The sequence below is a fragment of the Paucimonas lemoignei genome (assembly GCF_004342585.1).
Taxonomy (GTDB): domain Bacteria; phylum Pseudomonadota; class Gammaproteobacteria; order Burkholderiales; family Burkholderiaceae_D; genus Paucimonas; species Paucimonas lemoignei.
In genome coordinates this window covers 57,672-114,912 of sequence record NZ_SLZQ01000009.1, presented here as the reverse complement: position 1 = coordinate 114,912, position 57,241 = coordinate 57,672, and the positions used below count along the sequence as shown (strand labels likewise).

General features: G+C 57.7%; 53 protein-coding genes (2 of these 53 only partly in view). 20 read left to right on the top strand and 33 right to left on the bottom strand.

Annotation, left to right across the window (positions count from 1 at the left end; all coding sequences use genetic code 11):
* From EDC30_RS14030 to EDC30_RS13955, 16 genes are all read right to left on the bottom strand, one after another.
* Positions 1-1,800, bottom strand: the 5' portion of a protein-coding gene (locus EDC30_RS14030) for a phage tail tape measure protein (protein ID WP_132259479.1). It extends 315 nt beyond the left edge of the window; 1,800 of the gene's 2,115 nt are visible here — the first part of the coding sequence; the start codon lies at positions 1,798-1,800; its stop codon lies beyond the left edge, outside the window.
* A 111-nt stretch (positions 1,801-1,911) separates the two neighbouring features.
* Positions 1,912-2,226: a phage tail assembly protein gene (locus tag EDC30_RS14025; protein ID WP_132259478.1), complete on the bottom strand. Its 315-nt coding sequence runs from the start codon at positions 2,224-2,226 to the stop codon at positions 1,912-1,914.
* A gap of 2 nt (positions 2,227-2,228) precedes the next feature.
* Positions 2,229-2,579 carry a phage tail tube protein gene (locus EDC30_RS14020; protein ID WP_132259477.1) on the bottom strand — a complete coding sequence of 117 codons (351 nt, stop codon included), beginning with the start codon at positions 2,577-2,579 and terminating at the stop codon, positions 2,229-2,231.
* A gap of 68 nt (positions 2,580-2,647) precedes the next feature.
* Positions 2,648-4,135 carry a phage tail sheath subtilisin-like domain-containing protein gene (locus EDC30_RS14015; protein ID WP_132259476.1) on the bottom strand — a complete coding sequence of 496 codons (1,488 nt, stop codon included), beginning with the start codon at positions 4,133-4,135 and terminating at the stop codon, positions 2,648-2,650.
* A gap of 44 nt (positions 4,136-4,179) precedes the next feature.
* Positions 4,180-4,425 carry a DUF2635 domain-containing protein gene (locus tag EDC30_RS14010; protein WP_132259475.1) on the bottom strand — a complete coding sequence of 82 codons (246 nt, stop codon included), beginning with the start codon at positions 4,423-4,425 and terminating at the stop codon, positions 4,180-4,182.
* 3 nt (positions 4,426-4,428) lie between these two features.
* A complete protein-coding gene (locus tag EDC30_RS14005; protein WP_132259474.1) occupies positions 4,429-5,016 on the bottom strand; it encodes a hypothetical protein in 588 nt (195 codons plus the stop codon).
* Positions 5,013-5,498 (bottom strand): hypothetical protein, encoded by a 486-nt coding sequence (locus EDC30_RS14000; RefSeq protein WP_132259473.1) that lies wholly within the window; start codon positions 5,496-5,498, stop codon positions 5,013-5,015. Before EDC30_RS14000 ends, EDC30_RS14005 begins: the two co-directional genes overlap by 4 nt.
* Positions 5,495-6,118, bottom strand: a complete 624-nt coding sequence (locus tag EDC30_RS13995) for a hypothetical protein (RefSeq protein ID WP_132259472.1) — start codon at positions 6,116-6,118, stop codon at positions 5,495-5,497. Before EDC30_RS13995 ends, EDC30_RS14000 begins: the two co-directional genes overlap by 4 nt.
* Positions 6,119-6,133: 15 nt before the next feature.
* Positions 6,134-6,640 (bottom strand): hypothetical protein, encoded by a 507-nt coding sequence (locus EDC30_RS13990; protein ID WP_132259471.1) that lies wholly within the window; start codon positions 6,638-6,640, stop codon positions 6,134-6,136.
* Between the two features lie 107 nt (positions 6,641-6,747).
* The gene (locus tag EDC30_RS13985) at positions 6,748-9,306 is read right to left on the bottom strand and encodes a phage protease (protein WP_132259470.1); all 2,559 of its coding nucleotides are present in this window, start codon (positions 9,304-9,306) and stop codon (positions 6,748-6,750) included.
* Between the two features lie 302 nt (positions 9,307-9,608).
* Positions 9,609-11,309, bottom strand: a complete 1,701-nt coding sequence (locus EDC30_RS13980) for a hypothetical protein (RefSeq protein WP_132259469.1) — start codon at positions 11,307-11,309, stop codon at positions 9,609-9,611.
* Positions 11,309-12,685, bottom strand: coding sequence for a hypothetical protein (locus tag EDC30_RS13975; RefSeq protein ID WP_132259468.1), 1,377 nt, complete (start codon positions 12,683-12,685; stop codon positions 11,309-11,311). Before EDC30_RS13975 ends, EDC30_RS13980 begins: the two co-directional genes overlap by 1 nt.
* Positions 12,672-12,929 (bottom strand): hypothetical protein, encoded by a 258-nt coding sequence (locus EDC30_RS13970; RefSeq protein WP_132259467.1) that lies wholly within the window; start codon positions 12,927-12,929, stop codon positions 12,672-12,674. The genes EDC30_RS13975 and EDC30_RS13970 overlap by 14 nt, the downstream gene beginning before the upstream one ends.
* Positions 12,929-14,554, bottom strand: a complete 1,626-nt coding sequence (locus tag EDC30_RS13965) for a phage terminase large subunit family protein (protein WP_132259466.1) — start codon at positions 14,552-14,554, stop codon at positions 12,929-12,931. Before EDC30_RS13965 ends, EDC30_RS13970 begins: the two co-directional genes overlap by 1 nt.
* On the bottom strand, positions 14,551-15,537 hold the full coding sequence (locus tag EDC30_RS13960; protein WP_132259465.1) for a hypothetical protein: 987 nt from the start codon (positions 15,535-15,537) through the stop codon (positions 14,551-14,553). Before EDC30_RS13960 ends, EDC30_RS13965 begins: the two co-directional genes overlap by 4 nt.
* A 72-nt stretch (positions 15,538-15,609) precedes the next feature.
* On the bottom strand, positions 15,610-15,834 hold the full coding sequence (locus EDC30_RS13955; RefSeq protein ID WP_132259464.1) for a hypothetical protein: 225 nt from the start codon (positions 15,832-15,834) through the stop codon (positions 15,610-15,612).
* A 317-nt stretch (positions 15,835-16,151) separates the two neighbouring features.
* On the opposite strand from EDC30_RS13955, the gene EDC30_RS13950 reads away from it, so the two are divergent.
* Together EDC30_RS13950 and EDC30_RS13945 are read left to right on the top strand one after the other, a co-directional pair.
* Positions 16,152-16,463 (top strand): hypothetical protein, encoded by a 312-nt coding sequence (locus EDC30_RS13950; protein ID WP_132259463.1) that lies wholly within the window; start codon positions 16,152-16,154, stop codon positions 16,461-16,463.
* Positions 16,464-17,017: 554 nt separating this feature from the next.
* A complete protein-coding gene (locus EDC30_RS13945; RefSeq protein WP_132259462.1) occupies positions 17,018-17,536 on the top strand; it encodes a DVUA0089 family protein in 519 nt (172 codons plus the stop codon).
* A gap of 33 nt (positions 17,537-17,569) precedes the next feature.
* Here the strand turns inward: EDC30_RS13945 and EDC30_RS13940 are convergent, their stop codons facing one another.
* From EDC30_RS13940 to EDC30_RS13920, 6 genes are all read right to left on the bottom strand, one after another.
* Complete coding sequence (locus tag EDC30_RS13940) at positions 17,570-17,836, bottom strand: hypothetical protein (protein ID WP_132259461.1); 267 nt, start codon at positions 17,834-17,836, stop codon at positions 17,570-17,572.
* 14 nt (positions 17,837-17,850) lie between these two features.
* Positions 17,851-19,050 carry an acetyl-CoA C-acyltransferase gene (locus EDC30_RS13935; protein WP_132259460.1) on the bottom strand — a complete coding sequence of 400 codons (1,200 nt, stop codon included), beginning with the start codon at positions 19,048-19,050 and terminating at the stop codon, positions 17,851-17,853.
* 82 nt (positions 19,051-19,132) lie between these two features.
* Positions 19,133-20,023, bottom strand: a complete 891-nt coding sequence (locus tag EDC30_RS13930; protein WP_132259459.1) for a beta-ketoacyl-ACP synthase III — start codon at positions 20,021-20,023, stop codon at positions 19,133-19,135.
* 55 nt (positions 20,024-20,078) lie between these two features.
* A complete protein-coding gene (locus EDC30_RS19505; RefSeq protein WP_165973827.1) occupies positions 20,079-20,234 on the bottom strand; it encodes a hypothetical protein in 156 nt (51 codons plus the stop codon).
* Positions 20,235-20,301: 67 nt separating this feature from the next.
* Complete coding sequence (locus tag EDC30_RS13925; protein WP_132259458.1) at positions 20,302-20,922, bottom strand: TetR/AcrR family transcriptional regulator; 621 nt, start codon at positions 20,920-20,922, stop codon at positions 20,302-20,304.
* A 462-nt stretch (positions 20,923-21,384) separates the two neighbouring features.
* The gene (locus EDC30_RS13920; protein WP_132259457.1) at positions 21,385-22,233 is read right to left on the bottom strand and encodes a 3-hydroxybutyryl-CoA dehydrogenase; all 849 of its coding nucleotides are present in this window, start codon (positions 22,231-22,233) and stop codon (positions 21,385-21,387) included.
* 189 nt (positions 22,234-22,422) lie between these two features.
* On the opposite strand from EDC30_RS13920, the gene EDC30_RS13915 reads away from it, so the two are divergent.
* Both EDC30_RS13915 and EDC30_RS13910 read left to right on the top strand, forming a co-directional pair.
* Positions 22,423-23,259: an SIR2 family NAD-dependent protein deacylase gene (locus EDC30_RS13915; RefSeq protein ID WP_132259456.1), complete on the top strand. Its 837-nt coding sequence runs from the start codon at positions 22,423-22,425 to the stop codon at positions 23,257-23,259.
* Positions 23,260-23,469: 210 nt separating this feature from the next.
* Entirely contained in the window at positions 23,470-24,339 is an 870-nt protein-coding gene (locus EDC30_RS13910; protein WP_132259455.1) for a Dyp-type peroxidase, read from the top strand.
* A gap of 583 nt (positions 24,340-24,922) precedes the next feature.
* On the opposite strand, the gene glf is transcribed toward EDC30_RS13910, so the two are convergent.
* From glf to EDC30_RS13890, 4 genes are all read right to left on the bottom strand, one after another.
* Positions 24,923-26,077 carry a UDP-galactopyranose mutase gene (gene glf / locus EDC30_RS13905; protein ID WP_132259454.1) on the bottom strand — a complete coding sequence of 385 codons (1,155 nt, stop codon included), beginning with the start codon at positions 26,075-26,077 and terminating at the stop codon, positions 24,923-24,925.
* A 12-nt stretch (positions 26,078-26,089) separates the two neighbouring features.
* Positions 26,090-28,339, bottom strand: a complete 2,250-nt coding sequence (locus EDC30_RS13900; protein WP_132259453.1) for a family 1 glycosylhydrolase — start codon at positions 28,337-28,339, stop codon at positions 26,090-26,092.
* Positions 28,340-28,348: 9 nt separating this feature from the next.
* Positions 28,349-29,335: a glycosyltransferase gene (locus EDC30_RS13895; RefSeq protein WP_243656791.1), complete on the bottom strand. Its 987-nt coding sequence runs from the start codon at positions 29,333-29,335 to the stop codon at positions 28,349-28,351.
* Between the two features lie 554 nt (positions 29,336-29,889).
* On the bottom strand, positions 29,890-30,036 hold the full coding sequence (locus EDC30_RS13890; RefSeq protein ID WP_165973826.1) for a hypothetical protein: 147 nt from the start codon (positions 30,034-30,036) through the stop codon (positions 29,890-29,892).
* A gap of 217 nt (positions 30,037-30,253) precedes the next feature.
* Between EDC30_RS13890 and EDC30_RS13885 the strand changes: the two genes are divergently transcribed.
* The 5 genes from EDC30_RS13885 (at position 30,254) to rpoD (ending at position 38,123) form a co-directional block, all read left to right on the top strand.
* Positions 30,254-31,459 carry a glycosyltransferase family 4 protein gene (locus EDC30_RS13885; RefSeq protein WP_132259450.1) on the top strand — a complete coding sequence of 402 codons (1,206 nt, stop codon included), beginning with the start codon at positions 30,254-30,256 and terminating at the stop codon, positions 31,457-31,459.
* 156 nt (positions 31,460-31,615) lie between these two features.
* Positions 31,616-31,993, top strand: coding sequence for a PilZ domain-containing protein (locus tag EDC30_RS13880; RefSeq protein ID WP_132259449.1), 378 nt, complete (start codon positions 31,616-31,618; stop codon positions 31,991-31,993).
* A gap of 96 nt (positions 31,994-32,089) precedes the next feature.
* Positions 32,090-33,319, top strand: coding sequence for a nucleoside recognition domain-containing protein (locus EDC30_RS13875; protein ID WP_132259448.1), 1,230 nt, complete (start codon positions 32,090-32,092; stop codon positions 33,317-33,319).
* A gap of 205 nt (positions 33,320-33,524) precedes the next feature.
* Entirely contained in the window at positions 33,525-35,171 is a 1,647-nt protein-coding gene (locus EDC30_RS13870; RefSeq protein ID WP_132259447.1) for a methyl-accepting chemotaxis protein, read from the top strand.
* Between the two features lie 354 nt (positions 35,172-35,525).
* A complete protein-coding gene (rpoD, locus tag EDC30_RS13860; RefSeq protein ID WP_132259445.1) occupies positions 35,526-38,123 on the top strand; it encodes an RNA polymerase sigma factor RpoD in 2,598 nt (865 codons plus the stop codon).
* Here the strand turns inward: rpoD and EDC30_RS13855 are convergent.
* The 4 genes from EDC30_RS13855 to EDC30_RS13840 all read right to left on the bottom strand — a co-directional run bounded on the left by EDC30_RS13855 (position 38,120) and on the right by EDC30_RS13840 (position 41,457).
* Positions 38,120-39,751: a bifunctional aminoglycoside phosphotransferase/ATP-binding protein gene (locus tag EDC30_RS13855; protein WP_132259444.1), complete on the bottom strand. Its 1,632-nt coding sequence runs from the start codon at positions 39,749-39,751 to the stop codon at positions 38,120-38,122. The genes rpoD and EDC30_RS13855 overlap by 4 nt on opposite strands.
* A complete protein-coding gene (locus EDC30_RS13850; protein ID WP_341539870.1) occupies positions 39,751-40,743 on the bottom strand; it encodes a ribose-phosphate diphosphokinase in 993 nt (330 codons plus the stop codon). Before EDC30_RS13850 ends, EDC30_RS13855 begins: the two co-directional genes overlap by 1 nt.
* 171 nt (positions 40,744-40,914) lie before the next feature.
* Positions 40,915-41,151: a hypothetical protein gene (locus EDC30_RS13845; protein ID WP_132259443.1), complete on the bottom strand. Its 237-nt coding sequence runs from the start codon at positions 41,149-41,151 to the stop codon at positions 40,915-40,917.
* A 99-nt stretch (positions 41,152-41,250) separates the two neighbouring features.
* Positions 41,251-41,457, bottom strand: a complete 207-nt coding sequence (locus EDC30_RS13840) for a DUF2116 family Zn-ribbon domain-containing protein (RefSeq protein WP_132259442.1) — start codon at positions 41,455-41,457, stop codon at positions 41,251-41,253.
* A 248-nt stretch (positions 41,458-41,705) separates the two neighbouring features.
* Here EDC30_RS13840 and EDC30_RS19920 point away from each other — a divergent pair, with 248 nt between their 5' ends.
* Complete coding sequence (locus EDC30_RS19920; protein WP_132259441.1) at positions 41,706-42,002, top strand: DUF378 domain-containing protein; 297 nt, start codon at positions 41,706-41,708, stop codon at positions 42,000-42,002.
* 750 nt (positions 42,003-42,752) lie between these two features.
* Positions 42,753-45,659, top strand: a complete 2,907-nt coding sequence (locus EDC30_RS13830; protein ID WP_132259440.1) for a sensor domain-containing protein — start codon at positions 42,753-42,755, stop codon at positions 45,657-45,659.
* 53 nt (positions 45,660-45,712) lie between these two features.
* Here the strand turns inward: EDC30_RS13830 and EDC30_RS13825 are convergent, their stop codons facing one another.
* A complete protein-coding gene (locus tag EDC30_RS13825) occupies positions 45,713-45,913 on the bottom strand; it encodes a hypothetical protein (RefSeq protein WP_132259439.1) in 201 nt (66 codons plus the stop codon).
* 193 nt (positions 45,914-46,106) lie between these two features.
* Here EDC30_RS13825 and EDC30_RS13820 point away from each other — a divergent pair, with 193 nt between their 5' ends.
* The 5 genes from EDC30_RS13820 to EDC30_RS19795 all read left to right on the top strand — a co-directional run bounded on the left by EDC30_RS13820 (position 46,107) and on the right by EDC30_RS19795 (position 52,106).
* The gene (locus tag EDC30_RS13820) at positions 46,107-46,955 is read left to right on the top strand and encodes a class I SAM-dependent methyltransferase (RefSeq protein ID WP_132259438.1); all 849 of its coding nucleotides are present in this window, start codon (positions 46,107-46,109) and stop codon (positions 46,953-46,955) included.
* A 206-nt stretch (positions 46,956-47,161) separates the two neighbouring features.
* Positions 47,162-49,180 carry an acyl CoA:acetate/3-ketoacid CoA transferase gene (locus EDC30_RS13815; protein ID WP_132259437.1) on the top strand — a complete coding sequence of 673 codons (2,019 nt, stop codon included), beginning with the start codon at positions 47,162-47,164 and terminating at the stop codon, positions 49,178-49,180.
* Positions 49,181-49,285: 105 nt separating this feature from the next.
* Positions 49,286-50,485 (top strand): EAL domain-containing response regulator, encoded by a 1,200-nt coding sequence (locus EDC30_RS13810; protein WP_132259436.1) that lies wholly within the window; start codon positions 49,286-49,288, stop codon positions 50,483-50,485.
* 257 nt (positions 50,486-50,742) lie between these two features.
* Positions 50,743-51,645, top strand: coding sequence for an NAD(P)/FAD-dependent oxidoreductase (locus EDC30_RS13805; RefSeq protein WP_132259435.1), 903 nt, complete (start codon positions 50,743-50,745; stop codon positions 51,643-51,645).
* Positions 51,646-51,665: 20 nt separating this feature from the next.
* Positions 51,666-52,106 (top strand): hypothetical protein, encoded by a 441-nt coding sequence (locus EDC30_RS19795; protein WP_243656790.1) that lies wholly within the window; start codon positions 51,666-51,668, stop codon positions 52,104-52,106.
* A 246-nt stretch (positions 52,107-52,352) separates the two neighbouring features.
* Here the strand turns inward: EDC30_RS19795 and EDC30_RS13795 are convergent, their stop codons facing one another.
* Positions 52,353-52,559 (bottom strand): hypothetical protein, encoded by a 207-nt coding sequence (locus EDC30_RS13795; protein ID WP_132259434.1) that lies wholly within the window; start codon positions 52,557-52,559, stop codon positions 52,353-52,355.
* A 233-nt stretch (positions 52,560-52,792) separates the two neighbouring features.
* Here EDC30_RS13795 and EDC30_RS13790 point away from each other — a divergent pair, with 233 nt between their 5' ends.
* The 4 genes from EDC30_RS13790 to EDC30_RS13775 all read left to right on the top strand — a co-directional run bounded on the left by EDC30_RS13790 (position 52,793) and on the right by EDC30_RS13775 (position 56,896).
* Entirely contained in the window at positions 52,793-54,520 is a 1,728-nt protein-coding gene (locus tag EDC30_RS13790) for an ExeA family protein (protein ID WP_132259542.1), read from the top strand.
* A 4-nt stretch (positions 54,521-54,524) separates the two neighbouring features.
* Positions 54,525-55,424, top strand: coding sequence for a general secretion pathway protein GspB (locus tag EDC30_RS13785; protein ID WP_165973825.1), 900 nt, complete (start codon positions 54,525-54,527; stop codon positions 55,422-55,424).
* Positions 55,425-55,762: 338 nt separating this feature from the next.
* Positions 55,763-56,242 carry a universal stress protein gene (locus tag EDC30_RS13780; protein WP_132259432.1) on the top strand — a complete coding sequence of 160 codons (480 nt, stop codon included), beginning with the start codon at positions 55,763-55,765 and terminating at the stop codon, positions 56,240-56,242.
* A 9-nt stretch (positions 56,243-56,251) separates the two neighbouring features.
* Positions 56,252-56,896, top strand: coding sequence for a response regulator (locus EDC30_RS13775; RefSeq protein WP_132259431.1), 645 nt, complete (start codon positions 56,252-56,254; stop codon positions 56,894-56,896).
* A 242-nt stretch (positions 56,897-57,138) separates the two neighbouring features.
* On the opposite strand, the gene EDC30_RS13770 is transcribed toward EDC30_RS13775, so the two are convergent.
* Positions 57,139-57,241 carry the final stretch of a hypothetical protein gene (locus tag EDC30_RS13770; protein WP_132259430.1) on the bottom strand. It continues 140 nt past the right edge of the window, so 103 of the gene's 243 nt are visible here — the last part of the coding sequence; its start codon lies beyond the right edge, outside the window; its stop codon occupies positions 57,139-57,141.

The window sequence follows — 57,241 nt, the reverse complement described above, 5'->3', positions numbered from 1 at the left end:
GCTTAAACCACGGGCGCGCGATTGCTGGCCAGCGTCAGATTGTTGCCATTGGTGGAAGCCTAATGCGGCGACGGCAGGCACGGCGACCGGCGCTAAGCTACCAGCAACAGTCCCGGCCGCGCCCATCCATCTACCGTATTTGGCAGCCCGGCCGATATTCTTACCCCCGATATCGGCAGCTCCGCCAGCGGCCGCCACACCGCCCAGGGCGGTCGATGCCGCAGCTGCATTCTTAGTCAGCAAGGTCATCACAATTGACGCGGCACCAGCGCCGGCGCCAAGGGTCGCAATCCCAACCTTGCCGCCTTCAATCGCCTGGCCAAGCACGGGGTATTCCCGGTTAAGCTTGGCCGTATGTTCCCAATAGGAGTTCAATGCCGGGACTAGCTTCTGCAACGCCTGATGCTGCGAATTCATCTGCTCGTTGATGGATTGCTGGCGATTGAACCCAGCCGTGGCTGACATCACGGCGAAGTTGCCTGCCGTGGTGCCGGAAGCGCCACCGTTCATCGTTGCCGCCACCTGAGTATTGAAATTCTTCTGCTGACTCATCACGCCGATGTAGGCCAGCCTTGCCTGCTGATCTTGCAGCACTTTCCCGATCGCGGTGCCCTGGGCCAGCTGCAGCTGCTGCTCGATGATTGACTGTTGATCTTCGCTGGAGGTGGCGCTTTGCCGGCGTTTTTCCAGGGCGACGTAGTTCTTGTCCTTACTCATCACCCGGTTGACCAGGCCGGCGAATGCCGTGATCGGATCGACCCCCTTGGCCGTAGCGGCCTGCAGGCTGCCGGTGAGATCGATGCCTAACTTCTTGAAGTCCTGCTGCGTGTCGCTCGAATTGATCTTGTTAAGCAGGTTCAAGACATTGTTGCCTGCCTCGCTCATGTTTCCTGCAGTTGTTGCGGACGCCTGATTCGCTGCCAGCAGCAGTGCCAGGCCTTTCTCGCCCTTCATGCCGAGGGTGGATGCCGCCGCCATCTGTGCCGGCAGCATCTTGGCCATGTCCTTGAGCTCGAAGCCGCCCATGTTGCCCGACTTGATCGCCATGTCGATCACGGTAGGCAGATCCTGGGCCTTGAAGCCGAAGTTCTGCATCGCCCGGATGCCGATGTCGCTTATTTCCTTGGGCAAGGCACCGGACGCCGTGGCGCCATGCATTACAGTCGGCAGCATAGCTTTGGCTTCCGCATCCTTGACGGTGCCAGAAGCAAGGATGTTTTGGTAAGCCGTTAGCGCCTCGTCTCGCGTGCCGCCGCCGAAGCGGGTGGCTCCCATGATGATCGAATTTAGCCCTGGAATGGCGGCGCGGCGCTCCTGTACGGACTTGTCGGCCATTGCCGTATTGGCCAGCTGTGCCAGGCGCTGGTCATAGTCCAGCATGCGCTCCATCGGCTGCTGGAACACCATTTTCCCAGCCTGGAAGCCGGCAAAGGCAGCACCCAGCGCCTTGCCGCCCTTAACCAGCTTATCCATGGTCTGGGATAGCCGGCTGGCTTCTTCGTTGGAGTCGCGCAGCCGGCGTTTCAGTCTGTCAGGGCCGTCAACACGGCCCAGCTGATCGATTCTCGTAGAAAGGGTATCGACCGAGGTAGACAGCTGCCGCACCAGCGGCGGAAGCTCGGACAGGTTGTTCTTGGTGCCGCCGAGCTGGTAGGTCAGCCGGACGACCGCGTCACCCGACTGCTTGACGGCTTTGGGCAGCTCGCCCATGGATTTGCCGGCGGCGCCGGTGAAAGCCTGCACAGCTTTCAAGGCGTCGCCGTAGTCGGCGCGGATCCGGACGGTGATATCGTTACTCATCCTCGGGCTCTTTCAGTAATTCATCGAGGTAAAAATTGAACCGCGAGCGCGGCAACCCCAGGATCTCGCGCTCGCTCCAGCCGGTCCGCACGCCGAGCAGCAGTACCGCCTTTAATCGGTCTCCACGCTCGGCGACGAGTCTTCCCCCAGCTTGGCCACCTCGTCCAGACCGACCATCGTTAGCTCATTGAAGTCGACTGGGTGCAGCTTGCGCACCATTCCTGTAGTAAAAGGCCCCTCGTAACTGCCAACGCGCACGAGCTGTCGGGCGGCGACCGCCGCCTTGTAGTTCATCGGCGTCGAGAGCGGGGCTTCCACCTCCGCTTCCAGCATGTCTTCGGTCGTCATTTCGCGCAGCTCGTAGTCCATGTGGACTTCCTTGCCGATCTTCATGCCCTTTTTAAATTTTCCGACGAAGTTCGGCATGCTTACATCTCCTCGACGTCGCCAAAGAAGGTGGCCGCAATCTTGCCGCCACTGATCACGCGCGCAGTGCCGCAGGTGGCCTTGCGCATGATGTAGCTGCTGCCGTTGTTGCCTTCGGCGATGATCGTGCCGTTGCGGATTTCTTGCACCTCGCGCAGCTTGAATCCTTCCGTGGCCAGCAGGTTGCAGCGAATCATGCCTGGCTGCAGGTTGCCCAGGCTATGGGTATTGCCAGTCGAGTCGACAACCGGCTCATTGTCTTCGCCGCCGATATCGATTTCGGTCGAGCGTTCTTCAGTGGCTAAAGTCTTACCGCTGAAAGTCAGCTTCAGCCTGGCTAAGAGAGTAGACATATTTTCTCCTGGAGTAGTCCGTAAGTTTTAGAAAAGCCAGCCCGACGATGCCGGGCCGGTCATCCGGATCAGTTAATAAACTTGATCGCTGCGGCAAAGACGTCGAACTGGTTGACCAGGTCGGGCGACGCCACTGAATTGACCTGGTTCGGGTTGGCCTGCGAGCGCAGCATGATCAACGTGTTCTTGAAGTCCGCAATGTTTTCGAGCAGGCCCGCATATTCCAGGTCCTTGGCCAAGGCGACGGTTTCCAGGCGCAGCGTCTTTGCCGTGACAATGGGCTGACCCGGCGCAAAGTCAGTGTCATCGTTGGCCAGCTTGAAATCCGGGTAGCGGGTGGCGATCAACACCTTCCAGGCATAACGGAAATAGTCCGCTGTCCACTTACTCTGGATCTTGAAGTATGCGCGGGTCGGCACGCCCATGCTGTTGGTCTTGTAGGTCGAGACGATCATCTCGATCATCACCGTGCCATCCGGTCCATAACGCAGGGTCGAGATACCGGCCTTCAACAGGTTATTGCGGGTCGGCTGGTCGAAGCGATCCTTCTCTGCCGGTGCCGGCAGGCCTGGCAGGGTCATGCCGAAGAACGGTCGCGCCGGATCCGCGCTGCCGCGCAGCGCACAGCGGCCTGCCACCGAAGCCGCAATGCGCCATGGCGACACCATGCTGCCTTCTCGCACGACGACAGTGGTATGGGGACTGTTGCGCAAGCCACCGTAAGTGTTCAGGGAGGCATAGGTGCCTGATACCGAGACGAAGCAATGCGACTCTTGCTGTTTCATTGGACCGAAGCGCTCGGCAAAATCTGCCTCAATCTTGGCCATGTTGGAAGCATCAGTCCAAGGGCAAATCAACACGATGCGATCATCACCTCGGATCGCAGCCAGGAGCGGGCCGATATCCGGGTTGCCGGTTCCGCCCGTCATCTTGGTCACGGTCAGGGTAACGCCGGAAGGCAGCGCTTCACCCATGTAGAAGTTGTAACGCACATCGATATCGTTGCCACATTCGCCCTTGTGGCGCGCGCTCAGATTGACCTTTGCCGCGTCAGAACCATCCACAGCCGCAGTCAACGGCAAGTCCGGATTGGCGTTGATTTTTGCCGCAATAGCCGCCGCGATCGTCGTTGCCGTATCGGCCTTGGTCACGCCCACCGATACCTTGGTGGCGTCGATGTAGAGCGCCAAGGTGCCGGACTCGGTTGCCGGACCGGCGACGGCGATCGCGCCAGTGGCTGCTGCGCCGTCGCCCAGGTCATCTGTGGCAATCAGCGTGAACTTTCCGTAAGGGTGCGCCTTGAAGGCCTCGATAGCCATCTGAGCCAGGAGAGAACCACGGCCACCCAGCTGTACGGCACGATCCGCGGTGGCGATCGCCTCTTCGGTCGGCGTCGCGGTAATGGCGGTGCCGCCAGGTAGTTTGTTGCCAATGATCACAATCTTGCGCGGGATCGGCGGCGTGCCGGTATCGGCGCGTGAGCCGTCTATTTCGATATATTGCCCGGGTACGAGAATATCGGCCGGGACTTCGCGGAAGCTGACATTGTCGGCCATGGCGGTTCCTTTCGGTTGATGGGTAAGAGCGGTTTAAGGCAGGATTACTTTTTGGATTTTTTCGGCTCGGCCGACGCTGTAGCAGCAGGCTGGCTAGGCTCACCAGGCGCAGCAGCTTCAGGCTGTTCAGGTTCGACCGGTACGTTCTCGACCGTCACATCGCCGTCATGCTTCAGGCCCCAGTAATACGAATTCATACCGACCACCATGCCTTCAGCCGGCAGGTTGCCATTGCCGTCATGGCGCGGGATCTGCAAGCCTTCCCGAGGTTTGACGAGTTTCTTGTCCATTGCTTACTCCTGGAGATTGACGCGCAGCTGCGCATCGGGTTGACTGGTTGAATAATCAGGCGTGTCCTGCGCCCATTTCTGATGCTCGGCTGCGCTTTCGTGCGGCGCGATATCGACGTCGGCACGAACAGTCAGGAAATCGGTCAGGTTGCCTAATACTTCGTCTGCCGTTAGTGGCTCTGTGGCGTCGTAGGGGCCGACCCGAATGTGCATCGAGATCCAGCCATAAGGCACTTCCAGCTGCGCCGACTGGTCGACCTTCGTGATTTTCATGTCCGGGCCAGTGAACTTGCGCTGAATCAGATTGGTAATCTCGCGCGCCATCTCCAGTTCGGCATTCTCAACTTCCTCGCCCTCCGCCTTTTCGCCCAGCTGGATCTGGCCGACCACGATGAAGTTCATGCTCTGGAAATAAACATCGCCTTCAGGCCGGCCATCAGCGATCACGGTATAGATGCCGGCTTTCAGCTCGGTATGATCACGCTCGGCGAAATCCTTCAGGCTGCGCGTGGCAATGCGTGACGGATAGGCGCCGGCGATCGCATCCTTGAAACTGGTAAGAATGACCTGTTCTGGACTCAATGGATTCATTTTCCGAATGCCTCCTGGGTTGCGGCGGCGACGCCGTCCCGGACCAGGCGCACCACCCTGCCCTGCATCTTGATCCGCGTACGATTAACAAAGGGATTGGCCTTGGTGCCATGCTTGGCAATGAATCGGCGCAAGCCGTAGGTCCGCGCACGCAGTTCCTTTTCGTCGGAGACGCGCTTGGTGTACTTCAGCCACAGGTAGAGCGGCAGCAAGGGGGCCAGGTGTGGCTTGCCACCCTTTTCCACCGCTTCCGCGTAACGCGCTGTCGGCACCACAGAGTAATCAGCTGTGCCGTTCTGCTGCACGGCGATGGACTGTGTCATCGCGGAGAATGCCTTCGGCGCCTGCAGTTTTTCTTCCCGGGCAAATTCATGGGCCCCGCGGCTGACAAATCGATCCAGCGTGCGGCCGAAAACAGCCTCAGCGCGATTTGTCTTGGCATGGAAGCCTCGCAGATCGAGATCGGCACGAAAAACGCTCATACACCCTGCCTTTGCATTTTTTCAGCCCATTCCGCCATCAAGCGTTCGTACCATGCAGCCGGCGTCATGTTTTTCGGCGCTGACTGCAGGCCGTCGCGCAGCTGCACGGGTTTCTTGATATTGCGGATCATCAGCTCGCGCATGGCTTCCGCCTGCGCCCGCAGGAGCAACAAGAAGCGATCGCCCGGGTGGATCGTGGTCTTGTCTGCTGTGTCGCCGATCACGTGATTGCCGAAATAATAGAAACGGAATTCACTGCCCAGTACGGCCACCTGGTGTGCGCTCGGCTCCGGTGTCAAGTGCAGTTCCTTGCCGGCAGCGCCGTCGATCATGCGCACGTCTGGCAAGCGTCCTGGCCATTGCTTTTCCCATGGTTTGGCGCGCACGGCCGGCGCAATGCCCCACAGCGACGACTTGAAGAGGTAGCAGTCATCCGGCGCCGGATAGGCCATGCGCCCCGCTTCCACGGTAAGTTTCCCCAGCAGCGTGCGCGGCCGGTACCCGTTGAAGTCGAGTGCCGAGACCTTCAGCAGCCGTTCCATGTCTCCGGCAGCGACAAAAACCTCCCCGGCATCGTGCAGGGAGGCTTTCAGATCGGCGACCAGGTCGCCCATGGACATGCTGCCAGCCATGATTTACTGTGCGCCCCCGTTTTTCTCTGCTGCGCGGCGCAGGGTTTCAGCGGCGATCGCTTCGACCAGGGACTTGCGGTTCTTGCCTTCGGTTTCCAGCGTGCTGATCTTCGCCAGGTCGTCGTCCGACAGTTCGGCAAGCTTCGCCGTCACAGCGGAGACGCTTTCCTTGAGCAATTCGGCGACCGGATCGAGCTGGACTGTTTCGGACTGCAGTTCGGCATCGGGCTGATAACCGGCAAGCAATGTCGGATCGACGTCGCGCGTCTCGCCGGGCGGCACCGTGACGGCACCGATGTGCTGAAAATTCTTGGTCTCGTTGGTATAAGGGACGCTCGACGCGGTCATGCCGACCAGACCCAAAGCGCTGCCAGAAGCAAGGGCCACCGGGTCGATATGGGATCCGGCCGCCAGTGACAGTCCATTAACAACGGCATGCGGATCCATGGCGAAGGCGGCGGTGGCGAGAACCGCCAAAACCGCCAGCGCTAAAAAATGAGTACGTTTCATGTCGAATTCCTGCTCAAGTTGATATGGTCTGCCGGGGATCGGGATGGCGCGTCATCCGTCATTTCCCCGGGGTTCGCCTACGGCTTCTCTCTCAGGAAGTATTCCTGTTAGCGGCCGCTGAAGCTGTATGCCAGGACCGAGGTCATGCGGTTTGCGACAGGCGTCGGCACCTTGATGGCGGAGTACTCCTCGCCGTATGCCTGCTGCTTACCGATTGCACGGCCTTGGCTGTCGACGGCTTCGAACGGCTGGCCGGTGACAAACGGCTTGCTGACGACATAACCCAACAGACCGCGCTGGCCGATCAGGATGCGCTCGTCGCCGAGGTCGACGCCCGGTGCATTGGTGCCGTAGGTCGGCAAGCCCTTCACGCGCTCCAGATCGCCGTCCGGCGTGGTGTCGGTGCCGTTGCGCTTGGCCTGCAGGGCGAATTGCTCGGCATTGGTGATGGTGTCGTTCAGCACCGGCGACATCAGCAGGAAGTCCGGATTGACGAAGCGCTGACCGGACAGCACGGCCTTACGCGCGCCAACAGCCTGCAGCACCTTGTTCAGCTGCTGCTCGTAGGTCAGGCCGGCAGCGACATCCAGGTCGACCTTGGCGACGTTGGTCGCTTTGCTGTAGCTGATGGTGTTGGTACCGGTGTCGGCTGGCGTGACCGGAGTGCCAGCCTGGTTGACCAGCTGGATGTAGCCCAGGTTGTAGCTGAGAACACGGTAATACGTGCCATTCGGCTGAGAACCGGTGCCGTCAAACGGGGTGATTTGTGTGCCGTTCAGGGTGATGGTGATCGGATTCACCGGGTTGCCGATCGCGTTGCCCTGCAGGTCGCGCTGCTGGTAAGGACGCACGATCGGGAAGGTGGCAGTCTTGATCAGGCTGTTCGTGCCGGTCACCTGGGAGTCGAAGGCCTCGTTAGCGACTGCCACGGCGCCATAACTGTCGGCTGCGCGCTGCAGTTCGTTGATGATCCGGCGGCAGATCAACTCGCGCATGATGCGGGCGTTGGACTCGATGTTGCGTGCCATGGCATCCCAGTTGATCGCGGCGGCCTGGGTGAAGTGCCTGACTTCGTTCGAAATCAGCATCGCCAGCTTCATCGGCAGGATGTAGGCCGTATCCATGAATTGGCCAATACCGGCACGATGGATCGGCTGGCCTTCATACACGATGCCGTCGTTCATCACCTGCGACATGTCGCGCAGCTCGTACGGGATTTGCGTGGTGACGGTGGCGGTGAAGTCGGTCAGGGTCTGGACCAGCTCCAGGACGCGCAGGTCGGACAAGGCTTCGCGGATCACTTCGCGACGGAAGCCGACCGGCAGATTGGTGTCCGAAATATTGACGGCACCGCCGGAAAGCATTTTGACTTCATTGGCGATCTGGCCGGCATGCAGGCGATCGAATTCGGCCAGCACCTTATTGACAAAAGCATTGTCCTTGGCGGACAGGTGCAGTTTCCCCTCGGCGAATACGCCGGTTTTCTTCATCTGCTCGCGATACATTTCGCCGAGCTTTTTCGGCTCTTCGAATGGCACGGTGATGCCCGGAATATGCACATTGCCCACTGCTGCGGGATAGCCCAGTGCGGCCAACTGGCGAGCCACAACCAGCTCATTGCCATTCTTGATCTGCACTTCGGCCAGCTTCTTGACCTGGTCAGCAGTCATGTCCGGGGTGATCAGGTCGGTGACGGCATCGGCCAAGGCCTTCTTGGTCGCGTCATCGATGCCGGTAGCGGCGCCGATGGTGTCGGACAACAGCTTGACGTTGGCGGTGCGGTTTTCGGCCAGTACCTTGGCGGCATCTGCCTGCTTTTTAGCTTCGTCAGCCATCAGTTGGCGAACCTGGTCAGCGGAGAGGCCGGCGCTGACTTGCGGCATGGTGATCGACAGAGTGACTTCGCGATCGCCAAACTGTTCGGACAGCTGCTTGCCGGTCGTGTCGAACTGATCGCAGATCAGCTTCGCGGCCGCTTCGTCGGACGCCAGTTGCACGGCCTCTTCGGCGTGCTTCATCAACGCGACAATGATGCCTTCAGCGAGTTTTTTGCCTTCCAGGCTGGAACGCAGTTTCTTCAAAAGTTCAGCAAATTTCATTTGCATCTCCTGTAAGAGGATGGATTGGAGTTCGGGGTGGATGAGGACGGGAATGCCGTCATCCGTGACTTCGGAAAGCTGAATGGGATCCAGGCGCTTGATGGCGGGACGCACGACCAAACCAGCTCCTAGCATCACAGGGCCATGATTGATGCCCTGTTCGTTGTCTTTCCACTGCTCGTGATACTCGATGGACAGGTAGCGGTAACCCTTATTTTTCACGGCATCCATGCCGAAAGGAGTCCACTCCAGCAGCGCCCGCAGCCGGTCACCTTCGACCGACAGCTTCAACACCTTGGCAGCTGCGCCATCGTTCGGGCGATGCGCCACATCGACGAAAACATCCTGGCCAAACACGCCCTTATTGAAGTTGTCGACCATCGCCAGCAGCATCGAGCGGGAAATCTCGAATTCGCCATAACGTGGGTCGGTAAATTTTCCGGTACGTGTGACCGTCACCCAGGATTGCTGCTTGCCTTCTTCCAGATTCACATGGAGGCCGGACAGGAATCGCACTGCGCCGGCATGGCTGGCATCGAGGAGGATGTGACGTGCTTTGCTTTGCATGGTCGCCCTGAATAAAAAGTCGTGATGCCCGTCCGCGTTGAAGGAGGAGACGAATCGGAGAACCCGGGCAGCACGAATAAACTTGTCGAGTCAGGACGTAGTTTCTGCTTGCCGTCAATACATTAGGAGGGGGGGAGGTGTTACAGGAAGGTAGAAAGAAAAAAGCCCGCTACGCGAGCGGGCTTGGCCAAGGTCGAAGAAAAATTAATTCTCTTCCGGATCCTCGATCTCATCAGATTGACCGGCCGCGTTGCGACGCGCCCAGTCTTCTGGCGTAAGCGGCTGCAGCGGCGGCGCTTCCGTCAGGTCAATCCGTTCCATTTGCTGAGGCTGATTTTTTTTGCCGTCAGTTGCTTGATCAGCTGCTGCCATGATCGGCTTCCTTCCGTTAAGTCGAAATTGCATTCAATACTATACCCCTCTTTTTTCCAGAAGGCGCGCCCGGCATCGGTTCCCATCAGGTCCAACAGATCCCGGGCGCCCTGCAGCCCGGGCGGCAGCTTCCGCAGTATCTTCTCAGGCAGATCGGCATTGGCGCCGTACTGCGGCCAGGCGTGATATCCGTTCATGTTCGAGCTTCTAGCGGCATAAATCTCGATGCGCTTGAATCCCAGCTCCTGCGCCGCCTGGGCCTGCGTGCCAAAGATTCGCAGACCAAACCCCTTGGGTGCCTTGTCGGACTTCAGCATCAGTAAGTCGTTCGATAAGCCGAGCCCGCCATCGTCGGTGCGGAAGAAAGATCGATGCGATGGCGCCTTATAGAAGGGGTGCTCGATTTCCAGTCCAGGACGGTCCCCATACCGGGAGAAATAAATCCTGGCGCCATCCGGTGCACCGGCAAGACGGGCCATCTGGTCTCGGGTGAGCGGCTTGCCGCCAATGGCGATATCGGGCACACCATCGGGGAAAGATACGCGCTGGTTGAAAAACTGCCGGGTAACTTGATCACGCAAGTCATGTCGCGGCCCGATCCGGGCCTGCACATCCTTCCAGCGCGACTTCACCATACCGGCGGACAGCTCGCCCGCCTCGAAAGCCTCATTCTTGTTCTTGCCGAGAATCCCTTGCCGCTGCTCGCGCGGCACCGTTTCCAGGAATTGCTCGACCGTCTGCTTACCGGCGACATCCTGCGGCGTCACCTCATCCTTGAACACAACGATGACAAAGCTCAGCGTGTTCGGATGCGCCGGCCAGGGATTCTTCCCATGCGGGTAGACACCCTCACCTAAGCCATGTAGGTTCGCCCGGGCGTGCATGTCGCAGATATCCACGCGGGGATGCCGCGGCGACAACATGAAGCGAGTGCCGACGGCATCGGGATGCGCCTCGGCGGACATTTGGTACGCGGTACCGTGTGCGCGGTTGATCTCGGTGCGAAACACCCGCATGGCGCTATTCAAGGGGCTTTCCGCGCCGGTCAGCAGGACATCTTCCACCTTGGCCGTGATTGCCTGGGCAGACCCGGCCTGCATGGCCAGCTGGGCATCGGCCGGCACCGGTAATTTGCGGTTCAGGAATTCGCGGGCAGCCTGGGCGGCACCATTTCCGCGGATGACGGCCCCCTGGACGGCCGCATTGACGGCCTCCTGCGCGCCGCGGTCGATGCGCCAGATCCGGTCGGACAGGCGCAAGCCGTCGGCGGCCTGGAACTCGCGCACGAAGCGGACTGCCTCGAAATTCATCCGCCCGACCAGCTCGGCACCCAGCGCCGGCTCAAATGGCGCCGTGCCGAGCTGGGCCGCGCGGTTCAAGTGCCGCATCAGGTTTTCCGATTGCGCAGTGGATAGCTCGGAAAGGTGAGCGTTAATTTCCTTCAGCAGGTCCGCCAGATCGCCAAAGTCGATGTGGCCATCACCGTCGCTGATCTTGGCGATAGCGTCGATGATGTTCCCGGTTGTCGTCTCGTACAGCGTTGCCAGCTCCTCGATCGCGTGCTGATCGAGTTCCTTCATTGCCTGCTGTGCGGCGCGAGACGCCCGCCGGATGGCTTCTTGACCGGACATCAGCGATTCGTGATGCTGGTGGCCGATTCACCCTTGCGCGCATTGCTGGGGGTAATCTTGACACGACTGCGTGCCGGATCCGGCATCTCCTCCGGATACGGGTCTTTCTTATTGATCGCAAACTTGCGCCGCTTGTCGACATAGACCGGGTCGTATCCAAGCTCCTCGTAGATCATGTCATCCGGCAGGCCAAGCGCTTGCAGCTTCAATGCACGATCCGCTGCCTGGTTCGGCGACTCGGTACGGCGCTCGGCATAGCTGACACAAAAATCATCCTCACCGGCGACAATCCCCTGCAGCAGCAGCTCGAAGCGGAACACCTGCTCATAGCCGAAGGAAAGCGTGTCCTGCAGCACGTCGATCTCGTCGAAGTAATCCTTTTTCAAATCTTCCAGGATGTCGCGGTTCAGACCCTCGGTATAGCCGGCCAAGCCTTTCGGCATCGGCCCGCCGGAGAAAAAGGCATCCAGCAGCAGCGCGATATCGGCCACCTGGTCCAGGTTCGCATCGCCCTGGATTGCCGATACGGCACCCTTCTTGTTCAAGAAATAGTCCGTCGTGATCTCATGCTGCCCGGAGGTGATCTTGGCTTCATAGGTCTGCAACTCGGCCTCTGTCGCCCCCTCCAGCACGTGGGCATGCCGCACTGGTGCGCGCACACGCCGGCGGATCACCAGATCTTCCTCAGTCATGCACAGCTTGCGCCAGGTAGTGCGGTTAGCGTCAAGGAAAGGACGGCCCATGGAGCCCATGTCGTCGAAATTGTCCGGATCAAAGCGCACCAGGAACAACTGCCACAGCGCAAACTCGGCCGACACCAGGCCGCTGACGATATCAAGCTGACGGTACGCCTTGGTCGGATCTTTGAAGCGGCCGGACTCGTCCACCTGCGGCACGATGGTCTCCGACGGCATGCGCACCAGGCTGCAGATGTTGCGGTTCTGATTGATCACGACTTGCAGCGGCAGGTTTCCTTCCATGATCAGGCCACGCGCATCACTCTTGAGCTTTTCGGGGCGGTTCAGACTCGTGCGCCGGCAGAAGTCAATCCACGCGGCCGTAATGCGCTCGTCCGGCTTGGATTGTTGCAACACCAGGCCGCTCTTGATGATGTCGCGCGCGACCCGGCTATGTATCATTTTGACGCGGCCGTCCAGGCGATCGGCTTCCCTGATGTCAAGAATCGCCTGACGCACGTCCGGGTCGACCCAGAACTCCCGGAACATGTGACGGAATCGATCTTCCGGCCGCACGCGCAGGCCTGCTTCGGTGGTACGGCTGCCGGCAGTATTGCCGCTGGCGGCTTGCGGAATTTGTCCCGGCACCAGACCGCCAAGCATGGATCCCAGTCGAATAAACGGTTTAAGCAGGTTCATCGTCGAGCCTCTTGAAAGTAACGCTTCGCCAGCCATCGATCAGGCCGGCCGCGTGGAAATCTTTGACCATGTCGACCATCTCCGGAAGGTGCTCCTTCACATCGGCAATGGTTTGTTTGATGCGCGCATGCGCTTCAGCTGTTAAAGGGGGAAGATCCTCGCTGGTTTTTGGCTTCACCTCCGCTGTCGCCGGCGCCACAGTAGCCCGCCCCTTCAACTTCGCGTAATCGCTGTTGTTCTCCATCACCGCATCCCCAGAAGCTGTTCGCGTGTCTGCGTCCGGCTGCTGACAATCGTCGGCACATGCTCTGCGCCGCGGGTGGTCAACGCCCAGACGGCCGCACAGGCCGCATCGAAAAAGTCATCACCCAGTTTGATATTCACCATCTTGTAGCTGGGATAACTGCCGGAACTGTTCGGCACCTGCTTGATGTTCCCCAGCTGCCGCACGAAGGTTCGCCACTCCTGTGCATCGCCGGCTTCGGCACGCAGTTCCTGTTTCCAGTTCGGATTCGGCTGGACTTGCGCCCCAAGGATGTCGCCATCATCGTCATATGGCGGAATCGCCGCCTGCCGGTTATGGAACACCGCCCTCAAGCTGGATGCCATGCTGTGCTTGGTCATGCCCTCGAAGCGGATAGGAGCAAAGGCCCATTGCTGCCAGGTCGAGGCATTGCTGTCGCCATCGCCGATCGTGCGCCGGTCGATATGCGTCAAGCCTTCCCGAAACAGGTCATCGTTCACCGAGGTCAGCATGCCAACACCGTAGGCGTCGCCAATCGCATACTCGGGCATGAAGTAGCGCCACAGGCCGACCAGGTCACGGCGGATGACGTTGTCGTCAGTCCCGGCCGGCCATGATTTGACGAACGGGAAAGTGACGAAATTGCCCATCTGCTCAGCCACCACCAGGGCGGACTTGGAAGCGGACAGGCTTTCACCGTGGCCGGTATGGTCATAGCCGAACGACACCAGGCCGCGTTTCTTGTAACGCTTGTCCGGCAACGGACCGGCCGCTTCCAGCTTGGCCTGGATCCCGACCGACTTGGCCAGGGCAATGTACTTTTCCCAGATGTGGTTCTGGGCCCGCACGTTCTTGCCCAGGAACTGGCGGATGTATTCACCCTCTGGCAGCTGCGCCCGCATCTCCAGCATGAAAGCTTCGTTCAGGATCCCCAGCTCAATGCCAAGATAGACATTCACGATCGGCAGCAGGTGGTACTGCTTGGAATCGATCAGGCTCTGCAGCAGGTCGGCGCCCTTGAACACACCGGTGATGCGCACCTGCGGCTTGAAGCTGGCCTCACGGGGTGCGCCCAGGCGCCGCGCCGAGCCCAGCATCGGCATGAAGCGCGACAGCAAGCGGTCCGCCGGCATGTCATCCACCTCCTCGATCGACGCGAAGCTGATTGCGTCACCGTCAATCTGGGACATGATCCCGTACGCCGAGGCCTTGCTGCCATTGAAAAACTGGTATTTCGTGTCCGACAGCTGCTCGCGGCCTGACTTGTGGGCGATATAGCCCCGCAGAATGGGCGAGCGCCGGATCGCGTCGACGTGGTAGGTCAGATTGGTTTGCGACTGCTGCTGACGCGGCGCCACGATACCGACTTCTTGGTAGGGATTGCAGGCATTGTGCTTCAACGCATACATTTCCTTCACCGCGGTTTTGCCCGTACGCCGGCAGGACACATCGATCGTGTTGTGATGGTTATCCATCTCGATGCACTTCAGGATCTGCATCGGGTCCAGGTCGACGCCGTGCACATGCTTGTGCCACATCGCATGATCATCCTTATAGCGCAGGACCTCCGCTTCAGCGCGATGACTGACGCGGATCCGGTCGGCGCTGGATACCCGGGCGTTCATCGCTCTTTTGCCTCGACATCGATGACGTCGGCTTCACTGCCCCCGTTTTCCCGATTGAAGTCGACCAGGATCGGATCCTGATTGGTGAGCTGGTTAGAACGCTGGACCTTGCCCGCCAAGTCTTGGAGCGCCTGCAGCTGGAGGCGCTTGTATTCGTCGTCTGAAATCGCCGGCGCCGCACTGGTGGCAATCTGCCCGGGCAGCATATCTTCGGCCTCGATGACCTTGTTTGTCATGCCCATGTCAGCCAGGGACATGCTGTTCTTCGAGAGGAAGTCCGTCAGCGGTTTCAGCAGCGGATGTGCCGACACATCCATCAGCATGCGCTTGTCGCCGGTTTCCTTGTCGGTGTATTCGCCCAGGTGCAGGCAACCGTTTTCATCGAAGTGGAACACTGGCCGCTCGATCTTCACGCCATCGGCAATGATGGTCATGATGATCTGCTGCAGGATAGAGAAGATCGCCGCCTGCATCTCGGCATGCATCTCGCTGAGCAAGCCGGGCTTCTTTTGTTCGAAGGCAGCGTGGTGAATCATGAAATTCTGCGTCTGCTTGACGCAGCATGGCTGGCTGGCACACCAGAAGCGGTCGACCTCGCAGCTTTCACATAAAGCATACTTTCCCGGCTTGGCTGGGAAATATTTGGCCACCTTGGCCGACGCGCCGTGCTTCATAGCGTTGAAGCGCGTACGCAGGCTTTCTTCCTTGGTCGGGTGCCCTTCTAGGTTGGCGGCAGAGGCTGCCTTGCCCTCCTCGGTTTTGGGGCCCGTCGCATTCTTCCAGGCTTTCATCAGGGCGCGCTCCCAGGACGCCTGGGCACACTCGCGCGAGCAGTACGGACAATTGCCGTAATAGCGCCAGGGATGATGCTCGTCTTCCGGCGCATCGACGATGCGGTCAGGGTCAGCCTTGAACGGTCCGCAGTCGGAGCAGCGGAAATTGACCTGAGTCAGCCGGGAATGGTGGTCCTTGTTAGGTGGCACGGGAAACGGGCGCAATGATGAAGACTTGCGCAGTTTCCTCGTATCGTCAATACAACGGGAGGGGGAGCTTTGTTAGCCGCCGGACGGTGGCAGATCGGCAAGCGTTGTCCCAGTGCTGGCCATGAACATTACGTCATACAACGCATCAGCCGCACGATCGCGGCGTACCTGCGTCATATGGCTAAGTCTAGGCGAAGCCATTAAGGCCTTGTCATAGGCAAGCCAAGCTTCAAGCAGATTATCGACTTCAGGACGGGGGAGAATGGCTATAGCCGGAAGAAGAATAGGGTTCGACATGGTTTTACTCCTCGTTGAGATTAACCCGTTTTCAAGCGGGTGGGCAGGATGTTGAAAACCGCAACGAGACGGCCGACGCTTTTCCCCTTTCGGGTCTTGTATGGGCGCCGCAACCCGCCCATAGGAGTAAAACCAATGGACGAAAAAAATGCCACGGACTATCGGGGTGACATGCCGCTCGTTGAGGTGTTTTCAAGCACCTGGAGCGGACTATAAGGCTCTGTTCTTAGGGTGTCAAGTTTCGCTTTTCAGTTTTTCGTGTTTCGCTTTTCTGTTACCCTTGCCGGAAAATTTCCAATAAAAACTGGGTAGTGACCATGTCAAAGCCAAGCTTTATCGATCTGCAGATAGCTGTCACTGTAATTGTAGTGGCCGGCATGCTCTGGTTCTTCCTTGGTGGCGGCATGGAACAAAAAGCAGTTGATAGTCTCCAGGAAGTGAATAACAAGGTTGCCAGTGACGCGGTCACTAGGTACCAAATGGTAAAGCGAAACGGCTCATTATCAGAAATCTGTGTCGAGGCCGGATTTGTCGCGTCATCCTACCTGCAGGCCAAGGATGAGCCAAGTTATAAGCAGTGGAAGCAAACGGAGCGGGATGACTGCGCGCGAGCCGGTATTTCAAATTAATCAACAATCAGTGAAGCGTATAGTTCACAGCCTGCTTGGCCAAGTGCGGCGGAAGAACAGCCGAGACGGTAAAAACTCGTTTTGCGATTTGTTCAGGGAGCCAGATTCAAGAAAAGCCCATTCCGCAAGGTTTGGGCTTTTTGCTTTCTGCATAAATATCCGCTGCATCAGACCAACACAAGGTCATTCTGCGCTCTTGTCGATGCAATCAATAGCATTGCTGGCTAAAAGCCATATAAAAATCCTGCCAACAAGTCCCAACGCTCATTTGTCAGGACAAGGCTCGCTTTAACTGTGTCCGCAATCGGCAGCCCCCTCTTTCTCCACTTCTCCTTCCCCATTCAAATTCTGTCGAATTTTTTTACACGACCTAAAACCCTCGTGCTCAAGCGATATATAACATATTGATAATACTAGGAATTATTAACTCAAATAAATTTGGCACATATCCTGCTTTGCTACCTGTCAGACACAGACTTGCCGTTGCATGCTTTCATTTACGCAACAAAACTGAATTGTTATTAACCGGTATTCATGGTTTAGAAAGATCATAAATGACGTCATTCCGCCCATATAAATTCATCCAGACTCTTGCTGCATCGATCTTCTTAAGTTTCTGTGCTCTTTCTGCTCAAGCAACAGTCATCTCGACAAGTGGAACTCTTCCGGACACACCGCTTGGTGCCGCCAATACGTTCACTTTCCAAGTCACGTCAGCTGGCCTTACTTCGCTTTTTCTCGAAGGCAATTCAGACCCATACCTGATTTTGTTTTCCGGCAACAACACTTTTGATGCTGCCACCTACATTGATCAAAACGATGATTCGAATGGTACGTTGAACAGCTTTTTAAATGTATTACTCGATATTGGTGAGTACACAGCCTATATCACCACTCACGGCACGACCTGGTCAGGCAATGCATTTAGTGTGAGCCATGATCACACTCCCATGAGCTACACCCTCACGATTAACGGAGCCGTAGCTTCGGCCGTACCGGAGCCTGCCACGCTTGCGCTTTTGGGCCTCGGACTGCTGGGAGTTGGCGCTGCTCGTCGCAAGGTAAGAAAATAAAAGATTTCGTGAAATACAAATGAGCCGTTGCCGCTATTTAGCCGCAACGGCTTTTTCTTGACTACTATTCATGGCAGCTGGAATAGCTGCGGTCATAGCGGTGCGCTGTCGAATAAAATAACCGGCGTGGATTTGCTCAGGCACGTAATCTGTGTGGGCGTACATGGAGGCAATCCCGGAATGACTCTGCCTGCAGCAGGGACGTTGCCAGCTTATTCTTAAGGCCTTATCCGAGCCAGGATTCAGCACCGATCCAGTTAGGTCAATCACCGCGCCATAGCCAACCATACCTGCCAGCATGGCGCGATGTCCTTTTACACAAGCTCCACTGCGATCGCCGTGGCTTCACCGCCGCCAATACACAATGACGCGACGCCGCGCGTGCCGCCTGTCTGCCTCAATCCACCGAGCAGCGAAACAATAATGCGAGCTCCCGAAGCGCCGATCGGATGACCGATGGCACACGCGCCGCCATGGATATTCACCTTGTCGCGCGGGATGCCATGCTCTTTCATCGCCGCCATCGTGACTGAAGCAAAGGCTTCATTAATCTCGAACAGATCGACTTCGCTGGTTCGCCAGCCTGCCTTGCTGTAAAGCTTGGCGATCGCGCCTACCGGGGCCGTAGTGAACCATTCCGGCTCCTGTGAATGCCGCGCATGCGCGATGATGCGGGCAATCGGCTTGCAACCGAGTTTTTTCGCCGTCGATTCGCGCATCAGCACCAGCGCTGCCGCGCCGTCGGCATTGGCTGAAGAGGATGCTGCCGTCACCGTGCCATTGGCGCTGAAGGCCGGCTTGAGCGACGGGATCTTTTCCGGCTTGATTTTTTGCGGGCGCTCGTCGCGATCGATGATGGCCTCGCCGACGCGGGAGGAAATCGTGACCGGCGCGATTTCCCACGTCAATGCGCCATTGCCGGCCGCTGCTTGCGCGCGCGTTACCGTTTCCATTGCAAAGGCATCCTGCTCTTCGCGCGTAAAGCCATATTTGGCTGCGCACTGCTCGCCAAACAATCCCATGGCGCGTCCTTCGCCGATGACGTTTTCCGGATCATAGGAATCCTCCAGACCATCGAGCATCATGTGGTCAAGGATCTTGCCATGTCCGGCGCGGTAACCGCCGCGCGCCTTGGTCAGTAAATATGGAGCGTTGGTCATGGATTCCATGCCGCCAGCGATAACCACCTGGCTTGTGCCGGCAAGGATGGCGTCGTGCGCGTACATCACGGCTTGCATGCCCGAGCCGCAGACCTTGTTGAGCGTGACGGCACCGGCCGAAAGCGGAATGCCCGCCTTGATTGCAGCCTGGCGCGCAGGCGCCTGTCCCTGCCCTGCCATCAGGACATTGCCCATGATGACTTCTTCAACAAGCGCCGCCTGCAAGCCGGCGCGCTCTACTGCGGCACAGATGGCGACGGCGCCCAGGTCATTGGCGGACAACGAAGAAAATTCGCCCTGGAATGCAGCAAGTGGGGTGCGGGCCGCACCGACGATTACGACGGGGTCATGCATGATGATTCTCCTGGTTGGGCAGCTTGCGCTGCGTGGATGGACCGCCTTACAAATCAAAAAACGCCTGAGTGAATTACCCCTTTCACATGCCCAGTAATGTCGCGCCCCATGTCAGGCCGCCGCCAACGGCAGCCAGCATCACCTTGTGGCCAGGCTTAATTTTTCCTTCACGGATGCCGGCATCCAGCGCCAGCGGGATCGACGCAGCCGAGGTATTGGCATGCCTATCGACCGTGGTAATGAGCTTGTCGATGGGAAGGGAAATCTGCTTCGCGACCGCATGCAGGATGCGGATATTGGCCTGATGCAGGACCAGCCAGTCGATCTCGTCGGCGGACATTCGGTTTTGCTCCAGCACCGAAAGAATCGCATCGGCCAGGATATTCGCCAAGCCGCCGTCGGCATGCAGGCAAGACCCATGCATACCTGGCTTGTCGCTAACGCCGAGCACCACTGCTCCCGCGCCATCGCCAAACAGCACACAGGTAGCGCGATCGTCAAAATCAATAATCCGCGAATACACTTCGGCGCCTACTACCAGCGCATTACGGTAGCCGCATGTTTTCATCAGCGCATCCGCAACGGTCAGCGCGTAGACAAAGCCGCTACAGACCGCCTGCACATCGAATGCCGCGCAAGTGTTCGCCATTTCCAGCTTATGCTGCAGCACCGCTGCCGTACTGGGAAAGCCGCCCACATGATCCGGAGTTGAAGTCGCAAGGACGATCAGATCAATCTCATCCTTGCTTACGCCGCTTACCCGGATGGCACGCTGGCAGGCAATGAGAGCAAGGTCGCTGGCATGCTGATGCGCCTCGGCGTAATGACGATAACGGATGCCCGTCCTCGTCGTGATCCATTCATCCGAGGTTTCAATGCCTTTTCGGGCCATCTCATCTGCCAGTTCCTGGTTGGATACCCGGCGCTCAGGCAAGGCACTGCCAGTGCCGATTATCTTGGTGTGGCGCGTCATGTAGCCTCCCTTATTGTTGGTGTTAATCCGGCTGTGAATTCATTCCCACATGCGGCTAATGCGCGGATACCGAGTGGCGACGTTCGATAAACGCGGTCGCCGACATGGCATCGAAATCTTCATTCCGGTCCGGAATTTCCCGCATCCATTGAGTGACGCGATATCCCATCAGCGCCAGGGCGACTCCACTTGCAATCAGCAGCATAATCATGACAACCCCTTTTTCGCACACCCATGCTAAAAATGATCAAAAAAATTTCAGTCGGCCCGCCTGCCACCTACCAGTTCCCCTGGAAGCTGCGATAGGTGGAGATCAGCCTTGCGCAGGCATTGCGCATCCGCGCTTCAGTCTGCGCATCCCGCAAAAAGCGAGCGTCATGCATGGCGCCGACAATAATGCTGTAGATCTCGAAGATCAATTGCTCCGGATCCGTATCCGATCGCAAGTGCCCTTCCTCCATGGCTTGCAGGATCGTGCGCCGTAACGCCGTGCGCATGCGCAAAACGCCATCCTGCAGGCGCTCCCTTAACGGACTGGCGGCAACGTCATCGAATTCGAAAGAGCCAGCCACATACAGGCACGAGCTCAGCGAATTGGCATTGCAGACGCGTTTGATCCAACCTTCGACGATGGCATTTAAACGCGGCAGACCACGCGGCAGGCTTAGCGCCGGCATGAACACGTCAGCACTGAAGCGCCGGTCGAATTCATCCAGCACCGCGTTCTGCAAGGCCTCGAGCGAACCAACCCGGGAAAACACCCCGCTTTTGCTCATATTGAGCCGCTTTGCCACCTCGCCGAGCGACAATTTGCCGATGCCTTGCGTCGCCGCCATTTCCAGGGCGGTTTCCACAATGGCGGCAAAGGTATGCTCGCTTTTGCTGGTGACGGTATCCATGCAAATCATTTTAGCACATGTGTGCGAATTAACAATGCCTTCGCAACTGGCACGGTTCCTTGTTCAGATTTTGGCTGTAAAGCTTTGAAAGGCTTCCTTTGCGCGTTCAACCTTGGCGGCATCACCCATCACGGTCACGCCCATGAACATCAGGGCGCCGCTGCTGGCTATGGAAAATGGCGCGTCTGGCCGGCGCACATCAATATGGGATATCGAGGTACTTGTTCAAGGCTTGAATGGAGGGAGCGAAAGTGCGACGAAAGAAAGGAGTGAACCACGAAACTCCGGGTGCCTGCGGATTATTATCAGATATGAATGCCGAAGTTATATGAAGTACGCATATCTAGTATTGCCAATATAAAGCAGACCTTAGCCCGTCCTTTGGATAAGATTGCATCCGTCTCCTCCAATCTTCTTGAATTGGATTCAGCCCGCAAGCCGACAAGGCCTGCGGGCTTTTTTTTAATACGTGTAGAAGCCCTTGCCGGTCTTACGGCCAAGCATGCCGCCATCGACCATTTCCTTCAGCAGCGGGGCCGGACGATACTTCGAATCGTTGAAGTCGCGGTAGAACACTTCCATCACGGCGAGACACACATCGAGGCCGATCAGATCCGCCAGTGCCAGCGGGCCGATCGGATGATTTGCCCCCAGCTTCATGCCGGCGTCGATCTCTTCGGGCGAAGCCACGCCTTCCTGCAACACGAAAATGGCTTCGTTGATCATCGGGATGAGCAAGCGGTTAACCACGAAGCCCGGTGCATTCTTGACGGAGATCGGCGTCTTACCGACGCGCTCGGCGAGGGCGCGGGTGACTGCGACGACATTGTCGCTGGTGCGCAAACCGCTAATGATCTCTACCAGCGACATCACCGGCACCGGATTAAAGAAATGCATGCCGACGAAGCGTTCGGGGTTGGCCAGCGTGGCGCCCAGCTTGGTGATCGACACGGAAGAGGTGTTGGTGGCGATGATGCAGTCCGGCTTGGCGATGCCTTCCAGCTCTTTCAGGATTTGCTGTTTCAAGCCGAGGTTTTCGGTCGCGGCCTCGATAATGAAATCAGCCGGAGCCAAATCTGCCAATGCGGTCGTGCCCTGGATGCGGGATAGCGTCTGCTCCTTTTGTTCGGCTGTCAGCTTGCCGCTCTTGATGCCGCGGTCCAGGCTGGAAGAAATCGCCCCCATGCCCTTGGCGATTGCTGCGTCATTGATATCGCGCATGATAACTTTCAGACCGGCTGCTGCGCAAACCTGGGCAATGCCGCTGCCCATTTGTCCCGAACCAATGATGCCGACAACTTCAATACTCATCTTGCTCTCCATGTTGAGTGGTCTCCGCCCTGGCGGCGAAATACCGTTCGATATATTTCATGCAAGCGCGATTGTACCTATTTATTTACCCAAAACGTCCTGGGCGATGCGTCAACTTTTGCGTTCGTCCGCCGCAGCACGTACCATGTAGCTTCCACCCAGCCTGACCATATCCCGCATTTTTCCACGATGAATACCACCCCTATCCAAGCCGCATGCCATGAGGCAGCCGCGCTGCTCGCTGATGCCGATGCCGTGCTCATCACGGCCGGCGCAGGCATCGGCATCGATTCGGGATTGCCGGACTTTCGCGGCGAGCAAGGCTTCTGGCGCGCCTATCCGGCGCTGGGGACGCTTGGCATGCGTTTTCATGAGATCGCCAGTCCTGCGGCATTCCACTCCATGCCGGAAGTCGCGTGGGGATTCTATGGACACCGCCTGCAGCTCTACCGCCGGACGCAGCCGCATGCGGGATTTGCCAGACTGCTGGATTTATCACGGCAACTGCCAAAGGGAATCGGGGTTTTCACCAGTAACGTCGATGGCCAGTTTCAAAAGGCAGGGATTACTCCGGGGCGTATCGTGGAATGCCACGGCACGATTCATCACCTGCAATGCCTGAACGGATGCGGACAGTCTCCATGGCCGGCGGATGAGTTTGAGCCGGTCATCGATGCCGGCCAATGCAAGCTAATGTCCGCGTTGCCGACCTGCCCTGCGTGTGGCGGATTGGCGCGGCCAAATATCCTGATGTTCAGCGACTGGGATTGGGACGACAGCGCGACAGAACGACAACTGGCACGCCTGGATGCCTGGCTGGCGCGCACGGAAAAGCTCGTCGTCATGGAGATTGGCGCCGGCACCGCCATTCCTACCGTGCGGCACTATGGCGAATCGCTGGGAAGTCCGCTCATACGCATCAATCCGACTGAAGCTGCGGTTGGCGACAAGCGATGTATCAGTATCGAACTTGGCGCCTTGGAAGGAATTACGCAGATCATGGATGCGCTCGCCAACTTGCAGTAGGCTTGCTGGCATACCTAAGCATATTTATATATCCGGAAAATGGTATAAGAAATTCATATATCACCTATTCCTAATATAAAGCAGACAGGGGGCATGCCAATCGTTAAGATTTCACCTGTCTCCTCCAAGTCTTCTTGAATTGGATTTACCCGCAAGCCGCAAGGCCTGCGGGTTTTTTTTTATAAAATCATGCTTTTCGAGGAGAAATACATGAAGCCTTACCAGCCCGCCATTCTGGATGCCCCGATTCCGGCACAGGCACGCCACCTATTCTTTAAGCTGGAATCGCCGGCTAAGCTCCCCGCAGCGCTCGATAATCTGGCTCGCATTGCCGATGGCGAACATACCGTTGTCGGATTGGGCGAGCCGCTGGTGCAGGCATTAGGCCGACAGATCGAAGGATTGCGCGCTTTTCCGGCCATGCGCAATGCGGACATCGATATTCCCTCGACCCAGCATGCGCTGTGGTGCTGGCTGCGTGGCGACGACCGTGGCGAACTGCTGCATCGCACCCGTGAAGTCGAAGCTGCCTTGGCGCCGGCGCTGCGACTAGTACAAATGACCGAAGCCTTTCGTTACAAGACCGGCCATGACCTGACCGGTTACGAGGATGGCACGGAAAATCCCCAGGCAGAAGACGCATTTCAGGCCGCAATCTCCAGCAATATCCCGGGCAGCAGCTTCGCCGCCGTGCAGCACTGGGCGCACGACCTGGATCATTTCGCGCGCCTGCCGCAAGATGAGCAGGACAATATCATGGGGCGCCGCAAGAGCGACAACGAAGAACTGGATGACGCGCCCGAGTCGGCACACGTCAAGCGCACTGCCCAGGAAAGCTTCAGCCCCGAGGCATTTGTCGTGCGCCGTTCGATGCCCTGGGCGGAAGGCGGTAAGGCTGGGCTGTTGTTCCTAGCCTTTGGCCGCTCGCTCGATGCCTTCGAAGCGCAGCTGCGCCGCATGGCCGGGCTGGAAGACGGCATTACGGATGCGCTGTTCCGCTTCAGCCAGCCTGTCAGTGGCGGGTATTACTGGTGTCCGCCGATCTCGGAAGGCAGACTCGATTTGCGGGCGGTGCGGTAAACACTTCAGCCTCTCTCCTCTCATGAAGGCTCGTCCGGCTTTGCACTTGCATAGGCAACAGCGGCGGGCCTTTCTCCGCTCTTCCTCCTGATTTTTCGGAACATTAATTCCAGCTTCCTGGTTATTGTTAAGTCAAGGATGCGTTCTGAGCAAATTATCCACTGGCAAAGGTTATCCCCGATAAACGTGGAAAAGTCTGTGGATAAGCCACCCTGCAGTTTCCTAAGTTCATGATTATTAGGAAATTTTTTCCGTTGATAAAAATCAAGGCAATAATGCTGACAGGCATCGGAATTTTCCTATGCTGCGCTGAAAGTTTCTTTTTGGCATCGCCAGCTCGATCTGCAGGTTATGGGACGACGCAGCTTGCAAAATGGCAATATATGGGCAATGAGGGCATAGTGGATTGCCGTCTAGCCTCTGCAAAACTACTAGATGGAAGAAAAACGGCTGGATAACCTGTCGCGGAAAAACCAGGAATTCAGGCTGCACAACACGGGGCAAAGAACGCGGAATGAAAAATTGCGGCCTTGTTACCAAGGCCGCATTCTGTCAAAGACTTACTAAATTACCGATTCAGGACCTAACCAAGCGGATCCACGGTAAACGCCGGCATGCGATCTCCCTTTGCCTCGCAAGCGAGGAAGCGTTCCGCCACATCCAGCGCTTCGGCAATCGTCACGTGCATATCGAGATAGCGGTAAGTGCCGAGGCGTCCCACGAAGGTGATGTTCTTTTCACCGCTCGCCTGCTCGATATATTGCTTCAATTGCGACTTTTCCTTCGCCAGGCGGATGGGATAGTAAGGCGTATCGTTTTCTTCGCAAAAACGGCTGTACTCCTTGAAGATCACCGTATCCTCGTGGGATTCCCACGGCGAGAAATGCTTGTGCTCGGAGATGCGCGTCCAGGGCACGTCTTCGTCGCAGTAATTGATCACCGCGTTGCCCTGGTAATCGCCGCGATGCCATTCCGCCTTGAAATCAAGCGTGCGATAGCCGAGCCGGCCAAAGTTATGATTGAACCAGGCATCGATCGGGCCGCTGTAGAACACGTGATCATATTCGCCTGCCATCGAGCGGTCGAACTTCGTGTTCAGGCGCACTGTCACGTTATGCTGGTCCAGCATTTTTTCCACGATGGCGGTGTAACCGTTCTTGGGCATGCCCTGGAACGTGCTGGCGTAATAGTTATCGTCGTAATTGAAGCGCACCGGCAAGCGCTTCAGGATACTCGCCGGCAGCTCCGATGGAGGCATGCCCCATTGCTTGATCGTGTATCCCTTGAAGAAGGCTTCATACAATTCCTTGCCGACGAAACGCAGCGCCTGCTCTTCAAAGGTCTTCGGCTCGGTGATGCTTTGATCGCCGATCGAAGCCATGAACGTAGCAGCGTCGCTCGGATTGAAGGTCTTCCCAAAGAACTGGTTGATGGTCAAAAGATTGACCGGCATGGAATACACACGGCCCTTGGTGATGGCCTTGACGCGATTCGTGAATGGCATGAATTCGTCAAAGCGGCGCACGTAATCCCAGACCTTTTCATTACTGGTATGGAAAATGTGCGGGCCATAGGTATGCAGCATCACGCCGGTTTCCGGGTCGCGGTGCGAATGGCAATTGCCGGCGACATGCGGGCGCGAGTCGAAGACGTCAATGCGGTACCGGTCAGTCTTGCCAAGTTCTTGCGCAATCACGGCGCCGGAAAAGCCGGCGCCCACCACAGCGATTCTTTTCATGCTTCCTCCTGTCTAGGATTGCGCTGCCAGCCCGGGAACTTCTTCCTCGACGGCTTGTTGGCGCGACTGCAAATAGCGGGATAACGCATCATCAAGTGCGGGCAGGAGAATGCCGCGTTCGCTCAGGAGCGCGCTGTACATGGGGCGCGGCGCCACATAGCCGAGTTCCTTCGATGGCTTGGCCTCGAGCCGGCTGGCATCGATTCCGGCCATGTTGCATGCCTTGAGCGCCAGTTCCGCCCAGGTGACCGCCTGGGAATTGGACAGATGCCAGATGCCCTTTTCCTTATCGATCAGCAGGTCCAGGCTGGCATTCACCAGGTCAGGCACATAGGTGGGAGAAACCGTCATGTCGCATGCCGCCATAAAAGGCTGGCCATCGCTCAGCGCCTGCAAGGCCTGGGTGACGAAGTTGTAGCGGTCCCAGGGGCCGAAGAAAGCGCTGGTGCGGACAACCAGCGCATCTGGATGCGACTCCAGCACCCGGCTTTCCGACTCGGCCTTGCTCTTGCCATAGACATTCAGCGGCGCCACCGCATCGGTCTCGACGTAAGGCGACTGCTGGCTTCCATCGAAGACGAGGTCGCTCGAGAAAGTCAGCAACTGAATGCCATGCCGCGCGCACACCCTGGCAAGCAGAGACGGGCCATGCACGTTTTCGCGGAAGCAGCGTTCGACTTCCTTTTCCGCGTCATCCACGCGCACGTAGCCGCAGGCATTGATGATTGCCCAGGGTTTGTAATGCGCGATGGTGCGCTCGACCGAATCGACATCGGCGATATCCATCTCGCTGCGGCTGAGCAGGTGGTATGCCAGATGCCGGTTTTCACAGATGCGCGCAAAAGCGCTGCCGAGTGTGCCGGTGGCGCCGGTAATCAGAATCGGTTGAACGGCCGGGCTGGTATCCTTGTTGCGCACGACCACGGGCATTGCCGCGACGATGCCGGAGGCAGCTACCGGCGGACAGAAGAACCGCCCCGACCGGCGCCACCAGCCCTGCCCCTGCAACACCGGATGCGAGAGGTCGCCGCCGCTTGACAGTTCCCGCATCAGGCTTGCCACGGCTGTCGGCCGCGGCGGCTTGGAGCGCACGTCGAGCGGACCTGGCTCGTAATAGCCTCGGCATGCGGTGACCAGGCAGTTCCAGTCATAGGAACCGAGCAACGCCCACACGGTGACTGCCCGTACGTCCGCACCGTTGCGCCGTACTGTCTTTGCCGCTTCCCAGATTTCCAGCAGCCAGCGCATCTGGTCTTCGCGGGTGGCATCGATGTGCGCTTCCGTAATCGCGATCGGCAAGCCATACCGGTCCCAGGCTTCCTGCAGCAAGGGACCGATGCCAGGAGTCGGCGTGGCCAGTGCGCGCGGCGTTTCGATATCGGCATGCTGCAAGCCGCGGTAGGTACCGACATAGCGCTCGGGGTAGCGCTGCACGCGATGGTCGAGCCAGCGCTCGCTGGTGATGTAGTAGTTGACGCCGATGATATCGGGCGGACACGGATTGGCACGGAACCAGAGGAATTCCGCCTCATCGATACCCGTCGCGAGCAGGTAATCCCACAGCGGATGCTCGGGCCCGACCTTGCCGCACAGGAGATCCCACCCCAGCCAGCGGCGTTCGTTATAGAACTCCACCAGTTCGGACATTTCAGGCGTGCCGTAGGTTTTGCCCAGGTCATCCGTCTGCACCAGCTTTGCCTGCGGGTTAACCTCGCGGATGGCACGCATCGACAGCACTACCCCGCGGCACTGGTTCAGGAGCGCCTGGATAAAGGTGCGCTCGTCTCGCCCATGCGGATACCATACGCCGTACAAGCCGCTGAAGCGTGCCGTCGTCAGGGGCTCGTTGACCGGCGTGTAGTACTCGAGCCAGGGATAGCGCTGGGCCACGGCACGCGCGAATTTGGCCAGTTTTTCCGCGAACTGCGGATCCACCAGGCTGGTATGACGCGGTCCGCTGCCGTGGTGCACCAGGCCGGCGATCGGCGTGATGCCCAGCTTCTGCAAGGCCGGCAAGCGTTCATCCGTCCATGACCAGTCCGCGCTTTCCAGGCCGTCCGGCGCGGTCCGCTCCCACAACACGGGATAACGGATGGCGCGGATGCCCAGTCGCGCAAAGCGTTCGAGATCGCCTTCGCGGGTGGCGTGCCCGTTTCTGTCCAGCTGGCTGAAGTAATCGTCCTGTACCCGATTGACCGTGCATTCGAGGCCGCCCCACAAGGCGATCTCACGGCCGGTTGCCTGATCGTTTTTTTCAGTCATGGGCATCCGTTATTTTTGAGCGGCGGTCAGTGGTACGCTGGCGATCTTGCCATTTGCAGACGCCAGCAGCTCTTCCGAGAGATCCTCGGCATCGCCTTCCACGCTCTCGTCCTCATCGAGGTCTTCCGCATCGATGCTTTGCAGCAGCGCATGCATCTTCGATGCCGTCATGTCCCAGGAAGTCTCGGCGAGTTTTTCACGCATGACGCGGATCTTGTGTCGCATTTCATCGCTGGACAATGACACCATGCGTTCGCAGGCAGCGATGAATTCGTCAGCGTCGGCGGCGATTTCCACCACGTCGCTGTGCAGGTCGACCACATCCTTGATCGGCGTGCTGACGATCGGCAGTTCGGCGGCCATGTATTCCAGCGACTTGGTCGGGCTGATGAAACGCGTGGATTCATTCATTGCAAACGGCATCAGGCATACGTCCCAGCTCGCCAGGAATTGCGGCAGCGTGTTGTACGACTGCTGTCCCATGTAATGGATGTTGTCGCGGCGAGGCAGAATCGATGGGTCGATTTTCACTACCGGACCGACCAGCACGATTTGCCATTCAGGATGCGCATCCGCCAGTTTGTCTACCAGTTCCGGGTCGAAGCGCTCATCGATGACGCCATAGAAACCCAGGCGCGGCTTGGGCATGTCTTCGTGGGCGGGGTAAGCGATATTGCGGTCCAGGGCCTGACGAAAGTGATTGGCATCGACGCTGCTGGGGAAGCAATGCACATTGGGGTTCTTGCCCTTCTTGGCCTCGTAGAGGCTGGGGCCGCCGGTAAACACCAAGTCGGCGGTCTTGAGAAAGGTCTTCTCGCGCTCGATGAGCTGCGGCGGCGGATTCTTGAAAGCGCTCAGTTCATCCATGCAGTCGTACACGACGCGACGGGCATCCACCTCTTCGAGGAGCGGCAAGGCCATCGGCGTGTAGAACCAGGCAATCGAGATGTCGTATTCCTTATCTAATTTCTGCACTATCTGGCGCAGGTAGGGCATTTGCTCATCAGTAAAACCAAAGTGCTTTACCGGCGTATACGGTTTACACACAAGCAAATTAGGGATCGGTTCGGAAACTTCTAAATCGGCACTACCTTCGCGGTATATCGGTTCTTCCAGGCAAATAATTCGATAATGTTTCGCAAGCCTGGAAAGCAAATGTTGAGGCCGCTGATAAACAAAATCCCAGCGCAGGTGGGAGAACACGATGATGGTATCCATGTATTTTTGGCCTTATGCAATTAATTGTCTTTAGTACAACTTCTGTTTGAAGCTGCTCTGTACATTTTGTTCAACCTGCCTGCGCATTCTTTTTTATTCCTCATAAGTTTCACGAGTTTCCATTTGACAGAGCGCAATTCTTGATCCCAAGCATGAATGCGGAACTTCTCTTATTCCGGACGTGTTTCAGTCAAGTTTTTAGAAGGGTGCTTCCATGTCACTACGCAGGCCAAGTTGGAACGGCCATGCGCGTAAACAAAATAAAGGCAGGGGTTGCCTGCCTTGTTGAGCTTCCAGAAAAGGTGTCGATTGACACCTTTTCCCTAGATTAATTAGTGATCGCGTTCCTGCTTTTTGCCGCCGCCGGCGCCTTCGTTGGAACCGGCCTTGTTATGGCTTTTCTGGTCATGACTGCTTTTGCGGGTTTGCGCCGGCTTGCCGCTCAGATTCATGGATTGAGCGTCGGCTTCCGTCTGCACTTTTTGTTTACCAGGAGAACTTGGCGTGGATCGGGAATGGGAAGTTGGCATATATCACCTCGGCGAATGAAAAAGAAACCAGGAAGAGGATGCCAATAGACCGGATAGCAGAATTGAAATTCCCTTTGCAGATCCTTTGATAAGGATAATGTTTTGCCAAGGACCTTGTGCCGGAAGCATTCAGTCGAACAAGCATCCTAAAGAATGAAAGTCATGCATGCTCGATACCGTTTCTCCGTCCAAAGCAACCGATCCGTCCATTGCCATCCTGCCCGCCGCCCCGCTTCAACGCCTGCGCGTCTTGCTTGTTACCGACAGTTCGAATCCTTCCGGCGTAGGCGAACATATGGTCACGCTTGCCGCGGCATTACAAGAGCAGGCAGAAGTCATGCTGCTCTTTGCCGATACGCCGGAAGCCCGGTACTGGGCCGAAAGAGCCAGTGCGTCGCAATTGGATGCCAGGGTGATTTCCGCCCAGGCGCTGGAAAACGGCGGCAAGGAATATATCGCGGCACTGAATGCGTTCTCTCCTGATGTCGTTCATGTCCATGCAGGAATTGGATGGGAAGGCCATGGCCTGACAGCGGCCGCCCATAATCTCGCTGTATCCGCGATCATCCGTACCGAGCATTTGCCGTACACCTTGCGTGCACTGAAGAGTACTGAACTGGAAGCCGCCTATGCCAGCGGCGTCGCATCCGTCCACCGCATCATCTGCGTTTGCGAAGCGGCGCGCCAGACATTTCGCATGTCCGGGATCGACCCGGAGCGCTACACCGTCGTCCACAACGGCATTGCGCCGAAGCCTGCACTCCGCAGCCGTGCGGCAGTCCGCGCTGAACTTGGCATTGGCAACGACCGCCTGGTACTGACAGTCGCGCGATTTACCGAGCAAAAGCGCCACAGGACGCTGCTGAATGCCTTGCCTGCCCTGCTTACCAGCTGTCCGGATGTGCGCCTTGGCTGGGTCGGGAGTGGCCCGCTGGAAGCCGACTTGCAAGCCACTGCCGCCGAGCTTGGCTTAGTTGACCGCATCTTATTTCTGGGGCGCCGCAATGACGTTCCCGACTTGTTGGCGGCAGCCGACCTGTTCTGCCTGCCATCCTTCTTCGAAGGACATCCATTGGTGGTGCTGGAAGCCATGGCCGCAGGATTGCCGGTCGTCGCCACCCGGTCGCTGGGCACCACGGAAGCCGTGCGCAATGGGGAAACCGGACTTATAGTTCCGGTCGATAATGCGCCGGCGCTGGCGGCAGCGGTGGCCCGCATTCTCAACGACGCATCGCTCTCGGCAAAATTCAGCACCACCGGACGGGAAGCGGCTCATACCCGATTTTCCGCCGCACGCATGGCTGACGCAACGATGAACGTGTACCAGGACACGTTAGAAACGTCCAGATTGCAAGGCCGCGACATCGCCTAAACAATAAGCGTCTCTTCTTCACTTCCTGCGCCGCTTGTTCCGAGCGGAGTCGCCTGCCTCCAGTGTTGCTTTTGAGAAAATGTGACAAGAATTAACTTTTAACATTTAACTTTTCAAGCACAATCTCCGTATTCGAATCTGGATCTAATCCCTATTATGAATTCGGAAGCACAGACTGCATCACTCCGCCCGGCTGAACTCCGTGTCTATCCTCGCAAGGAGTTGGATGTCCCTGCGCGACTGCTTAGCCATGACGCGATTCCGCGCCCGGTAAGGATTCTCGATATCTCCCGTGGCGGCATCGGCTTGCTGGCTGGCGAAGTCATGCAAGCCAATGATGCCTGCGCGCTTGCGTTCGATATCGAATTGAGCGATGAAGCCAGAAGGATCAATGTCTGGGCCAAGGTTGCCTACTGCATTCCGCAGGATGAAGGCACTTTCCGTATCGGCATTCATTTCCGCGATTACGATTCGCACAGCAGAATGCATATCGAAAAGATATGCAGCGCTCCCCTCTCCGAATCCCGCTGGTAATACGTCGCCTCATCCCGCTTCAGTATCCGATTGTCTTTTCCCGCCATCAACGGCATCATCATGCCCACATCGGGATCGCGAATCGGAGAATAAGGCATGCTGAACGGCCTGTGGCTGAGCTTTTTTGTGGTGGCGGCGTTGAGCGCGCTGGGACGCTGGCTGTTCGGCGGCGATGCGGGCGTGTTCGCCGCAATGGTGGAAAGCCTGTTCGGCATGGCCAAGCTGTCGGTCGAAGTCATGGTGCTGCTGTTCGGCACCCTCACCTTGTGGCTTGGCTTTTTGCGCATCGCTGAAAAGGCGGGCATCGTAGATGTGCTGGCGCGCCTGCTGTCCCCGCTGTTTCGCCGCCTGATGCCGGAAGTGCCGCCCGGCCATCCGGCGCTTGGCCTGATCACCCTGAATTTCACCGCCAATGCGCTGGGTCTGGACAATGCCGCCACACCGATCGGCTTGAAAGCCATGCGCGCGCTGCAGGAGCTCAATCCCTTGCCGACTGTCGCCAGCAATGCGCAGATCCTCTTCCTGGTATTGAATGCCTCTTCCCTGACCCTGCTGCCGGTGACGATTTTCATGTATCGCGCGCAGCAAGGCGCCGCCGATCCGACGCTGGTCTTTCTTCCCATTCTGCTTGCCACCAGTGCTTCCACGCTGGTCGGGTTTCTTTCCGTCGCGCTGGTACAGCGGCTGAAGCTCTGGGATCCGGTCGTGCTGGCCTGGCTGGTCGGTGCTGCGTTGGTGCTGGGCGGGACAATGGCATTCCTCGCCAGCCTTTCTGCGGCGGCGCTGGCATCGCTGTCGTCGCTGATGGGCAATCTCGTGCTGTTCGGCTTGATCCTCGTGTTTTTGCTGTGGGGCGCATGGCGGCGCGTTCCGGTTTATGAAAGTTTCGTGGAAGGCGCGAAGGAAGGCTTCGATGTCGCGAAAAACCTGCTGCCCTACCTGGTGGCCATGTTATGCGCCATCGGCGTCCTGCGCGCTTCGGGTGCACTGGATGTGCTGCTGGATGGCTTGCGCCATCTTGTTAACCTCGCCGGCCTGGATAGCCGCTTCGTGGAAGCCTTGCCGACCGCGCTGGTCAAACCTTTTTCGGGCAGCGCGGCGCGCGCCATGCTGATCGAGACGATGCAGGCTACCGGCGTCGACAGCTTCCCCGCGCTGGTAGCCGCTACCGTGCAAGGCAGTACCGAAACCACCTTCTACGTGCTGGCCGTCTATTTCGGCGCAGTCGGCATCCAGCGCGCGCGTCATGCGGTCGGCTGCGCCCTGCTGGCCGATATCGCCGGCGTGCTAGCCTCGATCAGCGTCTGCTACTGGTTCTTCGGCTGACCTTCAGACCTTCTTCTTGCCCCACCGGCGTCGCCCTGCCCCAGGAGAGCCATGCTCCACTGACGGCAACGGCGACCGCATCAGGAAATACTGCTTCCTCGCAAAAGCTATGGCGATTATTGTTATTGCCAATTGGAAACAGCATTTCAATAGCCATATCATGATCAGGAATAACCAATAAACACTACGTTCCTGAAAGCCCGCCATGCACCGTCCCGTTTCTTCCTCCTCAATAACAGTCAAGACAAGAATCGGACTGGGCTTTGCCCTCATCCTGCTGATGATGGCGATCCTTACCGGCATCGGCATCGTGCGCGTGAATGCCATCGATGCCAGTCTGCAGACCATCAGCCGCGTCAACGCCGTCAAGCAGCGGTATGCCATCAATTTCCGCGGCAGCGTGCATGACCGTGCCATCGCCCTGCGTGACGTCACCCTTGCCACCAGCGACGCAGAACTGAAGACGGAACTGGATGAAATCGACCGCCTGGCGCGCGACTACGCGACCTCCGCGGAACGGCTCGACCGCCTCTTTTCGGAACGCAGCGATATCGGCGCGGAAGAGCGCCGCATTCTTGCCGACATCAAGGCGAGCGAAGCGCGCACCCTGCCGCTGATCGGGCAGGTGGTCGCCAGCCGCAGCGCCGGCAATGCCGAGGAAGCCCGCAGCATCATGCGCGAGGAAGCGAAGCCGGCTTTTGTCGCATGGCTGGCAAACATCAACCGCTTCATCGACCTGCAGGAGAACATGACCAAGGCCGAATCGGCATTCGCCCAGCAAACGGCGCGCGGCTTCCAGGCCTTGATGCTGGCGCTGTGCGCCGCTGCCCTGGTGATCGGCACAGTTGTCGCCTTCCTTACGGCGCGCCAGATCATCCTCGCGCTCGGCGCCGAGCCTGCCGAAGTCAAGCGCCTGGCGCAAGCCGTCGAGCATGGGGAACTGTTCCATGAGGTACGCTTGCGTGCCGGCGACACCGACAGCATCATGGCGACCCTGGCGACAATGGCCCTAACGCTGCGCAGCACCGTTGCCGGCGTACGCAGCGCGGCGGAAGCCGTCTCCGCAACCAGCAATGCACTTGCACGCGGCAACGAGGATCTGTCGGCGCGCACGCAACAGCAGGCCGGCTCGCTGGAAGCCACGACAAGCTCGATGGAACAGCTGACCATGACCGTGCGCCAGAATGCCGACAACGCCCGCCAGGCCAACGAGCTGGCGGGATCAGCCTCCGAGGTCGCGGCGAAAGGCGGTGAAGTGATGTCGCAGGTGGTGGGCACGATGGGATCGATCAATGATTCGGCGAAAAAGATCGTCGATATCATTTCCGTGATCGATGGCATCGCCTTCCAGACCAATATCCTGGCATTGAACGCCGCCGTGGAAGCGGCGCGCGCCGGCGAGCACGGCCGCGGCTTTGCGGTGGTAGCCACCGAAGTGCGCCAACTGGCGCAGCGCAGCGCCTCGGCTGCCCGGGAAATCAAGACGCTCATCGACGAATCGGCCGGCAAGGTCGAGGACGGCAGCAAGCTGGTCCAGCAAGCTGGCGCGACAATGGAAGAAATTGTCAGCAGCGTCAGGCGCGTCACTGGCATCATGGCCGACATTCTGTCAGCAAGCGAAGAGCAGCGCTCAGGCATCGAACATGTCCATCAAGCCATCGGACAAATGGATCAACTGACCCGGCAGAATACTTCGCTGGTCGACGAAGCAGCCGGCGGCACGGCATCCTTGCGGCAACAGGCTGCCGCCCTCACATCCGCAGTCGGCGTATTCAAGCTGGATGATGGCGCCGCTGGCATAGGCGACAGCATGCCGCAATCCCGCTTGCTCATAGCGCGCGGCAGGGTTTGAACCGACTATTGCTCAACTGTTTTACTGAGTTACCACAAGATATTTGCATTAAGAATGGGTGATATTCACCAAGAAGATTTGACGCGCTTGATGCAATGAAACATAATGCGCGACTGCATTTTTTTCGCATCCTGCCAGATCTGGCGCCTGCGGCCCGTTTGCTTGAACCATTCCAGAATCCTGTGATCGTACCGCACTCCTGTTTTCACCCTTGAAGAGATAGCTGCCGCAGCAACCGGTCATGCTGCAGCGTGCCTCGCCCTCGTCTTCCTGCTTGCGTCGAGACGCCGTCATCTTCTTGGTGTGGCTGTCTCCGCGACCGGATGACGGGTTGTTATCGATAATTTTGAAGCAATGACAAAACCCGTTAAAACACTGTCGCTAACCAAAAAATCCACCGAAAGCATTTCCGAATCAACGACATCCGCGCAACACACCGATGCGCCGGTTGAAGTCAATGCGGATGCCCAGGCCAACAAACCCGTTACCATCGTGACGCGTCGTTCGCGCTTGACTGTGCGCCCTGAAGCAATGCAGCCGGTTGCGCCTGCCGACAATGCGGCGTCCGCACCGACTGTTGCCGCGGAAGGCAACGCCACGGCGGCGCCCGCGCCTAAGGTAGTGGTCGTCAAAAAGCCGGTATCCAGGCTTGCGGCTCAACCGGCTAACGCGGCACCGGCTGCCCCCGTAGCCGTGGCACCCGCGGTGCCACGCAGCGACGATCATGTCGTCAAGCCTGTGAGCGCCAGCCCGATTGCCGAAGCGGCCGTCGCCAAGCCGGTCGTGAAACCGGCAGCCAAGTCTGTTACAAAAACCACCGGCAAAACCGTCGTCAAAAAAGCAGCCGAAAAATCGCAGCCTGGCGCTGTGACGGTCACGCGCGGTGTCGGTACTGCCTCCCTGGCAGGTATCGATACCTCATCCTATTCGCTGCCGGCGACGAAGGTCGCAGCCAAGCGCGGCCGCAAGCCATCCGAATATCAAGCGGAAACCGATGAGATCGCAGCCGTCAACGCGGCTGAACAGGCGGAAATCTTCGGCTTGTCGTCGAATAAGTCCAGGGCCGGGCAAAGCCTGTCGGAAGCGCAGATGGAAGCGCGCCGCAAGCAAATCACGCTGCTGGTCAACCTCGGCCGTGAACGCGGGTATCTCACGCATGCCGAAATCAACGATCATCTGCCCGATGACCTGACCGACGCCGACACCCTGGAAAACCTGGTCAGCACCTTCAATTCGATGGGCATCACGGTGACTGAACAGGCGCCCGACAGCGAAAGCCTGCTCCTGTCCGACGGCGTGGTGCAAGTCGCCAGCGACGACGATGCCGAAGCCGTGGTGTCGACCGCACTGTCGGCAGTGGATGCCGATTTCGGCCGCTCCACCGACCCGGTGCGCATGTACATGCGCGAAATGGCATCCGTGCAATTGCTCAACCGCCAGCAGGAAATCGCCATCGCCCGCCGCATCGAGGAAGGCTTGACCGACATGATGCAAGCCATTTCCGCCAATCCGGCAACGATTGCGGAAGTGCTGGCGCTGGCCGCCAAGCTGGAGCAGGAACAGATCAAGGTCGATGACATCATCGATGGTTTCGCCGAAACCGGCGCCGATCTCGCCGCGCCGCTGGAAGACGAATTGCAGGCAGAGGCATCGGCGGAAGACGAGGAAGAACTCGAGGACGAAGACGATGCCGACGACGTCAGCGCTGGCTCCGACGGCCTTTCCGCCGACCAGCTGGCACAGATGCGTGCCGAGGCATTGAAGAAATTCGCCGCGATTGCCACGCATTTTGCGACCATGCGCACTGAACACGATGCCGGTCGCTCGATGAGTCCGGTGTGGCGCGATGCCCAGGCCGCCATTACCCGGGAAGCCCTCGGCATGCGCTTCACCGCCAAGATCGTGGAAAACCTGTGCGACCTGGTGCGCAAGCAGATGGAAACCCTGCGCAAGCTGGAGCGCCAGGTGCTGGATGTGGCGGTCAACAAGTGCGGCATGCCGCGTGAACACTTCATCAAGACCTTCCCGGGCAGCGAAACGGATCTTGACTGGGTGCAGCGCGAAGTCGATTGCGCCTATCCGCATAGCGCCGCGCTGGAACGCCAGGTGCACGCCATCCGGGAATACCAGTCGGGCTTGATCGAACTGGAGCGCCAGGCGGCGATTCCGCTATCGGAACTGCGTGCGATCAACCAGAAGATGATTGCCGGCGAGCGCCGCGCGCGCCAGGCCAAGCGCGAAATGACCGAGGCCAACTTGCGCCTGGTGATCTCGATCGCCAAGAAATACGTCAATCGCGGCCTGCAATTCCTCGACCTGATCCAGGAAGGCAATATCGGTCTGCTGAAGGCGGTCGACAAGTTCGAATATCGTCGCGGCTACAAATTCTCGACCTACGCCACCTGGTGGATCCGCCAGGCGATTTCACGCGCGATTGCCGACCAGGCCCGCACCATCCGCGTGCCGGTGCATATGATCGAGTCGATCAACAAGATGAACCGCATCAACCGCCAGATCCTGATGGAAACCGGCGCCGAAGCGGATATCCCGACGCTGGCCAAGCGCATGGACATGCCGGAAGCGAAGATCCGCGAAATCATGAAGGTTGCCAAGGAGCCGATTTCGATGGATATGCCGATGGGCGAAGATGGCGATTCCAGCATCGGCGACTTTATTCAGGACGACAGTACGCTGGCCCCGGCCGATGCCGCGTTGCAGGCTTCCATGCGCGACGTCATCAAGGATGTGCTGGATTCCCTGCCGCCGCGCGAAGCCAAGGTGCTGCGCATGCGCTACGGCATCGAGATGAACAGCGACCTGACGCTGGAAGAAGTCGGCAAGCACTTCGAAGTCACGCGCGAGCGCATCCGCCAGATCGAACTGAAGGCGATGAACAAGCTGCGCCAGGCTTCGCGCGCCGACCGCCTCAAGACCTTCCTGGAAGGACGCTAAGCGTCCTTGTCATTGGCCCGGCCGTACGCAGCCGGGCCAATTTCCCCTTCACTGCACAAGCCTGCAACGGCAACACGGATTGCCGCATCGGCGGCGCCTTCTTCACTATCAATCGCGACCGCATGGCCCGTTTCCTCGGGCGTTAAGGGATCGTGGCTAGCCAATTGGCGAGCCAGGACTTCCGCGCCGGCGTCCGAAGGATCTTTACCCTCCGCGGCACGCTTGGTCAGTCTTTCCCGCATGGTGGCTTCGCTCGCTTTCACATCAACGATGAGGAATGGAACACGACATTCCCTGGCCAGCCGGGCAAATTGCAGCCGCTGTTCATGGCCGAGGAACGCGGCATCGACCACCACCGGCCAGCCCGCCTCGACGATACGGCGCGCGAAAATAAGCAAGCGCGTGTAGGTGGCTGCACTCGCTTGCGAAGAGTACAGCAAATCGCCATGCGCGCCACTGCGGTCGACCGGATGCAAACCGTGCATGCGCTTGCGCTCGACGTCGGACCTAATGCGCACTGCTCCGTACTGTTCCACGATAGCTGCGGCAACCGTCGATTTACCGCTGCCGGAAAAGCCATGCATGATCAGGATTACCGGATGGCCTGACTGACTCCATGCGCTGGCATAAGCGAGATAGGCTTGCATACGGCGCCCATTCGCGGCATGTTCAGGCGAATCAGCCGGAACCTCTTGCATGCGCAGCAAATGGACTTTGCAACGCACCAGGGCGCGCAAGACAAGGTAGTAGCGCAACACTTCCAGGTCGGCATAGTCGCCGCCGGCTTCGAGATAGCGGTTCAGCAGCCGGGCCGCCAAATCGGCTCGCCCCGCCACTTCCAGGTCCATGACGGCAAAGGCAATGTCGTTCAGCACATCGATCCAGCGCAAGCCGTCGCTGAATTCAATGCAATCGAATGCCGTGGCCTGGCCTTGCAGCGTCAGGATATTGGCGCAATGCAGATCCCCATGCCCTTCCCGCACAAAAGCTTCCCGCTTTCTCCTTACGAATGCCGCGCTTAATTGTGCGTGTCGGTTTCGATGCCATTTGATCAGTTCAGCCACTTGCGGCTTGTTTGCCGGATCTTGCAAGAGATCGCCAAGCGTCGACAGAATATCGTTTGCGCATGCCAGCAATTGCTGCGGCGTTCCCCACGGATCATCACCTTTCGATGCCGGCGCCGAGCGATGAAACTGCGCCATCCTTTCAGCCAGGCTGTCGATCTCCGCAGGAGCCAGCAAGCCCGCGGCAATGCGCTCGCTCCACAAGGCATCCTGGTCGAATGCACGCATGTGCAACGCATACTCGATCGCAGGGCCGTCCCCTCGCAGTTGCGGTGTATCGACGCTGCCTGTTATGGCAAGCACATCCAGATAAAGCTCCGGCGCCAGGCGGCGATTCAGGCGCAACTCGTCTTCGCAGTAACGACGCCGCGCCTCCAGCGAGGAAAAATCCAGAAAGTCGAAATGGACCGCTTTCTTGATCTTGTAAGCGTATTCATTTACGACCAATACCCAGGAAATGTGCGTCTCGAACAGGCGTACCGGACCGGCACCCTGCAGTATTTTGAAAAGAGATCGGACTAATCTCTCCTGGCAAGCCAACCCCTGAGCAGACGATTCCAGCATCAGAGCGCGCTCAACTCACTCACCGAGCCGCCCTCGTGCATGGCCCGGATGGCATCGCCAAAGAGCGCGGCACTGCTCAGCAGCGCCAGCTTTTGTCTGGCCGGCCCATCGCCAAGGCGAAACGGCGGCACCGTGTCGGTTATCGCCAGGCGCTCGATCGCATCGCCGGCTAGCAGATCGACCGCATCTTCCGTGAACAAGCCATGGCTTGCGGCTGCCAGTACGCTTGCCGCGCCCTGCGCCCGGCAAGACCGGGCCGTGCGAACCAGGGTATTGCCGGTGCTCACCATGTCATCAATGATGATTGCCACCTTGTTGCGCACATCGCCAACCAGCAACTCTCCCGTGATCGCCCCGCCGCTGCGGTGCTTTTCGGCGAAGGCTGTGCCGACCTCCCTGCCGAGCTGTTGCGAAAGCAGCTGGCGAAAACGCTCGGCACGCTTGATCCCGCCGGCATCCGGCGCAATCACCACGACCTCTTCCTCCCGAACCAAGGGCAGGAAATAATGCACGAATAATCTGTTTGCTTCGAGGTTGTCGGCGCAGATGCGAAAGGCATTTTGGAAGGCAGAAAGATTGTGCACATCCATCGTGAGGATGGCATCGGTCCTCACCGCCTCGAACATTGCCGCGACATAGCGAGTCGTCACCGGATCGCGCGGCTTGGTTTTCCGGTCCTTGCGTGCATACGCGAGATAAGGCACGACAGCCGTCACCCGCGCCGCGCTCGCATCCTTCAAGGCGCCGATAAAAAATAACAAGCGACATAACTTGTCATTGCCGCTCTGGCGTGAATCACCATACAGGGAATGGAAGACATACACATCGCTGCCACGAACACTGATCAATGGCCGCGCTTTGTGCTCGCCATCCTCGTATTCCTTTTCTTCTTGCGGACTAAGGGGCAAGCCGAGGTGGGCAGCGACACGCTCGCCGAAATCCCGCGTGCCATCCAATGCGAACAATTGCACATCGCTATCGAGGATCCCCATGCCAACCGCCTTTCCATACTGATGCTTGCCATCTGCATACTATGGCAGCGGGAGTTGGCGATAAAAGGAAGTTCACGCGCTCATGTGCGGTGCATCAAGCTTCTTGCGAATGAGGTAAGCGCTCATGTAATGCGAAGATCTGGATCGCGCTCAACAAGGCAATCTCATCGCTTATCGACAAGAGGAATGGCCCCGTCCATCGGTTTGCCGCCGCTTTGGCATGTCGTGCCGGAGCTTTTGCAAATCGGCCATCGCGCGATTGGCGAGCGTACGGGTATGCAATTCTCCGGAAGCGGTCAATTGCGCCACCATGCGGATCGCCGAATCGAGCAGGCCGCCATGAGACATCTTGCGCCTTTCCGCCGACTGGTCCTTCACATATCGTTCGCTAACGCGCGATGTATCCATGTATTACTTACCTCTGAAATAGTCATTCATCCTGGATGAATGGATTCCCCGAAAATGGGAGGAAGGCCGTACCAAGTTTTTGATTTACGAAGGAAGAAGTTAAACCAGCGCGATACCCGGTTCATGGAGCCTGGTCAGCGCTCGTCTTTCAACGGCAAGGTCGTCATCTTCAAATGCCTCAGCACAATCTTTGTCGCAAAAGCGTTGACCGTGAGGAATATGATGATCGCAGTACCAGCAAGTGGAAGGATGTAAAACCGAAAATGATAGAGGCGTACTTTCGCCAAGGAAAGTCTGTTTACCCATCGTTGTCTCCATTTCATTTTTATTAGTGGAGAGGCAAGGATAGTAATTCGTTACAAGAAGCCTGTGATTTAAATCAACGTTTTATCAGGCAAGCTTTCGTCTGCTCAAATACATTTCGCAATCTGCAATAAGCAACCTCTTTGCCTTTTTAGTATCTCATTGAAGCCACTCGTTTGATGAATAGAGCGGGTCGGCGTGTACTTACCCGTTTAATCCTCAGCACTTACATTGATTTCAAGGAGCTTACGATGGCCACAATGGATACTCCGATTACTGAACGGCGGCACATACCGGATCGACGCAGTGCGAGCGACAGTGTAAACAGGCACAAGGCTGCTCATTATTCAGCAATTGACTGGATAGCCATGGCGTTGATGATCGTTGGCGGTATTAACTGGGGCCTGGTTGGCTTGTTTAACTTCGATCTCGTGGCGTCATTATTCGGGGAGCAAAGCCTGATTTCCCGGATCATTTATGTTGCCGTCGGTATTTCAGCCCTATATTCGCTTTACCTGAGCAGCAAAATGGCACAGAAAGATACTTGAAGCGAGAGCCGTATCGCAAAGTATCCGCTCCTTCAGGAACCACATAGCCGACACCTTTGGCTATCAGCTGAGCCGAAAGCCAAGTGAAGGCGACGGAAGGCAACCATCCTGCAGCCAAGCCCAGCCACCAACCATACTGGTAGATGCCATAAGCGTAGGACGCCATGAACACGAAAATGGCACCGATCACTGCCAGGCGCCCCGCAAATAACGATGACACGGCCGTATGGTTGGCCGGCATGGCTTTACCATATCTACCCGCAAAGGCTCCTGGTCTGCGGGGGCCATTCCGCTGATACCTTTCTCTTTGAAAATACCGACGCTTCTTCATTGATTGCCTTTCATCAATGTTGCACTTAAGTTATTGCCGATCAGATCACCGAAGCGTAAAAAAGTTTCCAAATTTCTATTGGAGTTTCTCAATAGCTAGAATTCTCATCACCATCACTAAGCTTAGATTAGGCTTTGGAAGTAATTCAACATTGTGGATCTACACAAGCAGGTTTGGCTTCATTTGACGAGTTACAAGTACAAGCCTTTTTATTGTTTTAGGTTCGCCAATTCGCTCAGAAAAATAAACTTTTACATAAAGAATTACGCCGCATATAGAAGGCGTATATAACCGGTTACTAAGCGAACCCCAATGTTGCTTCCTGAACCTTGCAAGTAGTACAGGGTCGAAAACTCATCCTTCGCGTAGACTTCCAGTCACAAGTTTTCATTTGACGCCCTTTAATGTAAGGCCCTGGCATGAAAGGCAAATCAACACCGGTGGCAACATCTTCGGGCGAGCATAACGATCCGGCCTGGCGCATTGCTGAGCAAGCTGAAGACAACAACCTCTTGCAAGCCATCTATAGCAGCATGCCGGAAGGGTTTGCATTGGCTCAGGTGGCCACTGGCGACAAAACAGTCGAAAATTTCAGCTTCATACGGGTTAATGCAGTCTTTTGCCAGCAGCATGGCATCGATCCCGGCGTAGTCGACAATCCCGCACATCCCTTCTATCGGCACCCGCCGGACTGGCTGCTGCAATGTGCGCTCGCGGCATGGTCAGGGAAACCGTTCAGCGCCGAGTATGAAAACGCAGGCAGCAAGCGGCATTTTGAAATGCTGTCCTATAGCCCGCAGCCGGGGACGTTTGTGATTTTGTCGCGCGATATCACCGCACGAAAGCTGGATGCCATCGCTTTGCAGGAACGGGAACATTTTATGCGGGACATGCTCTCCAGCTTGCCCGGCATCGTCTGGGCTGCCAGCGCCTACGGGAAAATCGAATTCCTCAGCGCGCAATGGAGCGCATACACCGGCAAAAACATCACCGGTCCCGGCGTGGACTGGAGCGTAATGCATCCGGACGACGTCGATAACGCCATGCGCGCCTGGCGCGACGCTGTGCGCAATCAGAGCGCATGGAGCGTGGAATGCCGCCTGCGCCGCCATGACGGCCAGTATCGCTGGTTCGCCTGGCGCGGCACACCGCTTTGCAACCCAAGCGGCAAGGCTGCCAGCTGGTTCGGCGTCTGCACCGATATCGACGACCTCAAGCGCACGCAGGAAAAGCTGGCGGAAACCGAACAGCGCTACACCACCCTGTTCAACAATCACACTGTCGCGATCGCGCACTATGCGATTCTTGCCGATGAAGCCGGCAATCCCGTCGACTACCTCGTCGAGAGAGTGAACCAGGCTTACGAAAACATATTTGGCGTCGCCCGCACTGCAGTGGAAGGCAAACGCATCACCGAGGTCTTCCCCGACGTTCGCAATGCCAGCTTTGACTTCATCGGCATTTTCGGCAGGGTTGGCTTGCATGGCGGCGAAGTGACATTCGAAGCCCCGACGATGCACCCGGCCAGCCGCTGGGTGTCGATCTACGCCTACAGCCCCAAACCTGGCGAATGTACTGCCCTGTTCTTCGATATTTCGGAACGCAAGAGGCTGGAGCAGGCGCGACGCGAATCCGAGCGCCGGCTGCAACTGGCGATCTCGATCGCCCATCTCGGATTCTGGGAGTGGGAGGTATCCAGCGGCACCTGCTATTACTCGCCGTCCTGGAAAAAGCAACTGGGCTACCAGGATACCGAGCTGGCCAACACGCCGGACGAATGGGAACAGCGCCTGCATCCGGATGACCGTGAGCGCGTGCTGAACGATATCGAGCTTTATCTTGCGCGCCCCTCCACGGACTACCGGCTGGAATATCGGCTGCGGCATCGCGACGGCAGCTATCGCTGGATGATCGCCAATGCCGTGCCGCTGTCTCGTCGCAGCAAGGGCGGAATCAAGCTGATCGGCACCCAGCTCGACATCACCGAAAACAAACTGGCGGAACAGCGCGTGCGCGAAGCGGCGCTGCATGACCCGTTGACCGGTTTGCCCAACCGCGCGCTGATTTTCGAATATGCCAGTCACCTGATCGCCGCCGCCAAGCGCAACCACCAACGCGGAGCGGTGTTGTTCATCGATCTCGACCGTTTCAAGCCCATCAACGACCTGTATGGCCATGAGATCGGCGACAAGCTGCTGCAGGAAGCCGCGCGCAGGCTGACCGGCTGTGTGCGCGCGGAAGACCTGGTGGGACGCCTCGGCGGCGATGAATTCGTGGTCGTGCTGCCGCATGCGGACGATACCAATCCCGCCGTCACGGTAGCGGACCATGTCCTGGAAGCGCTGTCGGCGCCATTTGAAATTGATGCATTGGATTTGTCGATTTCCGCCTCGGTCGGCATCAGCTATTTCCCGGAACATGGCACCGACGTGGATACGCTCATCCATGCCGCCGACCTGGCCATGTACCAGGCCAAGCATTGCTGCCATGGCAGCGCGCAGATTTTTTCCGATCTGATGAGCACCCGCTTCGATGCCGCATCCAGCATCGAAGCGCGCCTCAAACGCGCGCTTTCCCAGGGAGGCCTGGTACTCCACTATCAGCCGGTCATCGATATGAAAAGCCGTCGCCTCACCAGCGTGGAAGCGCTATTGCGGCTGACGACAGAGGATGGAAAACTTCTGGGCCCGGATCAATTCGTCCCGATTGCCGAATCAGCAGGCCTCATCGCGCCGCTGGGCGAATGGGTGGCGGCAGAGGCTTGCCGCCAGCACGAGGAATGGCGTCGCCAGGGTCTGCCGCCGGTAACGATTGCCATCAATGTCTCGCCGCTGCAATTCCGGCAGCGCGGCTTTGCCACCCGGCTGACCGACATTATTCTGGACTCCACGGTCGAACCGGGCCGCATCGAGGTCGAGGTAACGGAAAGCACGCTGATGGATAACCTGGAGGATGCGGTGGAGATATTGGAGCGTATCCGCTCCTGCGGCATTCGCATTGCCCTGGATGATTTCGGCACGGGTTATTCCAGCCTCAGCCGCCTGAGCCATCTGCCGCTCGACAAGCTCAAAGTCGACCAATCCTTCGTGCGGCGTCTCGATACCGATCGCGCCAGCCGGGCAATCACCGGCGCCATCATCACCCTGGGACGGACGCTCAACCTCGAAGTCGTGGGTGAAGGAATCGAGTCGGAACTGGCGCTGGATTACCTGCAAGAGCATGGCTGCAATCAGGCGCAGGGCTTTTTCATCAGCCGCCCGCTGGCGGCGTCCATTTTTGCCGAATGGTACCGCGCGAGATTTACCGCCGCACCGGCCATGTACTAAATGCGGCCGCAGAGTTTAGCGAACCTGAGTAATCCTTGTAACTTCAGCAGCATTCAGACGGCAGCACCCTCGCCTCTTGCCTGCTCGATCGCTGCCAGATGCGCTTGCAGCGCGACCACGGCCGCGACTTTGTTGGAAATCGTCGGACTGTCGTAAAACCTGGCCAAGGCATCGTGGATGACATTGGCGCTGGCGATGGCATCCGGCGTCTGCATGGGCAGGTGCTGGCCGGCCGGTTCTGTCTCCGTGTACATGTTCGACTCCTGCTTGATGAATTAATGTAGTTGAGCGGAGTCATCGACTTGAGCGCTCAGCCACAGTGTCAAAAATTCACGTATGCAGCATCTTGATTTTTAGCAAATATTTCCTTCATATTCTTCCGAGCAGACGCGAATCCGCCAGGCGCATACAATAGCGGCTTTAAGCCGTCACACTGATATTTACCCCATGTCCGCTCCCGAGATCCGCCCAGGCCAATCGATTGAATTATTAAAGGAATTGCACATCCTGACGCGCGATGGCAAGTTGAACCAGGATAGCCGGCGCAAGCTCAAGCAGGTCTATCACCTCTACCAGTTCATCGAACCGCTGTTGAAGGAAGTCCGCGCCGACCATGCCGATGTCAGCCTGGTCGACCATGGTGCCGGCAAGTCCTATCTCGGCTTCATCCTATACGACCTGTTCTTCAAGGATCAGCTCGACGGCGCGCGCATCTATGGCATCGAAACCCGCCAGGAACTGGTGGAAAGATCGCAAGAGCTGGCGAGCCGCCTGGGCTTTACGGGCATGGAATTCCTCAACCTGTCAGTGGCGGAATCGATCACGACGGACAAGCTGCCACCCACGGTCGATATCGTCACGGCTCTGCATGCCTGCAATACCGCCACGGATGACGCCATCCGCTTCGGCTTGCACAAGAAAGCCAAGTTCATGGTCCTGGTGCCCTGCTGCCAGGCTGAAGTCGCCTCGGTCCTGAATCGCAACAAGGGCAAGTCGCTGGGCCGTACCGCTTTGACTGAAATCTGGCGCCATCCCATCCATACCCGCGAATTCGGCAGCCAGGTCACCAACGTGCTGCGTTGCCTACAGCTGGAGTCGCACGGTTACCAGGTCACCGTGACCGAGCTGGTGGGCTGGGAGCATTCGATGAAGAATGAATTGATCGTCGCCCGCTACCAGAACCTGCCACGCCGCCGTCCGAGTGAACGCCTGCTGCAGGTGCTGGAGAATCTGGGCCTGGAAGAATTGCAGGATCGCTTCTTCACCCCGCACGACGCTGCGCAACCGGCGGCCTGATCTGCTGCACTGCATTTGCGCGGTGCAGCATGCCAAGGCCTGAATCGCCACTCGCTTTTATCCGTTCCGCCATTCTTGAAATTCTTTCGTGACTGCCGTATTTCGGGATAGTCAGCCGCGTCTGGCCAGACTATGATATCGGCCACAGGATGTGCCTGAGACACGCATCCGCAGACGACACGAATACGATAACAAGAAGGAGCACCATGCAAATGGCAGAGCAGGAATTCACGCGCGGCAGCGGCAAACGCATCAAGATCGTCAGCGCGCAGGACGCAGTCAAACTCATCCATTCCGGTAATACCATCGCCACCGGCGGCTTCGTCGGCATCGGCGTGCCGGAAGAACTCCTGATTGCCCTGGAAGAGCTCTACCTGTCGAACCAGGGGGAAGACGGCCAGTCGAGCGGCCCGCGCGATCTCACGCTGGTCTACGCTGCCGGCCAGGGCGACGGCAAGGAAAAAGGCCTGAACCACCTCGGCCACGATGGTCTGCTCAAGCGCGTCATCGGCGGCCATTGGGGCCTGGTGCCGAAGATCCAGCGGCTGGCGATCGACAACAAGATCGAAGCCTACAACCTGCCGCAGGGCGTCATCTCGCATCTCTACCGCGACATCGCCGCCAAGCGCCCCGGCCACCTGACCCGCGTCGGCCTCGGCACCTTCGTCGACCCGCGCAACGGCGGCGGCAAGCTCAACGAAAAAACCCGCGACGATATCGTGCGCCTGCTGCAGATCGACGGCGAAGACAACCTGCTGTACAAGGCTTTCCCGATCGACGTGGCGCTGATCCGCGCCACTTCCGCCGACCCCGACGGCAACCTCACCATGGAACGCGAGGCGCTGACGCTGGAAATGCTGTCGCTGGCGATGGCCGCGCACAATTCCGGCGGCATCGTGATCGCCCAGGTCGAGCGCATCGCCGAACGCGGCACGCTCAACCCGCGCCAAGTCAAGATTCCCGGCATCCTGGTCGACTGCGTGGTGGTGGCCGAGCCGCGCCACCATTGGCAAACCTATGTCGAGCCCTACAATGCCGCCTACAGCGGCGAGCTGCGCGTGCCGTCCAACACGTTGAAGGCAATGCCGCTCTCCGAGCGCAAGATCATCGCCCGCCGCGCCGCGCTCGAACTGGCCGCCAACAGCGTGGTGAACCTCGGCATCGGCATGCCCGAGGGCGTGGCGTCCATCGCGCATGAAGAGCGCGTGATCGACCTGCTGACCCTGACCACCGAGCCCGGCGTCATCGGCGGCATTCCCGCCTCCGGCCTGAACTTCGGCGCCGGCGTCAACACCCAGGCCATCGTCGACCAGCCTTATCAGTTCGACTTCTATGATGGCGGAGGCCTCGACATCGCGTTCCTTGGCCTCGCCGAAACCGATGCCGACGGTAGCGTCAATGTCAGCAAGTTCGGCACCCGCCTTGCCGGCGCCGGCGGCTTCATCAACATCAGCCAGAATGCCAAGAAGGTCGTCTTCCTCGGCACCTTCAGCGCCGGCAAGCCAAGCGTCCATGTCCGCAACGGCCAGCTCATCATCGAAAACGACAACGGCCCCTGCAAGTTCGTGCAATCGGTCGAACACATGACCTTCAGCGGCAAGCTGGCCCGCAAACTGGGCAAGCATGTGCTGTACATCACCGAGCGCTGCGTATTTGAACTGACCGCGCACGGCCTGGAACTGGTCGAAATCGCGCCCGGCCTCGACCTGCAGCGCGACATTCTCGATCACATGGCGTTCAAGCCGAGCGTCTCGCGTAACTTGCGCACCATGGACAAGCGCATCTTCCAGTCCGATACCATGGGACTGCGCGACATCATGCTCGAAGTGCCGCTGGAGAAGCGTCTTCGCTACGACCGCCAGCGCAAGACACTGTTCATCAACTTCGAGGGCTACAACGTGCGCAACCTCGACGACGTCGAACAGATCCGCTGGCATGTCGAGCACGTACTGCGCGACACGCACTACAAGGTTGAAGCGGTGGTCAACTACGATAACTTCTCGATCGACCTGGAAGCAGTGGATGCCTATGCCGACATGGTGAAACACCTCACCGACCGGCATTATTCAGGGGTAACGCGTTATTCGACCAGCAGCTTCCTGCGCGCCAAACTGGGAGCCGATATCGCCCATCGCGACGTGCCGCCGCATATTCACGAAAAAGCGGGGGCTACAACGGCGGCCGTCCAGGAAGAAGCCGACAAGCAGCAGGCGCCCGCCGCATAAAAATAGGCACTTAGGCAACAAAAGTCAGGTCAATTTGGTGTTGCGGCCGGGAAAAATGCGATAATTCCCGCCGCAGACTTCCTGCAAATCCAAGGAAATACGCCGATGCCGCTCGCCGATCTGACCTGCCTTGTCGTGGAAGACAACGAGTTCCAGCGCCGCTGGCTGGTTGCCATGCTTTCCAATCTGGGCGCGAACAGGATCGTTGAAGCTGACGACGGCTTGGCTGGCCTGGCGATTCTCCAGGACCCGCAGGCGGCGATCGATATCTGCTTCATCGACCTGAACATGCCGGGCATGGATGGCATGGAATTGATCCGCCACATGGCCCGCAGCGCCAACCCGGTCTCGATCGTGCTGTCGAGCGCGCTCGACCCGTCGCTGGTGTTTTCGGTGGAATCGATGTCCCAGGCTTATGGCGTCAACCTGCTCGGCACCATCACCAAGCCTGCCACGCCGGAAGAACTGACCGCGATTATCAACCGCTACACGCCCAGGGATGCGGGCCGAACGATCGCGTCGCAGGTAGCGAAAACAGTCACGCTCGAAGAAATCCTGCAGGGCTTGCAGGAAGACCAGTTCACCCCCTATTTCCAGCCCAAGGTCGAACTCGCCACCGGCAAGGTCAAGGGCGTGGAAGCCTTCGCCCGCTGGGAGCATCCCGAGCACGGCATCATCGCGGCTGACGCCTTCATCCCTGTCCTGGAAGCCGGCGGCAAGATGGACCAGATCAGCTGGAACATGATCCGCAAGTCGGCCGCCACCTGCCGCATGCTTCACGACGCGGGACATCCCGTTCCCATCTCCATCAATCTGGCATCGCAGCCGCTAAGTGAACTCGAATTTGCCGATCATTTTGCGGCCTGCATGGCTGCGCATGGCATTGAGCCCAGCTTCATCACCATCGAGATCACCGAGTCGGCATCCCGCACGGAGACACCGGTATTCCTGGAAAACCTTGCGAGGCTGCGCATGAAGGGTTTCATGCTGGCCGTGGACGATTACGGCACCGGCGACGCCAGCATGCAGGAACAGTTGCGCATCCCCTTCTCGGAACTGAAAATCGATCGCTCTTTCGTTGTCGGCGCTTCGCATAATGAAGCGCTCGGCCTTGCGCTTGCCTCCTGCCTGGAACTGGCGCAGAAACTCAAGCGCGAATCGACTGCTGTCGGCGTCGAAACGCGCCAGGACTGGGATTTTCTCCAAAAGCTGGGATGCACCAATGCCCAGGGCTACTTCATCGCCAAACCCATGGATGCGAAAGCCCTTCCGGGATGGATCGAGGAGTGGTCTCAGTTCTTCTGAAGACGCCGGCAAGACCTGTAGCATCAGTCAAGAAAACTTTTCTCAAGCAACGCGCGCACTGCTCTGCTGTGCGGCAAGTTCGTTGCGCTGACTTCTCTATATCAAAATCTCTCCGTGGCTACGGAACGCTGCTCATTCGCTTTCATCTCAATGAAAAGTGATTCCTGCTCTCCAGCAGTAAGAACGTAATGGCGCCTTGCGCCCTGGCTGCACGAACACGACGACACCCGCTTTTTGACTATCTAGCTCAAGCTTCCATGACAAATGACGATCGCATGCTGGATTGCCTGATTATCGGCGGCGGCCCCGCCGGCTTGACCGCCGCCATTTACCTGTCGCGGTTTCGCCGCAAGGTTAAGCTTATCGATGCCGGCACCAGTCGGGCGTCGCTGATCCCGCGTTCGCACAACTATCCCGGTTTTCCGGACGGGATTACCGGCAACGAGCTACTGGCGCGCCTGCGCGAACAGGCATCCCGCTATGGCGCCGAAGTCCATTTGGGAAGAGTCGAGCGGTTGGCCATCGATTCCGATAAAACCTTCATCGCGCATTGTGGCGACGAAACCTATCGTGCCCGCTCGATCCTGCTGGCTACCGGCGTGATCGATGTCGAGCCTGATTTACCCAACTGCAAAGATGCGATCAAACAGGGATTTTTGCGTCATTGTCCGATTTGCGATGGCTACGAGGTGATCGATCAAAAAGTTGCGATCCTTGGTCAGGGAGAGCCTGGCATCAAGGAAGCGCTGTTCATTCGGACTTACACCAATGACCTTACCCTGATCAACCTTGGGGCTGAAAACAAATTAAGTGAAGAAGGTCGCAAACTTCTCCATGAAGCAAACATCAAACTCATTGAAGAACCGATTACTGAGGTGCAAGTCACCGGTAAACAAATCGCTGGATTCAAATTGGCAAGTGGAAGCGTGCTGACTTTCGATACCGTGTATTCCGCGCTCGGTGGCCTGGTGGTTTCCGGTTTGGCAGTGCAGCTTGGCGCCACATGTGACGACAGCGGCAATCTCGTCGTCAATGGCGCCATGCAGACTTCCATACCCGGCTTGTATGCCGCGGGAGACGTGGTGCATGGCTTAAACCAGATCTGTGTCGGCGCCGGACAGGCCGCGATTGCGGCGACGGCAATCCATCATTATCTATAGCTTGATGCAGCGGAGGACTTATGAGTGAATCCAAAAAAATGGAACAGAAGCCGTCATCCGGGAAAGAAGAAATGAATTCTTCCAACCTGCCGTCGTCTCAGGGCGACTCTCCGAAAGAAATGATTCCCAAGGATATTTCTCCCACAGATGCGGCATGGGCAGATCGGTCCGAAAGAAAAATCACCTCACGCAATCAAGAAGAACATACCGAGGCTTTGCTCGATGAAGCGGTGGAAGATACTTTTCCTGCAAGCGATCCTGTCGCCGAAATCTCGCAAACTCATGCATCCGAACAGCATAGCGCTTCACCGATAGATGAAGAAGAGGAATTGCTGGATGACGCTATCGAAATGACTTTTCCCGCAAGCGATCCGATCGCGGTCCCCAGCGATGAAGAGATAGTCTATGAGCGCAAGCTGCGCCAGGAGCAGTCAAGACGAGCGGGTTCACCGGGACGCTGATCCTGTCAGCACTACTACAACTTAACCATACCGAAATTAAATCTGACCAGCCAAGGCAAAGCCTTGGCTTTTTATTTGTCCTATTCCATTTTGAAGACTACGCAGGCTCCTCGCTCAGTTGGCGCGAATCGGTTCCGATTACCTGCATCTATATGCCTTCATCTATCCATTCATCAATTGGACTAATCAAATTGCGCCATAACGCACCGCGCTCAATTTGCCTGATGCCGCCACATTGATACAGCCTTAACGCAATTTCTTTTTTTTCCGCTTGGGCGGTGCCAGCGCACCACTCCAGAGATCGATCATTTGCTTGGTTCCCTCATTCATCATATTTGTTGCCTGGCGGCGGGTCTCCGCAATTGCGCGGCCGCGTGCCGTTCCGGTGATTGCATTAGCGCCACTTAACCACATGCTCAAATAAGGGTTCTTTTTCAGCCACGGATTTTTCATGCCGGTCCATTTCCATTCCAAAGTTGCAAAATGTCAGCCAATTTCTGTTTTTTGACTGTGTAGCCGGATTAGACCAACCGGTTTCAAAACATTTCAGCTTTTGAGAAGCCGCAATATCGAGGCGAATTTGTTTTAGCCCATAGCCCCCATGCAATTCTTTTGCTAGCCTTGCCTCCGATCAAATAGAATTACCCATAATTAAGCTCGACATGCAGGACTTGTTGACATCGCCCATGTACACCCACTTTTTTCAGCTCAAGCAGGCACCGTTCTCGATTGCTCCTGATCCACGCTACCTGTTCATGAGTGAACGGCATCGTGAAGCCCTCGCGCACCTGCTTTATGGGGTGGATGGCGGCGGCGGCTTCGTATTGCTGACAGGAGAAATCGGCGCGGGAAAAACGACAATCTGCCGGTGCTTTCTGGAACAGATCCCGGCTCACTGCCAGGTTGCTTACATCTTCAATCCGAAACTGTCGGTCGACGAGCTGCTGCAAACGATATGCGACGAATTCCATATCGATGTGCAACCAGCCCGCGTGACCGAAGCATCGGTAAAACAATACGTCGATGCGCTGAATGCCTATCTGTTGCAAAGTCATGCAGAAGGCAAGAATAACGTCCTCATCATCGATGAAGCACAGAACCTGACGCCGGAGGTGCTTGAGCAACTTCGTCTGCTGACCAATCTTGAAACCAGCGAACGCAAGCTGCTGCAAGTCATCCTGATCGGCCAGCCGGAATTGCGCAGCATATTGGCGCGTCCCGAACTGGAGCAGTTAGCCCAGCGCATCATCGCGCGCTACCATCTCGATGCACTCTCGCCTCACGAAACCGCCGCCTACATCCAGTACCGGCTGTCGATTGCCGGCGCCGTGGCGCTGCAGCCCTTTCCTCCGTCGCTAACGGCGAAAATCCACCGCATTTCGCGTGGCGTGCCGCGGCGGATCAATCTGTTGTGCGACCGTGCCTTGCTGGGAGCATATGCCGCCAACAGCCCGGTGGTTACCCCGCCGATCCTCAACCAGGCGGCCCGCGAAGTGTTTGGCACTGTCGGAGAAGGAAGCCAGACGGCGTTAACTCGATCAGGCTGGCGCCTGGCCATGGCGGGTGCAGCAGGCATCGTCCTGACCGTTGCGGCGACCTGGGGCTGGCAACAGGCGAATTCCGGCCCCGACCCGGCAGTGCAAGCCGTGCTTGCCTCGCAGGCAGGCAGCTTCAAGCTATCGCACAGCCTGACATTGAATCGTGGCCTGGAGCGGCACCGCTCTGGATCGCGCACAGCGTCATCTGCTGACGATGCCACACCGCTTTTATCGAAAGCCAGCTGGAACGCAGTTTTCAGCGATTCCACCCGCAGCGAAGAGGCAGCATTCCGCCTGCTCGGACAGGAATGGGGCATGGCGATCGCGCATGGCGAACCCTGCACGCTGGTACAAGAACGAAATCTGCGCTGCTATCGTGGCAGCGGCGGATTGGAAGAACTGCGCCGCTTGCATCGCCCGGCGATTCTGAAGCTGACTGACTCGGCGAAGCAAAGCCAGCATGCCTTGCTGGTTGGCTTAAGCGAAAACAGCGCCGAGTTGCGGATGGCAGGACGAGAAAACAATTTGCGAATCAGCCTGGAGGAATTATCCAGACACTTCCAGGGAGAGTTCGTCACCTTCTGGCGCACTCCTCCCGGCTATGCGGGTGAAATCAGCCTCGGCGACAAGGGGGAAGCCGTCGACTGGATCAATGCCCAACTATCCCGCATCAACGGCGGTATCGAATCGATTCAGGGCGAACCCTATGGAGCCGCAATGGTGCGCCAGGTAAAACAGTTTCAGCAGGCGCAAGGCCTGGTGGCAGACGGCATTGCCGGCGCGCGCACGCTCATGCTGCTCAACCGCGCAGCAGGCGTGCCTGAGCCGCGACTGCGGGACAATGCCACGCTGGCCGCCGCCTACCACGGAGAATAAACCGATGTCGCTCATTCTCGATGCCCTGAAAAAAGCCGAAGCGGAACGCCATCTGGGACAGATACCCAGCCTGCATGCGCAGCCGCTCGCCATTCTTTCGCCAGATGGCGCCTCATCCAGCAAAAAGAAAATCTGGCTGGGACTGGCCGCTTTGCTCATTATTGGCGCTATCGGCGTGCTGGCCTGGCCGCGTCCCTGGCATAAACCGGTTCTCGTTGAAGAAGACCGAATTGCGCAGAAGGACTTCACCGGTGCCAGCATCGCCCTCGCCACGCCATCAGCCAGCTTGCCGGCGCATGACGTGCCGGCATCGCCGCCACAGCAAATCATTGCGGCAAAGCCACAGCCAGAGACATCTCCGCCGTCGGCAAAGCCGACAACACCACCGAAAAAGGTAACACCCCTACCTTCTCGCTCGCCTTCGGCAGATTCCGTTGCAAGTCCAGCCGCCGCCAAAAAGACAACACCAGGCCAGCATCGGCATGCCGAGTCTGCCGTCCCGGCAAAAACGGCGCAAGCTGCCGCGACAGCATCCGTGGCCCCAACGGCAGCTGCGGATTCTGCATCTGCGGAAAAGAAATCCATTTCCATGCCGCGGCAAGCTGCGTTGCAAGCACAAGCCGCTACCTCTACAGCAGCCGCGTTAAGGCCGGAAGCGCCTCCGGCACCAGAGATATCGGCATTGTCGCTTCGCGAATTGCCCGAGCAAATCCAGCGGGAATTACCGAATCTGGCTATCGGCGGATATATTTATTCAGACAATCCACGCGAACGCCAATTGCTGGTCAACAGGCGGCTCCTGCATGAAGGGGAAGAGGCTGCGCCAGGCGTGATATTAGAGAAAATGACGCCAAAGGCCGCTGTGTTTAATTACCGAGGTTATCGTTACAGGATGGGTTACTAAGCTGTATGGACAGGGATTCAAAACCAGTCAATTCAAAAAACTCGGTCGAACGTCCAATGCACGCTTTCTGCCGGCATTGGCTTTCTTTGCATTGTCTATTGCATCAATATCATTTTGACAATATCATCGAAGCCTTTGCATTAGAATGAATGCAAGGTTGTACGGACACATAATTCCCCTACCAGTTAAGCACTAGCCTACAATAATAGAAATCAAAATTATTACTGTAATAGTTTGATATTATCGGCAAAGTAATTCTTCGATCATGGTGCCCGACATTTCGAGTATCATTCCACGCAAACTGTAAAGTTTGCAAATTCACGTAAAGCGGTGGGTTTATGTACAAGAAAATCCTGATTCCTACAGACGGCTCAGAAATTTCCAATGCAGCAGCCCGTGCAGGAGTGGAGTTTGCTAAACAATTGGATGCGGAAGTCATCGGCCTGTATGTTGCGCCGGAATATCAGTATCCAGTGTTTATTGAAATTATTCCGCCTAACTTTCCTTCTGAAGACGAATATCTCGCTTCAATGGTTAAAGTTGGCGAACACCATTTGCAAGTGATTGTGGATGCCGCACGCGCTGCCGGCCTTACTGCCTCGGTCAAGACAATCTTTTCTGATGCGACGGCGCGCGAAATTGTTAATACTGCTACAAAAGAGGCTTGCGACCTGATATTCATCGGTTCGCACGGAAGAAGCGGCTGGGGCCAAGCGCTCCTGGGTAGCACAACCGCGAAAGTTTTGTCGAGTTGCCAAATACCGGTTTTAGTGTACCGGATGGGTAAACAGCCAGAACCTACCGGCACTAAGAAATAACATTAGACTATGATCCGCATAGTAATTGCCGACGATCATACGATCATGCGCGAAGGCTTGAAGCGCATTCTGGATGGGGCTGACGATATCGAAGTTGTTGGCGAAGCCGTAGACGGCTTCGAAGCGCTGGCACACGTACGCAAGGGCGGCTTCGACCTGCTCATGCTGGATTTGTCCATGCCAGGACGCAGTGGCGTCGAACTCATCCGCCAAATCAAGGATGAAGCCCCCAAACTGCCGATCCTCATCCTGACCATGCACGAAGAGGATCAGTATGCCATCCGCGCCATCCGTGCCGGTGCACGCGGTTATCTCACTAAGGAAAGCGCCGGCACGCAACTGCTGAGCGCCATCCGCAAAGTTGCCTCCGGCCGCCCTTACATCAGCATCGAGGTTGCCGAACAGTTGGCGATGGATGCCATGCCGTCCAATGAGGACTTCCCCCACAAAAAGCTGTCCGACCGAGAATTTGAAGTATTCAGCCTCCTGGTTGGCGGCAAAACGATCGGTGAAATTGCCGATCTGCTTCACTTGAGCGCCAAGACTGTCAGCACGCATAAAACCCGCATTCTCTACAAAATGGATATGCATTCACTGGCTGAAATGGTGCAATACGCTGTTGAACACCGCTTGCTGACTCCGTTGAAAATTTAACAACATACGCAACGCGACAACATGGCAAGTAGGACAATTCCTACATCTTCCCTCGCATTCCTACTGTCCTATTCAGCGCACGCCGATAGCAAAGATGCAGCACGACCGGCATACTTTCCCTTTGTAATGGCGCGCACGATTCGGTTTTTCCTTGTTATTTGACAGGGATTGGGTCACATCTTTCCCGACAAGCGGATAGCAAGTTTGACCCGCCGCATTGCCAGTATCTCCTGGTGTGCGCTTCATTTACTGTTCAGCTGATCCGCAGGGCCGACACACATCGAAGCCGTGTGCCGCACCGGGATCTGCAAACGGGGGCGCGCCGTATCCAGCGCAAAGAACGCG

Excerpts from the sequence above, each read along its gene's own strand:
- EDC30_RS13850 (WP_341539870.1), bottom strand. The coding sequence starts at position 40,743 with ATGGGGATCCTCGATAGCGATGTGCAATTGTTCGCATTGGATGGCACG.
- EDC30_RS13830 (WP_132259440.1), top strand. The coding sequence starts at position 42,753 with ATGAAAGGCAAATCAACACCGGTGGCAACATCTTCGGGCGAGCATAAC.
- EDC30_RS13925 (WP_132259458.1), bottom strand. The coding sequence starts at position 20,922 with ATGGATACCGTCACCAGCAAAAGCGAGCATACCTTTGCCGCCATTGTG.
- EDC30_RS13855 (WP_132259444.1), bottom strand. The coding sequence starts at position 39,751 with ATGCTGGAATCGTCTGCTCAGGGGTTGGCTTGCCAGGAGAGATTAGTC.
- EDC30_RS13990 (WP_132259471.1), bottom strand. The coding sequence starts at position 6,640 with ATGAAACGTACTCATTTTTTAGCGCTGGCGGTTTTGGCGGTTCTCGCC.
- EDC30_RS13785 (WP_165973825.1), top strand. The coding sequence starts at position 54,525 with ATGTCGCTCATTCTCGATGCCCTGAAAAAAGCCGAAGCGGAACGCCAT.
- EDC30_RS13780 (WP_132259432.1), top strand. The coding sequence starts at position 55,763 with ATGTACAAGAAAATCCTGATTCCTACAGACGGCTCAGAAATTTCCAAT.
- EDC30_RS13825 (WP_132259439.1), bottom strand. The coding sequence starts at position 45,913 with ATGTACACGGAGACAGAACCGGCCGGCCAGCACCTGCCCATGCAGACG.
- EDC30_RS14005 (WP_132259474.1), bottom strand. The coding sequence starts at position 5,016 with ATGAATCCATTGAGTCCAGAACAGGTCATTCTTACCAGTTTCAAGGAT.
- EDC30_RS13845 (WP_132259443.1), bottom strand. The coding sequence starts at position 41,151 with ATGGATACATCGCGCGTTAGCGAACGATATGTGAAGGACCAGTCGGCG.
- EDC30_RS13810 (WP_132259436.1), top strand. The coding sequence starts at position 49,286 with ATGCCGCTCGCCGATCTGACCTGCCTTGTCGTGGAAGACAACGAGTTC.
- EDC30_RS13920 (WP_132259457.1), bottom strand. The coding sequence starts at position 22,233 with ATGAGTATTGAAGTTGTCGGCATCATTGGTTCGGGACAAATGGGCAGC.
- EDC30_RS14025 (WP_132259478.1), bottom strand. The coding sequence starts at position 2,226 with ATGCCGAACTTCGTCGGAAAATTTAAAAAGGGCATGAAGATCGGCAAG.
- EDC30_RS13875 (WP_132259448.1), top strand. The coding sequence starts at position 32,090 with ATGCTGAACGGCCTGTGGCTGAGCTTTTTTGTGGTGGCGGCGTTGAGC.
- EDC30_RS13995 (WP_132259472.1), bottom strand. The coding sequence starts at position 6,118 with ATGTCCATGGGCGACCTGGTCGCCGATCTGAAAGCCTCCCTGCACGAT.
- EDC30_RS13880 (WP_132259449.1), top strand. The coding sequence starts at position 31,616 with ATGAATTCGGAAGCACAGACTGCATCACTCCGCCCGGCTGAACTCCGT.
- EDC30_RS13815 (WP_132259437.1), top strand. The coding sequence starts at position 47,162 with ATGCAAATGGCAGAGCAGGAATTCACGCGCGGCAGCGGCAAACGCATC.
- EDC30_RS13965 (WP_132259466.1), bottom strand. The coding sequence starts at position 14,554 with ATGAACGCCCGGGTATCCAGCGCCGACCGGATCCGCGTCAGTCATCGC.
- EDC30_RS13950 (WP_132259463.1), top strand. The coding sequence starts at position 16,152 with ATGTCAAAGCCAAGCTTTATCGATCTGCAGATAGCTGTCACTGTAATT.
- EDC30_RS13970 (WP_132259467.1), bottom strand. The coding sequence starts at position 12,929 with ATGGAGAACAACAGCGATTACGCGAAGTTGAAGGGGCGGGCTACTGTG.
- EDC30_RS13945 (WP_132259462.1), top strand. The coding sequence starts at position 17,018 with ATGACGTCATTCCGCCCATATAAATTCATCCAGACTCTTGCTGCATCG.
- EDC30_RS13900 (WP_132259453.1), bottom strand. The coding sequence starts at position 28,339 with ATGACTGAAAAAAACGATCAGGCAACCGGCCGTGAGATCGCCTTGTGG.
- glf (WP_132259454.1), bottom strand. The coding sequence starts at position 26,077 with ATGAAAAGAATCGCTGTGGTGGGCGCCGGCTTTTCCGGCGCCGTGATT.
- EDC30_RS14000 (WP_132259473.1), bottom strand. The coding sequence starts at position 5,498 with ATGAGCGTTTTTCGTGCCGATCTCGATCTGCGAGGCTTCCATGCCAAG.
- EDC30_RS13820 (WP_132259438.1), top strand. The coding sequence starts at position 46,107 with ATGTCCGCTCCCGAGATCCGCCCAGGCCAATCGATTGAATTATTAAAG.
- EDC30_RS13870 (WP_132259447.1), top strand. The coding sequence starts at position 33,525 with ATGCACCGTCCCGTTTCTTCCTCCTCAATAACAGTCAAGACAAGAATC.
- EDC30_RS13795 (WP_132259434.1), bottom strand. The coding sequence starts at position 52,559 with ATGAAAAATCCGTGGCTGAAAAAGAACCCTTATTTGAGCATGTGGTTA.
- EDC30_RS19505 (WP_165973827.1), bottom strand. The coding sequence starts at position 20,234 with ATGATTATGCTGCTGATTGCAAGTGGAGTCGCCCTGGCGCTGATGGGA.
- EDC30_RS13935 (WP_132259460.1), bottom strand. The coding sequence starts at position 19,050 with ATGCATGACCCCGTCGTAATCGTCGGTGCGGCCCGCACCCCACTTGCT.
- EDC30_RS14010 (WP_132259475.1), bottom strand. The coding sequence starts at position 4,425 with ATGGACAAGAAACTCGTCAAACCTCGGGAAGGCTTGCAGATCCCGCGC.
- EDC30_RS13840 (WP_132259442.1), bottom strand. The coding sequence starts at position 41,457 with ATGGGTAAACAGACTTTCCTTGGCGAAAGTACGCCTCTATCATTTTCG.
- EDC30_RS13775 (WP_132259431.1), top strand. The coding sequence starts at position 56,252 with ATGATCCGCATAGTAATTGCCGACGATCATACGATCATGCGCGAAGGC.
- EDC30_RS13980 (WP_132259469.1), bottom strand. The coding sequence starts at position 11,309 with ATGTCCGGTCAAGAAGCCATCCGGCGGGCGTCTCGCGCCGCACAGCAG.
- EDC30_RS19920 (WP_132259441.1), top strand. The coding sequence starts at position 41,706 with ATGGCCACAATGGATACTCCGATTACTGAACGGCGGCACATACCGGAT.
- EDC30_RS13930 (WP_132259459.1), bottom strand. The coding sequence starts at position 20,023 with ATGACGCGCCACACCAAGATAATCGGCACTGGCAGTGCCTTGCCTGAG.
- rpoD (WP_132259445.1), top strand. The coding sequence starts at position 35,526 with ATGACAAAACCCGTTAAAACACTGTCGCTAACCAAAAAATCCACCGAA.
- EDC30_RS13940 (WP_132259461.1), bottom strand. The coding sequence starts at position 17,836 with ATGCTGGCAGGTATGGTTGGCTATGGCGCGGTGATTGACCTAACTGGA.
- EDC30_RS14015 (WP_132259476.1), bottom strand. The coding sequence starts at position 4,135 with ATGGCCGACAATGTCAGCTTCCGCGAAGTCCCGGCCGATATTCTCGTA.
- EDC30_RS13805 (WP_132259435.1), top strand. The coding sequence starts at position 50,743 with ATGACAAATGACGATCGCATGCTGGATTGCCTGATTATCGGCGGCGGC.
- EDC30_RS13910 (WP_132259455.1), top strand. The coding sequence starts at position 23,470 with ATGAAGCCTTACCAGCCCGCCATTCTGGATGCCCCGATTCCGGCACAG.
- EDC30_RS13985 (WP_132259470.1), bottom strand. The coding sequence starts at position 9,306 with ATGCAAAGCAAAGCACGTCACATCCTCCTCGATGCCAGCCATGCCGGC.
- EDC30_RS13915 (WP_132259456.1), top strand. The coding sequence starts at position 22,423 with ATGAATACCACCCCTATCCAAGCCGCATGCCATGAGGCAGCCGCGCTG.
- EDC30_RS13790 (WP_132259542.1), top strand. The coding sequence starts at position 52,793 with ATGTACACCCACTTTTTTCAGCTCAAGCAGGCACCGTTCTCGATTGCT.
- EDC30_RS19795 (WP_243656790.1), top strand. The coding sequence starts at position 51,666 with ATGAGTGAATCCAAAAAAATGGAACAGAAGCCGTCATCCGGGAAAGAA.
- EDC30_RS14020 (WP_132259477.1), bottom strand. The coding sequence starts at position 2,579 with ATGTCTACTCTCTTAGCCAGGCTGAAGCTGACTTTCAGCGGTAAGACT.
- EDC30_RS13895 (WP_243656791.1), bottom strand. The coding sequence starts at position 29,335 with ATGCCCTACCTGCGCCAGATAGTGCAGAAATTAGATAAGGAATACGAC.
- EDC30_RS13885 (WP_132259450.1), top strand. The coding sequence starts at position 30,254 with ATGCTCGATACCGTTTCTCCGTCCAAAGCAACCGATCCGTCCATTGCC.
- EDC30_RS13955 (WP_132259464.1), bottom strand. The coding sequence starts at position 15,834 with ATGTCGAACCCTATTCTTCTTCCGGCTATAGCCATTCTCCCCCGTCCT.
- EDC30_RS13975 (WP_132259468.1), bottom strand. The coding sequence starts at position 12,685 with ATGAACCTGCTTAAACCGTTTATTCGACTGGGATCCATGCTTGGCGGT.